The 57,671-nt window shown below is 70.4% G+C and carries 50 protein-coding genes (1 of these 50 running past the window's edge); 24 read left to right on the top strand and 26 right to left on the bottom strand.

Annotated elements, in window-relative coordinates; all coding sequences use genetic code 11:
• Window positions 1-409: 409 nt before the first annotated feature.
• From VGX25_RS13985 to VGX25_RS14040, 12 genes are all read left to right on the top strand, one after another.
• Complete coding sequence (locus VGX25_RS13985; protein ID WP_326918194.1) at window positions 410-1,891, top strand: FAD-dependent monooxygenase; 1,482 nt, start codon at window positions 410-412, stop codon at window positions 1,889-1,891.
• Window positions 1,892-1,941: 50 nt separating this feature from the next.
• Window positions 1,942-2,265 carry a TcmI family type II polyketide cyclase gene (locus VGX25_RS13990; protein ID WP_326918195.1) on the top strand — a complete coding sequence of 108 codons (324 nt, stop codon included), beginning with the start codon at window positions 1,942-1,944 and terminating at the stop codon, window positions 2,263-2,265.
• Window positions 2,266-2,294: 29 nt separating this feature from the next.
• Entirely contained in the window at window positions 2,295-3,563 is a 1,269-nt protein-coding gene (locus tag VGX25_RS13995; RefSeq protein ID WP_326918196.1) for a beta-ketoacyl-[acyl-carrier-protein] synthase family protein, read from the top strand.
• The gene (locus VGX25_RS14000) at window positions 3,560-4,780 is read left to right on the top strand and encodes a ketosynthase chain-length factor (RefSeq protein ID WP_326918197.1); all 1,221 of its coding nucleotides are present in this window, start codon (window positions 3,560-3,562) and stop codon (window positions 4,778-4,780) included. Before VGX25_RS13995 ends, VGX25_RS14000 begins: the two co-directional genes overlap by 4 nt.
• Before the next feature lie 12 nt (window positions 4,781-4,792).
• Entirely contained in the window at window positions 4,793-5,041 is a 249-nt protein-coding gene (locus tag VGX25_RS14005; RefSeq protein WP_326918198.1) for an acyl carrier protein, read from the top strand.
• A 33-nt stretch (window positions 5,042-5,074) separates the two neighbouring features.
• Window positions 5,075-6,745: an acetyl-CoA carboxylase carboxyltransferase subunit alpha gene (locus VGX25_RS14010; protein WP_326918199.1), complete on the top strand. Its 1,671-nt coding sequence runs from the start codon at window positions 5,075-5,077 to the stop codon at window positions 6,743-6,745.
• Between the two features lie 17 nt (window positions 6,746-6,762).
• Window positions 6,763-7,299 carry an acetyl-CoA carboxylase biotin carboxyl carrier protein gene (locus VGX25_RS14015; RefSeq protein WP_326918200.1) on the top strand — a complete coding sequence of 179 codons (537 nt, stop codon included), beginning with the start codon at window positions 6,763-6,765 and terminating at the stop codon, window positions 7,297-7,299.
• Entirely contained in the window at window positions 7,299-8,666 is a 1,368-nt protein-coding gene (locus tag VGX25_RS14020) for an acetyl-CoA carboxylase biotin carboxylase subunit (protein ID WP_326918201.1), read from the top strand. The genes VGX25_RS14015 and VGX25_RS14020 overlap by 1 nt, the downstream gene beginning before the upstream one ends.
• Window positions 8,667-8,679: 13 nt before the next feature.
• Entirely contained in the window at window positions 8,680-9,465 is a 786-nt protein-coding gene (gene fabG, locus VGX25_RS14025) for a 3-oxoacyl-ACP reductase FabG (RefSeq protein WP_326918202.1), read from the top strand.
• Between the two features lie 12 nt (window positions 9,466-9,477).
• A complete protein-coding gene (locus VGX25_RS14030) occupies window positions 9,478-10,446 on the top strand; it encodes an aromatase/cyclase (protein ID WP_326918203.1) in 969 nt (322 codons plus the stop codon).
• A gap of 10 nt (window positions 10,447-10,456) precedes the next feature.
• Window positions 10,457-11,878: an FAD-dependent monooxygenase gene (locus tag VGX25_RS14035; RefSeq protein WP_326918204.1), complete on the top strand. Its 1,422-nt coding sequence runs from the start codon at window positions 10,457-10,459 to the stop codon at window positions 11,876-11,878.
• A gap of 443 nt (window positions 11,879-12,321) precedes the next feature.
• A complete protein-coding gene (locus tag VGX25_RS14040) occupies window positions 12,322-13,485 on the top strand; it encodes an HNH endonuclease signature motif containing protein (protein WP_326918205.1) in 1,164 nt (387 codons plus the stop codon).
• Between the two features lie 369 nt (window positions 13,486-13,854).
• Here the strand turns inward: VGX25_RS14040 and VGX25_RS14045 are convergent, their stop codons facing one another.
• Genes VGX25_RS14045 through VGX25_RS14070 form a run of 6 tightly spaced genes read right to left on the bottom strand, consistent with a single transcriptional unit; the run spans window position 13,855 to window position 21,009 of the window.
• Window positions 13,855-14,733: a class I SAM-dependent methyltransferase gene (locus tag VGX25_RS14045; RefSeq protein ID WP_326918206.1), complete on the bottom strand. Its 879-nt coding sequence runs from the start codon at window positions 14,731-14,733 to the stop codon at window positions 13,855-13,857.
• Window positions 14,708-15,979 carry an MFS transporter gene (locus VGX25_RS14050; RefSeq protein ID WP_326918207.1) on the bottom strand — a complete coding sequence of 424 codons (1,272 nt, stop codon included), beginning with the start codon at window positions 15,977-15,979 and terminating at the stop codon, window positions 14,708-14,710. Before VGX25_RS14050 ends, VGX25_RS14045 begins: the two co-directional genes overlap by 26 nt.
• Window positions 15,976-17,619, bottom strand: a complete 1,644-nt coding sequence (locus VGX25_RS14055; RefSeq protein WP_326918208.1) for an ABC transporter substrate-binding protein — start codon at window positions 17,617-17,619, stop codon at window positions 15,976-15,978. Before VGX25_RS14055 ends, VGX25_RS14050 begins: the two co-directional genes overlap by 4 nt.
• A gap of 4 nt (window positions 17,620-17,623) precedes the next feature.
• Window positions 17,624-18,838 (bottom strand): formylglycine-generating enzyme family protein, encoded by a 1,215-nt coding sequence (locus VGX25_RS14060; protein WP_326918209.1) that lies wholly within the window; start codon window positions 18,836-18,838, stop codon window positions 17,624-17,626.
• Window positions 18,825-19,619, bottom strand: a complete 795-nt coding sequence (locus tag VGX25_RS14065; protein ID WP_326918210.1) for a phytanoyl-CoA dioxygenase family protein — start codon at window positions 19,617-19,619, stop codon at window positions 18,825-18,827. The genes VGX25_RS14060 and VGX25_RS14065 overlap by 14 nt, the downstream gene beginning before the upstream one ends.
• A 25-nt stretch (window positions 19,620-19,644) precedes the next feature.
• On the bottom strand, window positions 19,645-21,009 hold the full coding sequence (locus VGX25_RS14070) for an SUMF1/EgtB/PvdO family nonheme iron enzyme (protein WP_326918211.1): 1,365 nt from the start codon (window positions 21,007-21,009) through the stop codon (window positions 19,645-19,647).
• A gap of 367 nt (window positions 21,010-21,376) precedes the next feature.
• Here VGX25_RS14070 and argC point away from each other — a divergent pair, with 367 nt between their 5' ends.
• Genes argC through VGX25_RS14110 form a run of 8 tightly spaced genes read left to right on the top strand, consistent with a single transcriptional unit; the run spans window position 21,377 to window position 30,555 of the window.
• Window positions 21,377-22,414 carry an N-acetyl-gamma-glutamyl-phosphate reductase gene (argC, locus tag VGX25_RS14075; protein ID WP_326918212.1) on the top strand — a complete coding sequence of 346 codons (1,038 nt, stop codon included), beginning with the start codon at window positions 21,377-21,379 and terminating at the stop codon, window positions 22,412-22,414.
• A 56-nt stretch (window positions 22,415-22,470) separates the two neighbouring features.
• Complete coding sequence (locus VGX25_RS14080; RefSeq protein ID WP_326918213.1) at window positions 22,471-23,472, top strand: aspartyl/asparaginyl beta-hydroxylase domain-containing protein; 1,002 nt, start codon at window positions 22,471-22,473, stop codon at window positions 23,470-23,472.
• 21 nt (window positions 23,473-23,493) lie between these two features.
• Window positions 23,494-24,690, top strand: coding sequence for a GNAT family N-acetyltransferase (locus VGX25_RS14085; protein ID WP_326918214.1), 1,197 nt, complete (start codon window positions 23,494-23,496; stop codon window positions 24,688-24,690).
• Window positions 24,687-25,967, top strand: a complete 1,281-nt coding sequence (locus VGX25_RS14090) for an MFS transporter (protein ID WP_326918215.1) — start codon at window positions 24,687-24,689, stop codon at window positions 25,965-25,967. The genes VGX25_RS14085 and VGX25_RS14090 overlap by 4 nt, the downstream gene beginning before the upstream one ends.
• Window positions 25,964-27,145, top strand: a complete 1,182-nt coding sequence (argJ, locus tag VGX25_RS14095) for a bifunctional glutamate N-acetyltransferase/amino-acid acetyltransferase ArgJ (protein WP_326918216.1) — start codon at window positions 25,964-25,966, stop codon at window positions 27,143-27,145. Before VGX25_RS14090 ends, argJ begins: the two co-directional genes overlap by 4 nt.
• Window positions 27,142-28,035 (top strand): acetylglutamate kinase, encoded by an 894-nt coding sequence (gene argB, locus VGX25_RS14100; RefSeq protein WP_326918217.1) that lies wholly within the window; start codon window positions 27,142-27,144, stop codon window positions 28,033-28,035. Before argJ ends, argB begins: the two co-directional genes overlap by 4 nt.
• A gap of 8 nt (window positions 28,036-28,043) precedes the next feature.
• Window positions 28,044-29,240, top strand: a complete 1,197-nt coding sequence (locus tag VGX25_RS14105) for a GNAT family N-acetyltransferase (RefSeq protein WP_326918218.1) — start codon at window positions 28,044-28,046, stop codon at window positions 29,238-29,240.
• 28 nt (window positions 29,241-29,268) lie between these two features.
• Window positions 29,269-30,555, top strand: a complete 1,287-nt coding sequence (locus tag VGX25_RS14110) for an MFS transporter (RefSeq protein WP_326918219.1) — start codon at window positions 29,269-29,271, stop codon at window positions 30,553-30,555.
• Here VGX25_RS14110 and VGX25_RS14115 read toward each other — a convergent pair.
• The 7 genes from VGX25_RS14115 to VGX25_RS14145 are packed head-to-tail and all read right to left on the bottom strand — an operon-like array spanning window position 30,526 to window position 38,578.
• Complete coding sequence (locus VGX25_RS14115) at window positions 30,526-31,086, bottom strand: GNAT family N-acetyltransferase (protein ID WP_326918220.1); 561 nt, start codon at window positions 31,084-31,086, stop codon at window positions 30,526-30,528. The genes VGX25_RS14110 and VGX25_RS14115 overlap by 30 nt on opposite strands.
• Complete coding sequence (locus VGX25_RS14120) at window positions 31,076-32,239, bottom strand: MFS transporter (RefSeq protein ID WP_326918221.1); 1,164 nt, start codon at window positions 32,237-32,239, stop codon at window positions 31,076-31,078. The genes VGX25_RS14115 and VGX25_RS14120 overlap by 11 nt, the downstream gene beginning before the upstream one ends.
• 4 nt (window positions 32,240-32,243) lie before the next feature.
• Window positions 32,244-33,491: an ATP-grasp domain-containing protein gene (locus tag VGX25_RS14125; protein ID WP_326918222.1), complete on the bottom strand. Its 1,248-nt coding sequence runs from the start codon at window positions 33,489-33,491 to the stop codon at window positions 32,244-32,246.
• Window positions 33,488-34,726: an MFS transporter gene (locus VGX25_RS14130; protein WP_326918223.1), complete on the bottom strand. Its 1,239-nt coding sequence runs from the start codon at window positions 34,724-34,726 to the stop codon at window positions 33,488-33,490. The genes VGX25_RS14125 and VGX25_RS14130 overlap by 4 nt, the downstream gene beginning before the upstream one ends.
• Window positions 34,723-35,985 carry an ATP-grasp domain-containing protein gene (locus tag VGX25_RS14135; protein WP_326918224.1) on the bottom strand — a complete coding sequence of 421 codons (1,263 nt, stop codon included), beginning with the start codon at window positions 35,983-35,985 and terminating at the stop codon, window positions 34,723-34,725. Before VGX25_RS14135 ends, VGX25_RS14130 begins: the two co-directional genes overlap by 4 nt.
• A gap of 24 nt (window positions 35,986-36,009) precedes the next feature.
• Window positions 36,010-37,281 carry a lysine 2,3-aminomutase gene (locus VGX25_RS14140; protein WP_326918225.1) on the bottom strand — a complete coding sequence of 424 codons (1,272 nt, stop codon included), beginning with the start codon at window positions 37,279-37,281 and terminating at the stop codon, window positions 36,010-36,012.
• 43 nt (window positions 37,282-37,324) lie between these two features.
• Complete coding sequence (locus tag VGX25_RS14145) at window positions 37,325-38,578, bottom strand: aspartate aminotransferase family protein (protein WP_326918226.1); 1,254 nt, start codon at window positions 38,576-38,578, stop codon at window positions 37,325-37,327.
• Between the two features lie 290 nt (window positions 38,579-38,868).
• On the opposite strand from VGX25_RS14145, the gene VGX25_RS14150 reads away from it, so the two are divergent.
• On the top strand, window positions 38,869-39,825 hold the full coding sequence (locus VGX25_RS14150; RefSeq protein WP_326918227.1) for a TauD/TfdA family dioxygenase: 957 nt from the start codon (window positions 38,869-38,871) through the stop codon (window positions 39,823-39,825).
• Window positions 39,826-39,854: 29 nt separating this feature from the next.
• Window positions 39,855-40,946: an alpha-hydroxy-acid oxidizing protein gene (locus VGX25_RS14155; RefSeq protein WP_326918228.1), complete on the top strand. Its 1,092-nt coding sequence runs from the start codon at window positions 39,855-39,857 to the stop codon at window positions 40,944-40,946.
• On the opposite strand, the gene VGX25_RS14160 is transcribed toward VGX25_RS14155, so the two are convergent.
• The 10 genes from VGX25_RS14160 to VGX25_RS14205 all read right to left on the bottom strand — a co-directional run bounded on the left by VGX25_RS14160 (window position 40,928) and on the right by VGX25_RS14205 (window position 52,013).
• The gene (locus VGX25_RS14160; RefSeq protein WP_326918229.1) at window positions 40,928-42,190 is read right to left on the bottom strand and encodes an aspartate kinase; all 1,263 of its coding nucleotides are present in this window, start codon (window positions 42,188-42,190) and stop codon (window positions 40,928-40,930) included. The two genes, VGX25_RS14155 and VGX25_RS14160, sit on opposite strands and share 19 nt — an antisense overlap.
• On the bottom strand, window positions 42,157-43,137 hold the full coding sequence (locus VGX25_RS14165) for a DMT family transporter (RefSeq protein ID WP_326918230.1): 981 nt from the start codon (window positions 43,135-43,137) through the stop codon (window positions 42,157-42,159). Before VGX25_RS14165 ends, VGX25_RS14160 begins: the two co-directional genes overlap by 34 nt.
• The gene (locus VGX25_RS14170; protein ID WP_326918231.1) at window positions 43,134-44,126 is read right to left on the bottom strand and encodes a transketolase family protein; all 993 of its coding nucleotides are present in this window, start codon (window positions 44,124-44,126) and stop codon (window positions 43,134-43,136) included. The genes VGX25_RS14165 and VGX25_RS14170 overlap by 4 nt, the downstream gene beginning before the upstream one ends.
• Window positions 44,126-44,956 (bottom strand): transketolase, encoded by an 831-nt coding sequence (locus VGX25_RS14175; protein WP_326918232.1) that lies wholly within the window; start codon window positions 44,954-44,956, stop codon window positions 44,126-44,128. The genes VGX25_RS14170 and VGX25_RS14175 overlap by 1 nt, the downstream gene beginning before the upstream one ends.
• Before the next feature lie 267 nt (window positions 44,957-45,223).
• Window positions 45,224-45,625, bottom strand: coding sequence for a GNAT family N-acetyltransferase (locus tag VGX25_RS14180; protein ID WP_326918233.1), 402 nt, complete (start codon window positions 45,623-45,625; stop codon window positions 45,224-45,226).
• Entirely contained in the window at window positions 45,609-46,976 is a 1,368-nt protein-coding gene (gene purB / locus VGX25_RS14185; protein WP_326918234.1) for an adenylosuccinate lyase, read from the bottom strand. Before purB ends, VGX25_RS14180 begins: the two co-directional genes overlap by 17 nt.
• On the bottom strand, window positions 46,904-48,361 hold the full coding sequence (locus tag VGX25_RS14190; protein ID WP_326918235.1) for a glutamine synthetase family protein: 1,458 nt from the start codon (window positions 48,359-48,361) through the stop codon (window positions 46,904-46,906). Before VGX25_RS14190 ends, purB begins: the two co-directional genes overlap by 73 nt.
• A 63-nt stretch (window positions 48,362-48,424) precedes the next feature.
• On the bottom strand, window positions 48,425-49,795 hold the full coding sequence (locus VGX25_RS14195) for an amidase (RefSeq protein ID WP_326918236.1): 1,371 nt from the start codon (window positions 49,793-49,795) through the stop codon (window positions 48,425-48,427).
• Window positions 49,792-51,684 (bottom strand): hypothetical protein, encoded by a 1,893-nt coding sequence (locus tag VGX25_RS14200; protein WP_326918237.1) that lies wholly within the window; start codon window positions 51,682-51,684, stop codon window positions 49,792-49,794. The genes VGX25_RS14195 and VGX25_RS14200 overlap by 4 nt, the downstream gene beginning before the upstream one ends.
• The gene (locus VGX25_RS14205; RefSeq protein ID WP_326918238.1) at window positions 51,681-52,013 is read right to left on the bottom strand and encodes a 4Fe-4S dicluster domain-containing protein; all 333 of its coding nucleotides are present in this window, start codon (window positions 52,011-52,013) and stop codon (window positions 51,681-51,683) included. Before VGX25_RS14205 ends, VGX25_RS14200 begins: the two co-directional genes overlap by 4 nt.
• A 263-nt stretch (window positions 52,014-52,276) precedes the next feature.
• On the opposite strand from VGX25_RS14205, the gene VGX25_RS14210 reads away from it, so the two are divergent.
• A complete protein-coding gene (locus VGX25_RS14210) occupies window positions 52,277-53,011 on the top strand; it encodes a DUF3050 domain-containing protein (RefSeq protein WP_326918239.1) in 735 nt (244 codons plus the stop codon).
• Between the two features lie 53 nt (window positions 53,012-53,064).
• On the opposite strand, the gene VGX25_RS14215 is transcribed toward VGX25_RS14210, so the two are convergent.
• From VGX25_RS14215 to VGX25_RS14225, 3 genes are all read right to left on the bottom strand, one after another.
• On the bottom strand, window positions 53,065-54,204 hold the full coding sequence (locus tag VGX25_RS14215) for an inositol-3-phosphate synthase (RefSeq protein WP_326918240.1): 1,140 nt from the start codon (window positions 54,202-54,204) through the stop codon (window positions 53,065-53,067).
• A 70-nt stretch (window positions 54,205-54,274) separates the two neighbouring features.
• Window positions 54,275-55,408: a ScyD/ScyE family protein gene (locus VGX25_RS14220; protein WP_326918241.1), complete on the bottom strand. Its 1,134-nt coding sequence runs from the start codon at window positions 55,406-55,408 to the stop codon at window positions 54,275-54,277.
• Between the two features lie 176 nt (window positions 55,409-55,584).
• Window positions 55,585-56,040 (bottom strand): carboxymuconolactone decarboxylase family protein, encoded by a 456-nt coding sequence (locus VGX25_RS14225; RefSeq protein ID WP_326918242.1) that lies wholly within the window; start codon window positions 56,038-56,040, stop codon window positions 55,585-55,587.
• A gap of 914 nt (window positions 56,041-56,954) precedes the next feature.
• Between VGX25_RS14225 and VGX25_RS14230 the strand changes: the two genes are divergently transcribed.
• Window positions 56,955-57,671: the start of a hypothetical protein gene (locus VGX25_RS14230; RefSeq protein WP_326918243.1), read on the top strand. It continues 744 nt past the right edge of the window; 717 of the gene's 1,461 nt are visible here — the first part of the coding sequence; it begins with the start codon at window positions 56,955-56,957; its stop codon lies off the right edge, out of view.

The raw sequence follows: 57,671 nt of genomic DNA on the forward strand, positions 1-57,671 counted from the left end.
GATCGTACGAAAACGATCCGGCGCCGGCTTCGCCATTTGTGGGGTTTCGCTGCTGGCGAAATCACCGGTGTTCACGGGGGATATCGCCGCTGGCGAACGGGTGTGCCGGGGATGACGAGGTGGCGGAGAATACTGCCATGAATCCTTGGCGGGCGATTGCCGCAGGTCATGGGCACAGGTGGGCAACTGCGGTGTTTCCGCGGTTGCCGCGGCAGGGGCATTCTTTCAGCGGTTGCCCATTTTGGCTAGTCGGTCGGGCCGGTGGTATGCCGGTATTACACCGGCCATTGTTCGGTGTTCGGCCGTCGCTATAGAGTTGGTCGGGGTAGCCCGCGGCTGCCTAATAGCTGTTGCCCAGGCCTTTGCGTGGTCGAGCCGCGGCATCCTGCTTACCAAACGAGGTGAATGAATGGATACGTCGGTAATCGTTGTCGGCGCGGGACCGGTCGGCCTCATGCTTGCCGGCGAGCTGCGGCTCGGCGGTGTCGATGTGATTGTTCTCGAGCAGCGGGCGGTGCGTAGCGGGGAGTCGCGCGGCCTCGGTTTCACCGCGCGCACGGCCGAGGTGTTCGACCAGCGCGGGCTGCTCGCCCGGTTCGGCGATGTGCAGGCGACCCCGAGGGGCCATTTCGGCGGCATGCCGATGGACTTCAGCATCCTCGAGGGCGCGCATTTCGGGATTCGGGGAATCCCCCAGTACCGGACCGAGCAGATCCTCGAGGACTGGACGATCGAGCTCGGCGCGAAGGTGCTGCGCGAGTACCGGGTGACGGACGTCAGCCAGACCGACGACGAGGTCCTCGCGGTGGTCGAGGGCCCGGCCGGCCGGACCGAGTACCGGGCCGAGTACCTCGTGCTGTGCGACGGCGGCCGCAGCAACATGCGCCTGGTGGCCGGCTTCGACTTCCCCGGCACGCCCCCCAGCCGCGAGATGTACCTGGCCGACGTGGTCGGCCGCAAGATCCGCCCGCGGCCCATCGGCGAGAAGGTCGCCGGCGGCATGGTCATGGCGGCCCCGCTGGAGGACGGCGTGGACCGCATCGTGGTGTGCCCGCTCGGCACGACCCCCACCGAGCGCACCGAGCCACCGCCGTTCGAGGAGGTCGCCGACGCCTGGCAGCGCCTGACCGGCGAGTCGCTGCACGGCGCGGAGGTCCGCTGGGTCAGCTACTTCACCGACCACACGCGCCAGTGCTCGCACTACCGCAACGGCCGGTTCCTGATCGCCGGGGACGCCGCCCACATCCACCTGCCCGCCGGTGGCCAGGGGCTGAGCATGGGCGTGCAGGACGCGGTGAACCTCGGCTGGAAGCTGGCCGCGACGATCAAGGGCTGGGCCCCGGAAGGCCTGCTGGACACCTACCACTCCGAGCGGCACCCGGTTGGCGCGCGGGTCCTGCGCAACACGCAGGCGCAGGGCATGCTCTACCTGTCCGGCCAGGAGGTCGATCCGCTGCGCAGCGTCATGACCGAGCTGATCGCGATCCCGGAGGTGGCCCGCCACCTCGCCGGCATGGTCAGCGGGTTCGACATCCGTTACGACGTGGGCGTTTCCGGACACCCGCTGCTCGGGATGCGGTTGCCCAACTGCACGCTCGAGCACTGCGACGGCAGCCGGATCAACCTCTACGAGACGCTCCACACCGGACGCGGGGTGCTGCTGTCCACCGAGGGTCCCGGCGAGCTGACCGAGATCGCCAAGGGCTGGTCGGACCGCGTCGACGTGCGGCTGGTCCGCGGGGTCGCACCGGACGGTCCACAGCTCCCGTCCGCGCTGCTGATCCGCCCGGACGGCTACGTGGCGTGGACCTCGTCCGGCGGCGGCGACCTGACCGAGGCCCTCAACCGGTGGTTCGGTGCGGCCCGGGAAGCCGAGGAACCGTCCACCTGAGCGCGGTGTCCTCGTAATTTCAGCCGTCAATCAACCGAATGGGAGAAACTGTGCACAGCACACTGATCGTCGCCCGGATGGAAGCGCAGTCCCGCGACGCGGTTGCCGACCTGTTCGCCGAGTTCGATCGGACCGACATGCCCAACCTCATGGGAACCCGGCGCCGCCAGCTGTTCCATTACCGTGGCCTGTATTTCCACCTGCAGGACTTCGACGACGAGAACGGCGGCGAGAAGATCGAGGGCACCAAGTCCCACCCGTTGTTCGTGAAGATCAGTGACGATCTCAAGCAGTTCATCACGGCCTACGACCCGGCGTGGAAGTCGCCGAAGGATGCGATGGCGGACCGGTTCTACCACTGGCGCGCCGCCTAGTTCACCCACGAGCAAAGAGAGGGGAACACATGTCGCGACGGGTGGCGATCACCGGCGTGGGAGTTGTCGCTCCCGGCGGCATTGGGACCAAGGAGTTCTGGAGCCTGCTCTCCGAGGGACGGACGGCCACGCGGTTGATCACGTTCTTCGACACCACGGGGTTCCGGTCCAGGATGGCGGCCGAGATCGACTTCGATCCGGCGGCGAACGGCCTGTCGCCGCAGGAGATTCGCCGCATGGACCGGGCCTCGCAGATCGCCGTCGTCGCGGCGCGGGAGGCGATCGCGGACAGCGAGTTCGAGATCTCCGAGGAGGATCCGGGACGCGTCGGGGTCGCGCTCGGCTCCGCCGTCGGCGCCTCCATGGGACTCGAGGAGGAGTACCGGGTGGTCAGCGACGACGGTCGGCTGTGGAACGTCGACCACAACTACGCGGTGCCGCATCTGTACGACTACCTCGTGCCGAGCTCTTTCGCCAGGGAGCTCGCGTGGCTGTCCGGTGCGGAGGGACCGGTCACCGTGGTGTCCACCGGATGCACGTCGGGCCTGGACTCGGTGGGCTACGCGGCCGAGCTGATCCGCGAGGGGCAGGCCGACGTCATGATCACGGGGGCGACCGAAGCGCCGATCTCGCCGATCACGTTGGCCTGCTTCGACGCGATCAAGGCGACCAGCCCGAGCAACGACCGTCCGGAGTCCGCCTCCCGGCCGTTCGACAAGACCCGCAACGGTTTCGTGCTCGGCGAGGGGTCGGCGATCTTCGTCGTCGAGGAGCTCGAGCGGGCCCGCAGGCGCAACGCGCGCATCTACGCCGAAATCGCCGGCTTCGGCTCGCGCTGCAACGCCTACCACATGACCGGGCTGCGGCCGGACGGCGCCGAGATGGCCGAGGCGATCACCGTCGCGCTCGACCAGGCGCGGATGAACCCCGAGGAGATCGACTACATCAACGCGCACGGGTCCGGAACCAAGCAGAACGACCTGCACGAGACCGGCGCGTTCAAGCGCGCCCTCGGCGAGCACGGGCAGCGCACCCCGGTCAGCTCGATCAAGTCGATGGTCGGGCATTCCCTCGGCGCGATCGGATCCGTGGAGATCGCGGCGTCCGTGCTGGCGATCCAGCACAACCTGGTGCCGCCGACGGCGAACCTGACCCAGCCCGATCCCGCGTGCGACCTGGACCACGTGCCCTGCGTCGCCCGGGAGTGGCGGACGGACGCCGTGCTGAGCACGGGCAGCGGTTTCGGTGGCTTCCAGAGCGCGATCGTGCTGCGGCGAGTGGACGGAGGACGGGCATGAGTCGGCCACCGGTCGTCACGGGCATCGGGGTCGTCGCCCCGAATGGTCTTGGAACCGCGGAGTACTGGTCGGCGACGTGCGCCGGGGTCTCCGGAATCCGCGAGGCGCACAAGTTCGACGCCACGCAGTACCCGAGCCGGATGACCGGCGAGGTCGTCGACTTCGACGCCAAGGAGCACCTGCCGAGCCGGCTGCTGCCGCAGACCGACCACATGACCCGGCTGGCGCTGGTGGCCGCCGACGAGGCGCTGGCCGACGCCGGCGTCACCCAGGACACCTACCCCGTCCTCGACATGGGCGTGGTCACGGCGAGCACGGCCGGCGGCTACGAGTTCGGCCAGCGGGAGCTGGAGAAGATCTGGCGGTCGGGCCCCGACCACGTCAGCGCCTACCAGTCGTTCGCCTGGTTCTACGCGGTGAACACCGGGCAGATCTCGATCCGCCACGGGTTCCGCGGGCCGAGCGGCGTCGTGGTGTCCGATCAGGCTGGTGGGCTCGACGCGATCGGCCAGGCGCGCCGGCAGCTTCGCAGGGGCAGCAAGGTGATCGTCTCCGGCGGGGTGGACGGCTCGATCTGCCCGTGGGGTTGGGTCGCGCACATCGCCGGCGGCCGGATGAGCACGGCCGGCGACCCGTCGGCTGCCTACCTGCCCTTCGATGAGCGCGCCGCGGGGCACGTGCCAGCCGAGGGCGGGGCGATCCTGGTCCTTGAGGACGCCGAGGCCGCAACCGCGCGGGGCGCGAAGGTGTACGGCGAGATCGCCGGGTACGCCGCGACGTTCGACCCGCGTCCGGGCAGCGACCGCGGGCCCACGCTGCGGCGCGCGATCGTCAACGCGCTGCGGGACGCGGGCATGGACAGCGGCGAGATCGACGTCGTGTTCGCCGACGGGGCGGCGATCCCGGACCTGGACCGGGTGGAGGCGGACGCGATCGCGGCCGTGTTCGGTCCGAACGCGGTCCCGGTGACCGCGCCCAAGACCATGGTGGGGCGGATGTTCGCCGGCGCGGGGCCGGTCGACGTCGCGGCCGCGCTGCTGGCCATCCGGGACGGCGTGATTCCGCCGACCGTCAACGTGCGGCCCGCGCGCCGCTACCCGATCGAGATCGTGATCGGCGAGCCGCGCCGCGCGCCGGTGCGCGCCGCGGTGGTGATCGCCCGCGGGTACGGCGGCTTCAACTCCGTCATCGTCGTCCGCGCCGCTGGAAACACATAGGGAGAGGAAGCAATGTCGGCCAACATTATTGATCTTGGTGATCTGCGGCGGATCCTGCGCGCCTGCGCGGGCGCCGAGCAGGGTGTCGACCTCGATGGCGACATTCTGGACGTCACGTTCGACGACCTCGGCTACGACTCGCTCGCCGTCATGGAGACCGCGTCGATGATCACTCGGGAGTACGGCGTCGCGATCGACGAGGACGCCCTGCTCGAAGCCACGACCCCGCGCCTGCTCATCGATCTCGTCAACGCCGCCTGAGGGCGCCGCGTGGTGAGGCCACTGGAGGACACGATGACGACCGACGACACCTGGGTCATGTGCTCCGGCTGTCGCGCGATGCTGTACGGCAAGCGGTTCGCCCGAAACCTCAAGGTGTGCCCGGACTGCGGCCATCACCACCGGCTGACCGCCGCCGAACGCGTCGAGCAGCTCTTCGACCCCGGATCGATCGAGGTGCTCGAGTTCCCCGCCCGCTCCGAGGACGTGCTGGAGTTCTTTGACACCAAGCCGTATCCGCAGCGCCTCGAGCAGGCCCGGCGGGCGACCGGGCTCGGCGAGGGCGTGCTGGTCGCGGCCGGGACGATCGACGGGCTGCCGCTGATCGCCGCCGTGATGGACTTCGGTTTCCTCGGCGGGACGATCGGCGCCGCGGTCGGCGAGCTGATCACCAGCGCCGCGGAGGAGGCGCTCGGCCGGCGGGTCCCGCTGCTGATCTCGACGGCGTCGGGCGGCGCCCGGATGCAGGAGGGGCCGATCTCCCTGATGCAGATGGTCAAGACCAGCCAGGCCCTGACCAGGCTGGACGAGGCTGGCATCCTGACCATCGCCCTGATCACCGATCCGACGTTCGGCGGGGTGGCCGCCTCGTTCGCCACCCAGTGCGACGTGATCATCGCCGAGCCCGGCGCCCGCTTGGGTTTCGCCGGCCGCAGGGTGATCGAGCAGACGATCCGCAGCGAGCTGCCGGACGACTTCCAGACGGCGGAGTTCCTCAGGGAGCGCGGCCTGATCAACATGATCAAACCGCGCTCGGCGTTGCGCTCGGCGCTGCGCAAGCTGCTGGCGGTGACGGTGCCGCGCGCCGCCGGGAGGAGTCCGGCGCCCGGCCCAGACGTGCTGGTCCGGGATCCCGACCTGCTCTCCGAGATCGACCCGTGGCAGGCGGTCCAGCAGGCGCGCAACATCGACCGTCCGACCACTTTGGACTACATCGAGCGGGCGTTCAGCGACTTCGAGGAGCTGCACGGCGACCGGATCGGCGGCGAGTGCCAGGCGATCGTCGGTGGGGTCGCGCGGCTGGGGGACCGTCCGGTCGTGGTGATCGGGCACCAGCGCGGCCGGACCGCGGCCGAGCTCACCGCCCGCAACTTCGGCATGCCCACCCCGGCCGGCTACCGCAAGGCGGCCCGGCTGATGGTGCTGGCCGCCAAGCTGCGCCTGCCGCTGGTCACCTTCGTCGACACGCCGGGGGCGTACCCGGGCATGGAGGCCGAGGAACGCGGGCAGGCCATGGCCATCGCGCAGTGCATCAGGCTGATGACCGGCCTGCCCATTCCGATGGTGACCGTCATCATCGGCGAGGGCGGCAGCGGCGGGGCGCTGGCGCTGGCCGTCGCCAACGAGGTGCTGATCAGCGAGCACGGCGTGTACTCGGTGATCAGCCCGGAGGGCTGCGCGTCGATCCTGTGGAAGGACGCGTCGATGGCGCCTACGGCGGCCCGCGCGCTCAAAATGGACGCGCGCAACCTGTTGCGGCTCAAGGTGGTCGACGGCGTCATCCGCGAGCCGGCGGGCGGCAGCCAGGCGGATCACATCGAGGCCGCCGGCCGGGTCGCCGGCGTGCTCCACGCGACCCTGGCCCGGCTCGACAAGCTCGGAAAGAAAGAACTGATCGAAGCGCGGCGCGACCGGTTCCGGCCATTCGGATCGGCTCTGGACCAAGAATTGCGAGTCACACAATGACGCAGGACACACCCGCCATGAACGAACCCGAGATCTCACCGGCCGATCCCAATCGGACGGACGGTGTGGACGCGGCCATCATCGACCTCGCGCAGGTGCAGCGGCACGCCGTTGAGCTGCTCGCGCAGCTCGACCGGCCGCCGAGCAACCTGCGGATTCAGGCGAGGGAGATCTTGGTCGAGATCAACTGGGCCGAGCCGACGGTGATCGGCGAGGTCCGGTCGATCGAGGTGCACCGCGAGCAGCGTGAGCAGCAGCGTACCCAACCGGTCGCGGACACCGACGACGGCGGCGCCAAGGAGTTCCTCACCTCGCCGGGTGTCGGGGTCTTCTACCACGCGCGCGAACCAGGCGCCGAGCCGTTCGTGTCGGTGGGCGCCGTCGTCCGGCCGGGCCAGCAGATCGGGATCATCGAGGCGATGAAGCTGATGATTCCGGTCGAGGCGGACCGGGCCGGCCGGATCGCCGCGGTGGTCAAGGGCAACGGCGAGCCGGTGGAGTACGGCGAGCCGCTGTTCGAGCTGGCGGCCGCGGAAATCGCCGAGGCGGCCTGATGTTCGACAAGGTGCTGATCGCCAACCGCGGCGAGATCGCGATGCGGGTCGCCCGCGCCTGCCGTGAGTTGGGCATCGCCACCGTGGCGGTCTACTCGACCGAGGACCGCGACTCGACGGTGGTCTCCTACGCCGATGAGGCGGTGCACATCGGCCCCGGCCCGGCCAAGCGCAGCTACCTGCACATTCCGTCCATTGTGGAGGCCGCGAAGCTGACCGGCGCCCAGGCCGTGCATCCCGGCTACGGGTTCCTGTCCGAGGATCCCGACTTCGCCGAGGTGTGCGCGCAGAACGACCTCGTCTTCATCGGACCACCGGCCGACGTGATCGCCTCGCTCGGCGACAAGTGCGTGGCGACAAGGACCATGGCCGACGCCGGGCTACCGATCCTGCCCGGCAGCCACGGTCCGGTGGCCGGCCCGGACGACGCGCTCGCCATCGCCGAGCGCACCGGCTTCCCCGTCATCCTCAAGGCGGCGGCCGGTGGCGGGGGGCGCGGGATGCGCGTGCTGTACAAGGCCGACGAGGTCGTCGACGCGTACAAGACCGTGTCGAGCGAGGCGGGCGCCATCTTCGGCGACTCGCGGCTCTACCTCGAGCGGTACGTGGCCTCCGCCCGGCACGTCGAGGTGCAGATCCTCGCCGACTCCTACGGCAAGGCGATCCACCTCGGCGTGCGGGAGTGCTCGGTGCAGCGCCGGCACCAGAAGCTGCTCGAGGAGAGCCCGGCGCCGCACCTGCCGCAGGAGGTCATCGACGAGATGGGCGCGGTCTCGGTCGCCGGGGCCAAGGCGGTCGGCTACGTGGGCGCCGGCACCTTCGAGTTCCTCGTGGACGAACGGTCGGAGTTCTACTTCATGGAGGCCAACTGCCGCATCCAGGTCGAGCACCCGGTGACCGAGATGGTGACGGGGATCGACCTGGTGCAGGAGCAGTTGCGGATCGCCGCGGGCGGCCGGCTGGAGCTCGAGCAGAGCGACGTGGTCAACCGCGGGTGGGCGGTGGAGTGCCGGATCAACATGGAGGACCCGGACCGGTCGTTCGCCCCGGCCCCCGGCCGGATCGAGTCGCTCGTGCTGCCCGGCGGCCCGTTCGTGCGCGTCGACACGCACGGCTACCCGGGCTACCGCGTTCCGGCGATCTACGACCCGTTGCTCGCCAAGGTGATCACCTGGGCGCCGACCAGGGACGAGGCGATGGCGCGCATGGACCGCGCCCTCGACGAGTTCCGCGCCACCGGTCCCGGAATCCGCACCACCGCGGGATTCCTGCGCCGCGTCCTGGCCAACGGCGAGTTCCGGTCCGGAGTCTACGACACCGGCCTGGTGGCCCGGGTGCTCGGCGCGGGACCAACCGACGACAACTGACACAGGAGAAGTCATGGCGTTTCAGGAGAAGCGGGTCGCCCTGGTCACCGGCGCGACGCAGGGTATCGGGCTCGCGGTCGCGGAGGGCCTCGCCAGCCAGGGGCACAAGGTGTTCATCTGCGCGCGGGACGCCGAGGCGGTCAAGGACACCGTCACCGCGCTGACCGCGAAGGAGCTCGAGGTCGACGGGACCACGTGCGACGTCACGTCCAAAGCGGACATCAAGGCCGTCGTCCGGGCCGCGGTCGACCGGTTCGGCCCGATCGACGTGCTGGTCAACAACGCCGGGCGGGCCGGGGGCGGGGTCACCGCGGAGATCCCCGACGAGCTCTGGGAAGACGTGATCAACACCAACCTCAACAGCGTCTTCCTGATGACCCGCGAGGTGCTCACCGCGGGCGGCATGCGGGCCAAGAACCGCGGCCGCATCATCAACATCGCCTCGACCGCGGGCAAGCAGGGCGTGGTGCTCGGCGCGCCGTACTCGGCCTCCAAGCACGGCGTGGTGGGCTTCACCAAGGCGCTGGGCAACGAGCTCGGACCCACCGGCATCACCGTGAACGCGGTGTGCCCGGGTTACGTGGAAACCCCGATGGCGCAAGGGATCCGGCAGCGGTACGCGCAGGCGTTCCAGACCACCGAGGAGGCCATCCTGGAAAAGTTCCAGGCGAAGATCCCCCTCGGCCGCTATTCCACGCCGGAGGAGGTCGCCGGGCTGGTCTGCTACCTGGCCACCGACACGGCCGCGTCCATCACCGCGCAGGCGCTCAACGTCTGCGGCGGTCTCGGCAACTTCTAGGAGAGCAGCGTCATGACCGACCGTGGGCACCGCGAGGTGGAGCACCAGATCAGGATCAACGCGCCGGCGGCGGAGGTGTACCGGTTGATCGCCGAGGTGCGGAACTGGCCGCGCCTGTTCCCGCCGACCGTGTACGTCGATCACGTCGAGCGGTCCGGGGACTCCGAGCGCATCCGGATCTGGGCGACGGCCAACAACACCGTCAAGAACTGGACCTCGCGCCGGGTGCTCGACCCGGCCCGGCTGCGGATCGAGTTCCGCCAGGAGGTCTCGGCCCCGCCGGTGGCGTCGATGGGCGGCGCCTGGCTGATCGAGTCGATCTCCGAGACCGAGTCGCTCGTGCGGCTGCTGCACGACTACCGGGCGATCGACGACGACCCGCACGACCTGATCTGGATCGACGAGGCGGTCGACCGCAACAGCCAGTCCGAGCTGGCCGCGCTCAAAGCCAACGTGGAGCTGGCCACCGGCGCCGAGGAGCTCACGTTCTCCTTCTCCGACACGGTGAGCATCAACGGCGCGGCCAAGGACGTCTACGACTTCCTCAACGAGGCGCAGCTGTGGACGGAGCGCCTGCCGCACGTGGCGCGGGTCGAGCTTACCGAGGAGTCCCCCGGCCTGCAGATCCTCGAGATGGACACGCGTACCAAGGACGGTTCCACGCACACCACCAAGTCGATCCGGGTCTGCTTCCCGGACAGCAGGATCGTCTACAAGCAGATCACGCTGCCCGCGCTGATGAACCTGCACACCGGCTACTGGCAGATCGAGGACGACCCGGCCAACGAGGGCGGCCTGCTGGTCACCTCGCAGCACACGGTCGTGCTCAACGAGGCGAACATCGGCAAGATCCTCGGCCCGGACGCCGACGTCGCGCAGGCCCGCGAGTTCGTGCACAAGGCCCTGAGCGGCAACAGCTGCGCGACCCTTGGCTACGCCAAGGAGTTCGCCGAGGGCCGGCGGGCCGGGACGGCGGAGTAGCGTGCCTTCCGTGGACACGCAGGTCATCGTCGTCGGGGCCGGCCCGGTCGGGCTGATGCTCGCCGGCGAGCTGCGCCTCGGCGGGGCGCGGGTGCTCGTGGTGGACCGGCTCGCCGAGCCCACCACCGAGTCCCGCGCCTCGACGCTGCACGCCCGCACGATGGAGATCTTCGATCAGCGGGGTCTGCTGTCCTATGTGGGCACACCACCCAACGACCGCATGGGCCACTTCGGCGGTATCCCGCTCGACCTCGGTCACCTGCCGACCCGGTATCCGGGCCAGTGGAAGGTCGGCCAGACCAGGGTCGAGGAGTTCCTCGCGGAGTGGGCCACCGGCCTCGGCGCCGAGATCCGGCGGGCCCACGAGCTCGTCGACCTGACCGCCTTCGACGACCACGTCCGGGTCCGCCTCGCCACCGACGCCGGTCCGGTCGAGCTCACCTGCGCCTACCTGGTGGGCTGCGACGGCGAGGACAGCACCGTCCGGCGGCTGGCCGGCATCGACTTCCCCGGCCGCGACGCCACCCGCGAGCTGCTGCGCGCCGACGTCGCCGGCATCGACATCCCCAACCGCCGCTTCCAGCGGCTGCCCAACGGCCTTGCCATCTCCGCGACCAGGGACGGCGTCACCCGGGTCATGGTCACCGAGTTCGACCGCGAGGCGCCCCGGCGCCGAACCGAACCGTCCTTCGAGGACGTCTGCGTCACCTGGAAGCGGGTCACCGGCGAGGACATCAGCGGCGGCACCCCCTTGTGGCTCAACGCCTTCGGCAACGCCAGCCGCCAGGCCGCACGCTACCGGGCCGGCCGCGTCCTGCTCGCCGGCGACGCCGCCCACCTCCAGCTGCCCGCCGGCGGCCAGGCCATCAACCTTGGCATCCAGGACGCGGTCAACCTGGGCTGGAAGCTCGCCGCCGAGGTGTCCGGCCACGCCCCACCCGGCCTGCTCGACACGTACCACACCGAGCGCCACGCCGTCGGCCGCCGCGTCCTGGCCAACATCGAAACCCAGGCATACCTTCTGCTCGGCGACTCCACGGTGGAGCCCGTCCGCACCCTGCTCGCCGAGCTCATCACCCGCCCATCCGTCCGCGACCACCTCGCCGCCACGATCGCCGGCCTCGACGTCCGGTACGGCGACGACCCCCACCCCCTCGTCGGCGCCCGCGTGCCCTACGCCGACCTGTGCCGCAAAATCAGCACCATCAACCTGCTCCACTCCGGCCGCGGGATCCTGCTCGACTTCTCCGCCAGCCTCGCCCGCCACGCCTGGCTCCGCGCCACCGTGAGCGACCGAGTGACGGTGGCCCCCTCCCTCTCCAGATTCGAAGGCCTCGACACGATCCTGGTCCGGCCGGATGGCTACGTCGCGTGGGTAAGCTCCACAATGGACGATCCCCGTCCGGCGCTGCACCGGTGGTTCGGTCGTTAGCGGAGCTGCGTCGTCCGGGGTTCGCCGGCGGTTGGCGGGGTGGTCGGCTGCGGCTTCCGGCCGTTCCCGGCTGGGTCGGAACGCCGGGTGGGTCGCCTTGTGCTTGCTGGGCACGGCGTTCCGCCGCACGGCTGTGGACAGGCGCCCCGTGTACTGATTGCGGGGTAGCCCTGTCCACAGCCGTGCACCGGAGTCGGTTTCCCTCGGCTAGTTGAGCCGGTCACTAGGCAATGACCTGGCAGGGTTCGTTGCTTTGGCGCGGCTGGTGACGAGGGTCGGTTGCCCGCCTGTGGACAGGAGGCGCGTACACATCCGCAGTGCGTGCCCTGCCCACAGGCGTGCTCAATTCTTAAAAGATCTTTCATCAAATTTATTGAAAAGATCATGAGTACAACGCGGCGTGGCGGACGGGATTGTCGGTGGCGACTGGTAGATTCGCTCACGTGATCGGATTCGAGGAGACGTACGCGGATCCCACCGACCGGGTGGGCAACGCCGCGTTCGCCACTGTCCTCATCGGTCACTACCAAGCCGTGCAGTTGGAGCAGTTGGCCGCCTACGCCCGGGACACCGAGGGTGATGAGTTCGCCTACCTCGAAGTGGCCACCCAGCTCCACATCTCCGACCACGCCGCCCAACGCCGCCTGAAGTTCGCGAGGACTCTGGTCGAGCGCCTGCCGCAAACTCTGGTGGCGTTGGATCAGGGGTGGATCGAGGAGTACAAGGCCCAGCTGATCGCCGACGCCGTGGCCGAGCTGTCCGACGAGCACGCCCTGGCCGTCGAGGCGCAGGTGCTGGACAAGGCCGGCCAGCAGACCCCCACCCAGCTACGCAACACCCTGGCCAAGGCGGTGTTGGCGGTCGACCCGGAGGGTGCCGAAGAGCGGCGCAAGGAGCGGGTGCGGGGGCGGCGGGTGGACTCCTACCCCACCGAGCCGGGCATGGCGGCGCTGACCATCCACCACAGCGCCGAAAAGATCGCCACCGCCCACGCGGTCATCGCCGACCGAGCCCGAGCATTGAAGGCGCTGGGCAACGAACCCCGCACACTCCAGCAAATCGAGGCAGACGTCGCCCTGGATTTGGTGTTCGGCACCGACACCGGCAGCAATCGGGTGGTGGAGGTGCACCTGACGATGCCTGGTCCGGGTGCCGCACCGCACCCGGCGGAGGTCGACGGGCTTTCCGTGACCGCGCAAGCGGCCCGGGAGTTGGCGGCCGAGGCCACGTCGTGGCGGTGGCTGCGCACCGACCCGCACACCGGCGCCGTGGTCGATCTCACCTCGCCGAGCTATGTGCCGCCGCAGTGGTTGAAGACGTTCGTGCAGGTGCGCGACCGCACCTGCCGCTATCCGGGGTGCACGCGTCGGGCCCGGCAGTGCGATGTGGACCACCGAGTCCCGTGGCCCCAGGGCGCCACCTGTGACGAGAACTGCCATTGTCTATGTAGGCGGCACCACCGCGCCAAACACGAAGGCGGCTGGCAGGTCCGCACACTCGGCCGGGACCGGTTGGAGTGGACGAGCCCACTGGGGTTCGCGCACATTGTGGAGCCGGAGCCTGTCACCGTACCGAGCGAGTCGGATCCGGATCCTCCGCCGTTCTAATTTCTTTCTTCATAAGATTTTGAAAAGTCTTTTAAAAGACTGAGCGCGCCTGTGGGCAGGGCAAGCCCCGCGAGTGTGGACGGGGCGCCTGTCCACAGGCGCGCGACCCACGATCGCCACCAGCCAACCAAGGCAACGGAACCCGCCAGGCCATGGCCAAGTGACCGGCTCCGCCAAGCCGAGGGAAACCGACTCCGGTGCACGGCTGTGGACAGGGCTGCCCCGCGACTCTGTACAGGCCCCCTGTCCACAGTCGTGCGGCGGAACGCCGTGCCCAGCAAGCACAAGGCGACCCACCCGGCGTTCCGATGAAGCCGGGAACGGCCGGAAGCCGTAGCCGACCACCCCGCCAACCGCGACCAACCCCGGCTATCCCACCTTCGACCAGACCGACAAGGTAAGCGCCCCACGGGAATGCGGCCGCAACCGAAGCACCGCGCGGTCAACCAGATTCGCCGCAGCGTAGTACGAGCGGTGGCCAGGCATGCGGTCCGGAAGGGCCAGCGAGCCGAGGAACATCGCGGACCCCTCGAACACCCGGCGCAGGCCGGCGACACGGGCCACCGTGGCGAGGGTGGCCGGGTCGATCGGGTATTCGGTGGGGGACAACGACTCCTCGGTCGGGCCGGGGCGATCTGCCGGGCGGAAGGCGCGTTCCAGCAGGTTTTCCAGCGGCGCGAACCAGTGCTCGGGATAGCGGGCGTTGGGTTCGCGGACCACGAGCCGGCCGCCGGGGCGCAGGGTCCTGGCGAGCTCGAGCACCGCGTCCGGCCAGTGTGGCAGGTGATGCAGGACGCCGGAGCACACGGCCGCGTCGACGCTTCCGGACGCGATCGGCAGCGTTCGGGCGTCGGAGCGGAGCGCGACGCTGCGCCGCGGATCGAGCCGGGCGCGCGCCCTGGCCAGCATCTCCACCGAGCGGTCGACGGCGATCAGCCGGCGGTCCGGCCGCTGAAGTGCCGCGGCCACCCGGCCGGTGCCGGTGCCCACGTCGAGCACGATCCCGGCGGGCACCGCCGTGTCGAGCCAGGGCACGATCCAGCTTTCCGCCTCGCGGTACCGCGGGATCTCGCAGTAGGAGTCGTAGATCTCGGCCTCGCCGTCGTGGTACTTCTCGTCGATCAGCGACGCCTCGTCGTCCGGCAGGTCCAGGGCCGTGAAACACGGCACCCCGGCCGGGTCGCCCGCGAGCCCGTCCAGCCGGTCGGCCGGCAACACGTCGTCATACCAGGTGCCGTGCTGGTTCATTCGACTCCTCCGCATCCCGCCGTTCCGCGCTCCGCAGCAGCATGACCGACGCCAGCCCGACCACTACCAGCAGCGCGCCGGACCAGCGCAGCCCGGCCTCCGCGCCGATGGCCGCGACCAGCAGCCCACCGGCGAGGGTGCCGGCGGGGCCCAGTCCGCTCGTCACCGAGTTGAGGTAGGCGCTGGCCTCCTTGAGCCGCCGCTCCGGCAGCTTGTGCTGCATGATCGTCGACACGATCGCCCCGTACGGCGCGTAAACCAGGCCGCCGAGGAACATCGCGGCGACGGGTAGGGCGAAGCCGCCGGGAATCGAGACGAGCACGGTGGCGATCCCCCAACCGGACACGATGAGCGCGACGGCCTCCACCCGCGCCAGGCTCGCCCGGTACCCGGCGGCCACCCCACCGATGATCGCTCCCACGCCGAAGGCCGACCACATGATGCCCAGCGCCGTCGGCAGCGGCAGACCCTGGTCGGCGACGGAGCCCAGCAGGGCCAAGCCGACCAGGAACGGGCCGTAGAGGGCGTGGAAGATGCCGGTGAGCACGATGATCCCGGTGACCGCGCGGTGGTCGCGCAGCCGGATTCCCCGCCGGGCCGCCCCGCGCATCCGGGCCGGCGCAATGCCCACCTGCTCCGGATCGGTTGGTATACCGGGCAAATTCAGCAGGCACACCACGAACAGCAGGAAGCTGGCCGCATCCAGGCCGAGCACGTATCCCGCACCGGCGACGGCGATCAGCACGCCGCCGGCGGCCGGGCCGATCATGGCCGCGGCCTGCACCGCCACGCCGACGAGCGAGTTCGCCGCGAACAACCGGTCCCGGGGAACGACGGCGAGCACGATCGCCCGCGACCCGGCCGCGCCGAGGGGCCGGCTCAGCGACGCGAGCCCAAGCAGGATCACGTAACCGGCGAGGCCGAGCTCGTGCGTCACGGCCAGCACGGCGGCGGCGCCAAGCAGGACACCCCGCCACAGGTTGTCGGCAAGCAGCAGGGTCCGGGCGTCCAATCGGGACAGCAGCCGCCCGGCGACAACGCCGGTGAGAATTCCCGGAACCAGGTACGCGGTGCTCGCCAGCGCGATGGCGACCGGACGGGTGTCCTCAGTGGCCAGCATGATCGCGAGCACCACGATCGTGACCTCGCTCATCGCGTCACCGACGCTGGAGATGCTCTCGCCGAGGAAGTACCGCGCGAACCGGGGCTCGCGCAGCACGGTGGCGTAGCCGCGAAGTCCCGTCACGGCGGGGAGCTCTCCGAGCCGGGCCGAAGCCGGAAGCTGGCGAAGTCGAGCACGTTGGGCACCTGGTTCTTCAGCCGCACACCGGTCCACCGCCTGCGGTAGGTCATGTAGCTGACTTTGCCGGGTGGGCACAGGTACAGCGCCTCGGTGCGGACCAGCTCGGCGATCTCCCGGTAGTTGCTTGCCGGGTCGCCGATCCCGTCCCGCACCGCCTCGGACAGCGTCGCCAGCCGCGGATCGTCGATGCCGAGCGCGATGGGCAGCGGGCCGCGCGGGTCGACGAGCGCGGACACGAACGCGTACGGGTGCAGGAAGTCACCGGCCCAGCCGGACCAGGCCACCGGCGCCTGCCGAGCGTTGACCAACCCGACGAGCGTGGCGAGATCCACCTCGGCGATCTCCACGCGGATCTTCGGGCTGAGCGCGACGAGCCCGTCGCGCAGCAGCTCGGCCGCCCTGGTGCGGGAGATGTTGGCCTTGTGCGTGTAGATCACGATCCGGCAGCCCCGCTCGGCCACGGCGCCGCCCCAGGCCAACCCGAGCTCGCGGGTGGCGGCGGCCGGGTCGTACACCGGCCGGCTCGCCCGGTCGGCGGGCAGCACGCCGGCCGGAAACGGCACCCGGTGGTCGAGTGACGCGCCGTCGAGCACCTCCCGCGTGTACCGGTCGTGGTCGAAGCACAGGGTGAGTGCCCGGCGCAGGTGCACGTCGGTGAAGGCGTCCGGCCGGATGCCGTCCTGGCCGAAGTCTCCGGTGCCCACCGCCGGGCAGCCAGGGTCGAGCCGCTGGGTGAGGTAGCCGAGCGGCGTGATGCACCACTCGTCCGGCAGCGTCTCGAGGACGATGTCGCGCAGCTCGCCGAGCCGGTCCCGGGATTCCGGCTGGCACACCGAGAAATCCGAGTCCCCGCACAGCAGCTGGTCCTCGCGCCGGATCCGGTCGTCCTCGGACCGCAGCGTCACGGTGGCGGCCTGTGGCGGGTCGGCCCAGTAGCCAGGGTGCCGCCGGAAGGTCAGCCGGCGCTCGGCAGGATCCCACGAGTCCAATGTGTACGGACCGGTGCCGTTCACCTCCGCGTCCAGCGCCGTGCGGACGGGATGCAGGTACCGCGCCGCCGAGGCCGGGTCGCCGTCCCATTCACCGCGCCGCGCACACCACTGCCGGCTGACCACGAGGGACCATTGCACGAGCAGCGCGGGAAGCGGCGCGAACGGCCGGGCCAGCCGCAGCAGCACGCCCTCGCCGGTCGGCTGCACCCTGGCCAGCATCTCGGCGGCGTCGGCCGGCCCGATCTCACCGAGCTGCCGGCCGAGCAACGCGTCGCTCCACAGCACCCCGTGGCTGGTGGCGGTGATGATCCCGCGGCGCAGCGAGTACACCACGTCGTCCGGGGTGAGCCGGGAGCCGTCGTGGAAACGCACGCCGTCCCGGACCGGGATGGTGACCCAGCGCTCGGCGCCGCGCTCGACGATCGTCGGCAGCTCGGCGCCGACGGCCGGTCGCACGGTGCCGTCGGTGTCCAACGCCAGCAGGCTGTCGTACATGTTGAGCACCGGATGCCGATCGGTGCTCTCGTAGGCGCGGTGCGGATCGAGGGTGGTCGGATCGTCGAACGTGCTGATCAGCAGGTGTGGCGCCATCGGGTTACTCGGCGATCGTCTCGGTGACGCAACGGAAACCCACCTCGGCGCCGCGCTGGTTGACGTGCTTGGCCGCCCGCACGCCGACGGCGAGCTCGTCCGGTCCGCTGGCCCAGCTGCCGCCCTTGATGCACGCCCACAGCGTCCAGTTGCCCACGGTGTCGCCGTGCGCCTGACCGCCGATGAACGGCCTGAGCTCCGCGCCGTCCAGGTAGCGGCTGCGGGTCCACTCCCAGACGTTGCCGGCCAGGTCGGACAGACCCGTTGCGGACGCGGGAAACGAGCCGACCTCGACGGTCCGCGGCTCGCCGCCGGCGCGGTCTTCGCGGCCGTAGTGGGCAACCCGGGGACTCGGTTCGCCGTCCCCCCACGGGAAGCGGGCCGTTCCCGCGGCGCGCTCCCACTGCGCCGCGGTGGGCAGGGCCTTGCCGGCCCAGGACGCATAGGCCCAGGCGTCGAACCAGCTGACCCCGGTGACCGGATGGCGCGCGTACCGCTCACGTTGCTCGGCGGACAGCCCACGCAGCACGTCGTGGTCGTGCTCGGCCGGCTGGCCCGGATGGCTCCACACCGGACCGTGCTTGTCGACCGCCGCGACGAAGCCGGCGTAGTCGGCCACAGTGACGGGGAACCGGTCGATGTGGAAGGGCGGCGCGCCGCGGCCGTCACCGGGAATCTCCACCATGCCGGTCAGGTCGTGGTGCTGCGTGGCAAGCTCCTGCCGCGCGTCGTAGCCGACCCAGCGCAGCTCCTCGATCGCCGCCGCGCGGTCCGGGTGCCGCGCGAGCAGCCGGTCGAGCGCCCGGCACGCGCTCTTCTGCCGGCGGTCGCCGGCCGGCGGGACCGACCCGTGCAGTGCCGACAGCGACCGGCGCGCGGCGGTGAAGACGTCGGGGAGCGCCTCCACCACGCCGGCCCGCGCGGCGGCGTCCAGCGCCTGCACGGCGACCTCGTCGTCGACGTCGTTGACCTGCCAGCTCAACAGGGCCCGCGCGCCGGGGGCGGTCGGGCGCTCGGCCGCCACGCGGCCGAACGCCAGCCGCACCTCGGGACGCGCGTGCATGGCGCCCATCGCCCAGGCCACGTCGTCGAGCCCGGCGTCGGCGCCGAGCGCGTCGATCACCGTGCCGCACAGCCGAACCAGCTCGTCGGTGGGCAGCAACGCCGCGTCCGCCGACTGCAGGACGTTCAGCGCGGTGTCCGGCTCAGCGGGGCGCATCCTGGGCCTCCTTCGCGTCGTCGCTGCCGACGAAGATCGATCTGACCGCGCCCATCCGCTCCGGGTCGGCGAACTGCTTGCCCCGACCCGGATGTCGGCCCGCGCAGTAGTAGAAGTACAGCGTGGCCCTGCGGTCGGTCGGTCGCGGCATCGCCTCCGAGCCGTGGTAGATGCGCTCGTGGTGGCAGACCAGGTCGCCCGCGCGCACCTCGACGTACAGCGGCTCCGGTGGCACCGGGCCGACCGGGAACCGGTGCGACTGCGGGATGACCGCGAGGCAACCGTTGTTCCTGGTGGAGTCGTCGAGGTACAGACCGGCGGTGAAGGCGGGGGAGAGCGGGTGTCCGAACGGGAAGTCGAGATGCCACCGGATGCGCGAGTATCCGCTCTTGCGCTCGCCGGACTTCAGCTGCCAGACCGATCCGTTCATGGTGTCGTCGAGCAGCCAGTGGTCCGCGCCGCCGAGGCCGGTCCTGATCGCGTCCATCCGCGGATCGGCGGCCAGTGCCGCCGCGGTCGGCGAGTACTCGGTGAAGTAGTTGAGCCGGTGGTGGTAGCTCGGCGTGCCGTTCGGACCGAGGGTGACCGGCGCGACGGTGTCGACGTGCTCCGGCGGCACCTCGCCCGCCCTGATGCGCTCCTGGTAGCGGTCGGCGTCCTCGCGGATCCGGCGCACCTCGTCGGCATCGGCGAATCCGGTGTAGACGAGGAAACCGTAGGTGTCGTAGAAGTCCTTCTCGACCGGCGTGACGTGTTGGGAGAACACGAAGGTCGGATACATCGGCGCCATCCTCGGGGTCGCTGGTCTAGTGTGGACAGCTACACGCGCAGCGGAAACCGATCTCGAAGTGCCGGTCGAGCGCGAGGTCGCGGCCGCGGAAGGCGACCGAGAGCTGCTCCGGCAGGCAGGACCAGGCGCCTCCCTTGATCACCGCGTAGGACCGCGCGTCGTAGATCACGTCGATGGCGTCGGCGTCGGCGTCCGCCGGACTGAACGGCGCGCCACCGAACGACGACGCGGTCCACTCCCAGACGTTGCCGGACAGGTCCCGGACGCCGTACGGGCTGACGTTTCCCGGCATCCCGTTGGCCCTCGTGGTGTGCCGCGGGGCGGTGTCGGCCAGCGCGAGCAGGTCCGCACGCCAGTCCAGAATCCCTTGCCAGCCACCATTGTCCGACGGATCGTGGCAGCTGGTTCTGGCCCGGTCGAACGCGTCGCCCCACGGATAGGCCCGCTCGTCGTCGCCCTGCGCGGCGCGCTGCCACTCCGCCTCGGTCGGCAGGCGCTTGCCGAGCGAGCGGGCATAGGCGTAGGCGTCGAACCAGTCCACACCGACCACCGGATGATCGGGCCGGCTGCGCTCGTCGAGCAGCGTGTTGCGCAGGTGCAGCTTGCCGGCCGGCTCGGCGGGATGGCAGTACGTGTGCTCGGTGGCGGCCGTGCCGCCGGCGAACCGGTCGTACTCGGCGTTGGTGACCGGAAGCACGTCGAGGTGGAAGTCCTTGCAGGAGCCGATCATCACCGGGTCGGCCCAGTCGAACAGCAGCTCGCGCCCGCTGAACGCGGGCGGCGCCCCGCCTTTCACCGTCCCGCCCGGCACCGGTGCCATGCCGACGTGCGTGTGCGTGCCGCTGCGCTCGGCATCGACCGGGGGCAGCGGCGGCTCCTCGCCATCCTCGTCCCCGCCGGGAAACAGCCGTTCCTCCAGCGCGGCGAGGCCGGCACGGCTGCTCGTGCCGGCAAGCTCGGTGATGGCTCTGAGCACGACGGCATGGCCGATCCCGACCGGCTTGCCGGCATGCCCGTGCAGCCTTCGGCTCGCCCGGCCGACGATCACGATCAACTCCCGGAGCACGTCCTCCAGCCGCAACGCCCCGGCAAGGGCGATGGCCTTGAACGCCACGAAGTCCTCGTAGTCGTGGGTGAGCCACTGCACGAGCTCGCGCGTGTCGGCCCGCTCGGGGTGGCGGCCCGCGAGCACCATGAGCAGGGTGTGCCGCACCCACGGCTGCGGGTGCATGGCGGCGACCGAGGCCAACTCCTCCACCTCGTGCGCGGGAGCACGCCCGGCGGCGGCCGACAGGCGCGCGAGCGTCTCCCTCATCCGGTGCGGCTGGCCGGCCCGTAGCTGACGGTCCAGCTCGTCCAGCGGTGCACGCCAGTCACCCATGGGCCGATCCTTTCCACCCGAGGCCGGTGTGGGGCCCGGACCGGTGGTCCGAGCCCCGTCCGGTCACCACTTGGCGTTGCTGCGGAGCACCGGCCGAATTTTGCGGGACTCGCGCGCAAACTTCCACTTCTGAACGTACGACATGGGACACCTCCCTCTCTTTTCTGATTGTGCTCGACGGCTGGTCTCTCCAGCCAGGGACTGACACGGTCTTGCAGACCGGCTCCAATTTCGCTGACAATTCACTGTAACCTCGACCGTGCCGTCAGGTCCACCCTGGACACAGCGGATCGCATGTGACATATGCGGTAGTGTCGCTTGACTTGTAATTTACTGGAAATTCATTGTCGGTCTTAATACTCGGCGCGTGAGCCTGCGAATTGCGCTTGTCGGGGCCAGTGGGTATGTCGGCGGTGAATTGTTGCGGCTCCTGTTGGCACATCCCGACGTCGAGATCACAACGTTGACCGCCGGCGAGAGCGCCGGCACGACGGTCGCCGAGCACCATCCGCATCTGCTGCCGCTGGCCGACCGTGTCATCGAGGAGACCGAGGTCGCACGTCTGATCGGGCATGACGTGGTCTTCCTTGCGTTGCCGCACGGGCAGTCCGCACCGATTGCGAAGGCGTTGCAGGAGCAGGACCCGCGTGCGGTTCTCATCGACTGCGGCGCCGACTTCCGGCTTGCTGACGCCGAGGCGTGGCGGCACTGGTACAAAAGCGAGCACCCGGGGGTGTGGCCGTACGGCCTGCCCGAGCTTCCCGGCCAGCGCGACCGGTTGCGCCGGTCCCGCACGTTCGCCATTCCGGGGTGCTATCCGACCGCCGTGGCCCTGGCCCTCGTGCCTGCATTCGGCGCCGGGCTGGTGACGGACGAGGCGGTGATCGTCGCGTTCTCCGGAACCTCGGGCGCCGGGAAGTCGCCGCTGCCGCACCTGCTGGGGTCCGAGGTGATGGGCGCGGCGAGCCCGTACGCGGTGGGCGTGCACCGGCACACCCCGGAGATCGCGCAGAGCCTGGAGACGGCGTGCGGCGGCCCGGTGCGGGTGTCGATCACGCCGGTGCTCGCGCCGATGCCGAGGGGCATCCTGGCCGTCTGCACCGCACCGTTCGCCGGGCCGGCGCTGGAGGACGCCGAGCTGCGCAAGGTGTACGCCGCCGCCTACGACACCGAGCCGTTCGTGCACCTGCTGCCGGCCGGGATCTGGCCGACGACGTCATCCACCCTCGGCGCCAACACCGCCCATCTCCAGGTCGTCGCCGACGGCCATTCCGGGCGGCTGGTCGCCATCGCCGCGATCGACAACCTGACCAAGGGCACCGCCGGCAGCGCGATCCAGTGCATGAACCTCGCGCTCGGCATTCCGGAAGGAACCGGACTGCCACTGACCGGTGTCGCTCCATGATCGCGATCGGCGGTACTGCCGCCGATCAGCCACGAGAAACGATGGAAGGAACAGTTGTGTCTGCTGAAACCATTGCGGATGTACAGGCCGGGATCCCCGATGTGGTCCGGCTGACCCCGAGGTTCGACGTGAGCTCCCTGGTGCGCGACGTCGAGTCGCTGCGCGCGGAGCAGGCCTCCGAGTGGAAACGGCAGAAGACCTTCATCAGCGATGACAACCTGGTCGAGACCGAGCTGGACTGGCACACGCTGCCGCTGCGCAGCACGGGTGGCGACAAGTCGCGCACCGATCCCGGTGGCCCCGGCCTGGAACCGTTCGCCGACACCGCCTACGCCGAGCACGCACCGTACCTGCGCACCGTGATGAGCACGATCCCGTCGCCGCTGCGCTCGGTCCGCCTCATGGCGCTGGGCCCGGACACCTACGGACCCGACCATTTCGACAACAAGTACGCGCTCACCTGGGGCATCGCCCGGTTGCACGTGCCGGTGATCACGCTGCCGGAGGCCAAGCTGTTCTTCGGGGAGACCCCGTACGTGTGGGAGGCGGGCGCGCTCTGGTTCGGCAACTTCGCCCGAACGCACCGGATCGAGAACAGCGGCCGCACCCACCGCGTGCACCTGCTGCTGGACGTGCACGTGACCGACGAGTTCTTCGACCTGTTCCCGGCGGACGCCCGCGCCGAGCTGAACTTCGACAACATCATGATCAACCGCCACGAGCAGCCGGTGCGGCCGGACCCGGTGCACCAGATCGCCTTCGAGGTGCCGAAGTCCTTCACCGACTGGGAGGAGGAGGACGGGCAGTTCCTCCTCGACCAGCCGACGGTCGCGGCCGAGATCAAGGCGCAGGACGACGAGCTCGTGCTGCACTACGACGGAGTGCCCTACGCGGGGCTGGTCCACATCGGAGACAACGAGTTCCGCTTCCAGGGCTGGACCGACGAGCGCACCGTGCAGGTCGTCGACGAGGCCGGGCAACGACGGGTCGTGCTGCGCACCAGGATCGGCACGCAGGTCCGGACGAAGGTCATCTCGGCGAGCCCCCTCGGTGACTGACGACGCGTACTGGAGGGCGAGATGAGCACGACCGTGACGAGGTCGCAGGTCGCGGGCTTCGGTTCCCCGACCGAGGGGTTGGGCACCGAGGAATGGGACCGGTTGGCGGGCAACCACTTCTACGCCAGCAGTGGCTGGCTGGATTTCTGCGTCAACGATCCTGGCGCGCGCACGCTCACCGGGAACGTGCACACCCGGCTGCCCGGCGGCGGCACCGCGGCCGTCCCGGTCACGGCCATCTGGCAGGAGAACAACTCGTTCTACCAATGGAACCGGCTGCTGGATCTGGCCGGCCTGCCCGCGGTGGCCGCGCATGGTCTGCTCGTCGGCCCGCACCGGGGTTACCAGACGAACCTGCTGATCAGCGAGGGAGCGGACCGGGTAGAAGCGGCCGGCGCTCTGCTCGGCGAGCTCGCCGAGCTGCGAAAGCGGGCCGCGGTGGAACAACTGTTCGGGGCCGCTGCAGAGCACGAGATCCCGTGCTACGGCATGTTCCTGAACAGCTCCGACGTCCGGGCGCTGCGCGCGGCCGGGGTGCGCGCGGCGCCGCTGCTGTGCGCCGCCGACGCGTGGATCCCGACCAAGGCCGACGACTGGGACGGGTGGATGCGTACCCTGCCGTCCAAGCGGCGCGGTGAGTTGATCCGCCGGGACCAGCGGCGGTTCGAGGACGCGGGCTACAGCTTCACCGAGGTGGCGCTTTCGGAGTGCTACGAAGAAGCGGCGCACATGTCGCGGGGCACGCAGGCCCGCTACGGGCAGCCGGCGGACGTCGGCGTGCTCGCCGAGTCGTTGCGGGTTCAGGCCGAGGCGATGGGCGACGCCGCGCGGGTGCTGATGTGTGCCCGGGACGGCCAGCCTCCGGTCGGCTTCATCCTGTTCTATCGCTGGGGCGACGCGATCTACCTGAAGGGATCCGGATTCCATTACGACCGGCTGGTCGACGCCGCGGAATACTTCAACCTGGTGTACTACGAGCCGATCCGTGACGCACTGCGCGCGGGCCGGCGCTGGGTGCACGCCGGGATCGCGTCGACCGACACCAAAGCGATGCGCGGCGCCCTGGTCAGTCCATTGTGGATGATCGATGTGTACGGCGGGGAAGCCGGGAACGACACGATCCGCGCGTACAACTCGGCAAAGCTGCGCGAGCTCGTCGAGTCCTCTCCTGCGGTGGCCAAGGCAGTGGTCGAGGACGACTGGTTGGAGTTTTGTTGAGCTCCCGCCTGCTGATCGAACGGGACTACGCGCGCTTCTGGCTGAGCCAGGTGCTGACCAGCGTCGCGTCGAAGAGCATGACGATGGTCTTCCCGTTGCTGGCCACCATCTCGGTCGCGGCCACGCCATTCGAGGTCGGCGTGGTGGCCGCCGCCCAGTACGTGCCGGTGCTGGTGGTGACCCTGTTCATCGGGATGTGGCTGGACCGGCGACCGAGACGGCCGACGCTGCTGTTCACCGACGTCGCGGGCGGGGTGGCGCTGCTGGTCGTGCCGGTTGCCAGCGGTCTCGACGAGCTGCACATCGGCGTGCTGTACGCGGTCGCGTTCGGCTTCGGCTCGCTGGTCGCCATCGCCGAGGTCGGCGCGCAGGCGTACCTGCCGAGCCTGGTCGGCGCGTCCGATCTGGTCGCCGGGATCGGGCGGCTCGAAGCGGCGTCCACGCTGACCGTGGTCGCCGCACCCGGTCTCGGCGGCCTGCTCATGACCTGGCTCGGCGGCTCCGGCGCGGTGCTGATGGGCGCGGTGCTCTACCTCGTCGCCGCGCTGATCCTGGCGACCGTGTCCAAGCGCGAGCCGCCGGTCGTCGCGCCGCCGGCCCGTGCCGGCGTGGCGCACGAGATCGTGGCCGGAGCGCGGTTTCTGCTCTCCGTCCCACTGCTACGCACGCTGATCGGGCAGGCGGCGCTGTTCAACTTCCTCGAGCAGGCAATGCTGACCCTCTACACCGTGTACGGGATCTCCGTCATCGGGATCACGCCCGCGGCGCTCGGTCTGACCATGATGTTCGGCGCCGTCGGTTCGATGCTCGGTGCGGTCGCCGCCGAGCAGGCCGAACGGAGGTGGGACCTGCGGCGGGTCGTCGTCGCGAGCATGGCACTCGCCTCGGTCTCGCCGGTCCTGATCCCCCTCTTCGCCGACCCGACCCCGTTCACCACGGTGATGTGGTCGGTTTCCTTCGTGATGTACGGGTTCGGCCTGACCGTCTACAACGTCTTCAGCACGTCCACCCGCCAGCGCCTGACCCCGGACCGGCTGCGCGGCCGGGTCGCGGCGACCACCCGGCTCGTCGCCTACGCGCCGCTCGCCGCCGGCGCGCTGCTCGGCGGCGCTCTCGGCTCACGGTTCGGCGCGCGCACCGGACTCTGGATCGCGGTGGCCCTTCTGCTGGTCGCCGCCCTGCACTTCGTCGTGGCGGTAAGGCGCACCCGAGTTCCGGACGAACAGAGCGAACCAGAGCTAGGAACCGGACTACCACTGACAGGAGTCGCTCAATGACCGCGATCGACGGCAATGCCGGCGTCACCGCACCCCTCGGCTTTCGCGCCGCGGGCATCGCGTGCGGGCTCAAGCAGTCGGGCAGGCTCGACCTGGCCATGGTCGTCAACGACGGCCCGAGCCACGTCGCGGCCGGGGTGTTCACCCGCAACCAGGTGCCGGCGGCGCCGGTGCGGTGGTCGTCGCAGGTGCTGCGGGACGGCAAGCTCCGCGCCGTGGTGCTCAACTCCGGCAACGCCAACTCCTGCACCGGCGCGGCCGGCTACCAGGACACCCTCGACACCGCCGCGAAGGTCGCCGACCGGCTCGGCGTGGCCATGGAGGACGTCGGGGTCTGCTCGACCGGTGTGATCGGCGAGCGGCTCCGGCTGCCGACCCTGCTGTCCGGTGTGGACAGTGTGGTCGATGAGCTGGGCGCCGGCCCAGGCCATGATCTGGCCGCGGCGACCGCGGTGATGACCACCGACACCGTGCCCAAGCAGACGGTGTTGCACACCGGCGAGGGCTGGTCGGTCGGCGGATTCTCCAAGGGATCCGGCGGGATCGCGCCGAGCATGGCCACCACGTTGTCGGTGCTGACGACCGACGCGGTGGTCGAGCCGGCGGTGCTCGACGCGGCGCTGCGGCGAGCCGTGGACCTGACCTTCAACCGGTTGGACATCGACGGCTCGACGTCCACGAACGACTGTGTGATCGCGCTGTCCTCCGGCGCGTCGGGCGTCGAGGTCGGCGCGGAGCAGCTGGCCGAGGCGCTGCTGCGGGTGTGCGACTCGCTGGTCCGGCAGCTGCATGCCGACGCCGAGGGCGTCACCAAGCAGATCACGATCACGGTCCGCGGCGCGCTCACCGAGGACGACGCGGTGACCGTGGGCCGCGCGATCTCCAGGGACAACCTGCTCAAGGCCGGGTTCTTCGGCTCGGACGCAAACTGGGGCCGGGTCATCGTGCCGATCGGACGCTCGGGCGTCGACATCGACCCGGACCGGCTGGACGTCACGCTCAACGGCGTGCAGGTGTGCAAGGGCAGCGCGCCGCACGCGGACAAGTCGCTCGTCGACCTGTCCGGCCGGGAGATCGAGGTCCTCGTCGACCTGAACCTCGGCGGGGCGGAGGCCACCGTGCTCACCACCGACCTGTCCCACCAGTACGTCCACATGAACTCCGCGTACACGACATGACCGCGACCACCGAACTCGACCCGGGGCTGGCGGCGAAGACCGAAGCCGTTGTCGAGCTGCTGCCCTGGCTGCGGCGGATGAACGGCGCGGTCGTCGTGCTCAAGTACGGCGGGCACGCGATGCTCGACGCGACGCTGAAGCACGACTTCGCGGCGGACGTGGCGTTCCTGCGGTTCGCCGGGCTGCGGCCCGTCGTCGTGCACGGCGGCGGGCCGCAGATCAACGCGATGCTGGATCGGCTCGGCGTGCCGCCGTCGGAGTTCCGCGGCGGGATGCGGGTCACGACCCCGGACATCGTCGACGTGGTGCGCATGGTGCACGTCGGGTCGATCGGGCGCGAGCTGGTCGGCCTGATCAACGCGCACGCCCCCTTCGCCGTCGGAATGTCCGGAGAGGACGGTGGGCTGCTCACCGCCCGCCGGCGACCCGCGCTCGTCGACGGCGCGGAGGTGGACGTCGGGCTGGTCGGAGACATCGACTCGATCAACCCGGGGCCGGTGCTGGACGCGCTTGCGGCCGGCCGGATCCCGGTGATCTCTCCGGTCGCGCCGGACGCGGAAGGTGTGGTGCACAACCTCAACGCGGACACGGCGGCCGCGGCGCTGGCCGGTGCGCTCGGCGCGGGTGAGCTGCTCGTGCTGACCGACGTGCCGGGGCTGTACACCGACTGGCCGCGGCTCGACTCGTTGCGGCACAAGATATCCGCCGCGGAGCTCGCCGCGCTGCTCCCGCGGTTGAGCACCGGCATGGCTCCGAAGATGGAGGCCTGCCTGCGCGCGGTCGAGGCCGGGGTGCCGCGGGCCGTCGTGATCGACGGCCGGGTGCCGCACGCGGTGCTGCACACGTTCTTCCCCGGTCACCACTTCGGCACGGTCGTCGAGAAGGAGTAGGAGCTGGCATGCGCTCGGTCACCGACTTCCGGATCAACCCAGTGCGGCCCGACCGCGGGTCCCATCTCCTGGAGACCGTGCCGACGTTGGATGCCATCGGCGACCACGAGCTGGACCCGCTCACGGCGGGCCGCACGTTCTACGTGAGCCGGCCGTGGCTGAAAGCCGTCGAGCGACGGCACGGCGATCGAATCGCCTACCTGACCTGTAGGGACGGCAAGGGAACCTTGCGCGGCGTGTGCCCCGTGTACTGGGACGCCGGCTCCTGTGGCTACTACGACCCGTTCGACCATTTCCTCCACCGGTCCGGGGCCGAGTTCAACCGGGACGACTGGTCGCCGGCCTACCTCGTCGGCTCCCGTGCGGCATACAGCTGCGAGTTCCTGGTCGACCCGACCATGGCGCCGGATCAGCGGCGCGACGTTCTCGCGCTGCTGCTGGATTCCGCCGCGGCTCATGCGGGGGAGACCGGCGCGGCATCGTTGTCGGCCCTGTACCTCAACCCGCGAGGTGCGGCTCAGCTCGGTGAGGTGCTCGACGATGACCGGGCGTGCTACATCGCCGGCGCCAGCTCCGTACTCGACGTGCCGTGGTCGTCGATGGAGGAGTACGTGACGGCGATGGGCCGCGGCCGGGGAACGAACATCCGCCGGGAGATGCGGGTGTTCGCCGGCGCGGGCTACACGGTTGCCGGAGGCCGCCTCAGCGACTGGATCGATGTCGCCGCCGACCTGTTCTCCCAGCTCGAGCGCCGCTACGGCCACGAGGCGTCGGCCGCGGACGAAGCGGCGGAACTGCGGACCCTCGCCGCATGTGCCGACGAGCACAGCCACGTCCTCGTGATCAAGGACGGCGCCGACGTGGTCGGGGCCATGCTGCTGTTCGTGTGGGAGGGCGTCGTCTACATCCGGAGCGCGGGGTTCAACTACGCGGCGACGAAACGAGCGTTCGAGTACTTCAACCTCGTCTACGAGACGATCCGGTTCGCCATCCGGCACGGTTACCACCGGATCGACATGGGCATGGCAACCTACCGCGCGAAGCTGGCCCGCGGCGCGCGGTTGGAGCCCCGGTGGGGAGTGACCCTGTCGAGGACGGCGGATTCGCCGCTGTCCAACGACGAGTTCAACTCCTGGGACCGGCTCCGGCGGGCCGCCGTGCGCGCCGCGGATCCGTCGATGCTGGAACAGGCGCAGCTGCCGTGAAGTCATTCCTCGTCAGGACCACCGACGTATGACGATCGACGAAGCAGCGATCGAGCCGGCGAAGCGGGACACTTCCACCGCCGCGCCCGCGCCCCCGTGTCGAACCGCCGGCGCCGTGGCCCTGCTGCGCATTCCGGCGCTCCGGCGGCTCTTCCTCGCCAGGACCATCTCCCTTTTCGGCGACATGATCGTGCCCGTCGCGCTCGCGTTCGCCGTCCTCGACTTCGGCGGGGGCGCCACCGGCCTGGGAATCGTCCTGGCGGCCAGGGTCGCACCCGAGGTCCTGCTGCTCCTGCTCGGTGGCGCCGTCGGAGACCGGTATCCGAGGCGCGCGGTGCTCATCGTCAGCAACGGCGTGGCGTGCCTCGCGCAGCTCCTCACCGGTCTGCTCTTCGTCAGCGGCTCGGCCGCGATCTGGAGCATCGCCGCGCTCGCGGCGGTGACGGGGGCGACGAGTGCGTTCTTCACCCCGGCGTCGACGGCCGCGATCGCGCACGTCGCCCCGGACGACGAACGGCAGGCCGCGTACGCCCTTTTCGTGATGACCGCGAACGCCGCGGAAGTGGCCGGCCCCAGTCTCGCCGGAGTGCTGCTCCTGGTGGCCAACCCCGGTTGGATCATTGTTCTCGACGCCGCAAGCTTTCTGGTCAGCGCGATACTGGTCGGCCGGGCCGGGACGTTGGGCAAGCAGGCGGTGGCCACCGCCGGCAGGTCGCTCGCGGCCGAGATCATGTCCGGGCTGCGTTACGTCCGGCAGACCCGGTGGCTCAGCGCGCTCATCGCCAGCGCGGGCGCCTTCCAGTTGTTCCTCCTGGCAACCCTCAGCGTCCTCGGCCCCCTCGTCGCTCACCACGACCTCGGCGGGCCGTCCGCGTGGGCGGCGATCGCGGCCGCGCTCGGCGCGGGGGGCATCGTCGGCAGCGCCCTCGCGATGCGCGTGCGCCCGAAGCGGCCCCTCCTGGTCGGTTATTCCCTGCTGCTGCTCGGATCCGGGCCGACCCTGATCCTGCTCGCCGTCCCGGCGCCAACCATGATCCTCGTGGCAACGGAGTTCGTCGCGGGCATCGTCATCGCGTACTTCGAATCGATGGAGGCGGCGACCATCGCGAATCGGGTGCCCGGCACCATGCTCTCCCGGGTCGACTCCGTCAACCGGTTCGGTTCCATGGTTCTGCGGCCGATCGGCATGGCCTGCATCGGTCCGGTCGCCGTCGCGGTCGGGCTCCGGCCGGCACTCGTCACCGCCGGGGTGCTGACGCTGATGTGTGTCGCGGCGCCGTTGCTGCTACGCGACGTTCGCGTCCTTCGGGACTGACGCCGTGCCCCGCAGCGCGGCGATCAGCAGGTGGTCGGGTCGCGTCGGCCGGCACAGCAGCTGCGACCCCCGGCCCCGGTCGATCAGATCGCGGCGTTCGGCCGGCAGGATCGACTCGTCCGCCGGCTTGAACCCGAGCCAGGTGAACCAGGTCACCGTGGTTCGGGAGAACAGCACCACCTCGGGCACCCCGTCCAAATGCAGCAGCAGCACCGCGGATGCGGTCAGCAGCCCGCCGAGACCGCGGCCGCGCCATCGCGCGCCGACGCACACGTTGTACAGCTCGGCGAGCCCGCCGAGCCGTTGCACACCAAGGCATCCGGCGATCCTGCCGGCCACGTCGCAGACCAGGAACTCGCCGGCATGCCGGCGGTAGAACTCCGGCCGGCGCTCGATCAGGGCATCCGGCATGGACGGTGCGGACAGCCGGTACAGCTCGGGCGCGTCCCCGGCGCGGGCCGGGCGTAATCGCACCGCGCCGCCGCGGGCCGGCGCCCGTGCGGTCAGCGCCGACCCGTCGCTATCCGGCACTGGGCACCTCCACCCGCCCGAACCGGGCCACCCGGTGCCGCAGGGCGATCACGAGGCCGGCGACCAGCAACCCGGAGCCCGCGCCGATCAGGAACGAGACGTGCCCGAGACCGGCGCCGACGAGCGTCAGCCCGACGAGGATCGCCAGCGACTCGGACACGCCCCAGACGAAGGTCACCGCGCCCATCGCGAGCGTCGCCCGGTCCCGGAACACCCGCACCGCCAGCGTCTGGTATAGCGGTCCGTAGATCATCTCGCCGATTGTGATGCCCAGCACCGCCAGCACGGCCAGGGGCAACCCCCCGGCCGTGAAGATCAGCAGCAGGCTCCCGACCGCCATCGCGGTGTTGGCCAGCGCGATCAACCGCACGTCATCGGCCCGCGCGGACAGCCGGGTGATGAACGCCTGCAGCGCCACGATCGCCACGCTGCCGGCGGCGAACACCAGGCCGATCTCCTGCTCTGACATGGCCGCGACCGCGTAGACCGGGTAAACGCCATAGAATTGCGCGTATACCAGCAGCGTGAGGAAATTGAATCCCAGTAGGACGGTCGCGTCCGGCCAGCGCGGTTCCCCGGCGCCGGCCTCCTCGGGATCCGCGGCGCCGGACCGGGCGTCGCGCGGCAGCCGGATCGCGAGCACGATGCCCATCGTCGCGAACAACACGGGGACCAGCGCGTACAGCCCGGTCACGCTGACCACGACGAACGCCGACAGCAGCGGCAGCACGCCGCCGGCGATGTTGAGCGCGATGTTCTCGTACGAGAACGCCCGCTTGCGCTCCTGCGGCGGGAACTGCCGGGCGATGAACGCGAGCTGGGCGAGGGTGGCGACCGAGCTGGCCAGACCGAACACCGCGCCGGCCGCCACCCAGGCGCCGAGCGAGTGGGTCGGGCCGAGGCTCAGCGCGTGCATGCCGACCGCGGCGCCGCTCGCGACGAGCTGTGAAATGATGATCATCAGTCGCTTGTCGTACCGCTCGACCACCCGAACGAACGCCAGCGCGCCGACCCGGTTTGCGATCACGGACACGCCGATGACCAGTCCGACGGCGCCCTCGTCGAAGATCCGTAAGCCGAGCAGCCACACCGCGAGGAACGGGTAGACCACTCCCCACACGCCGTAGCTGAAGAACCGGATGACGTAGATCATGCCGTCAACCGGCCACGACGTACGCCGCCCGCCGCGGGCCGTCGAGTGTCTCGATCCTGATCCGGTCCATGTCGCGGACCGCCTCGTCGAGGAAACCGGTCAACATGCCCACCCAGGCGTCGTCGTTCACGCCGACCGGCAGCACCTCGGCCCCGTCCGGGGTCACCTGCGTGTGCATGCAGGTGGTGTCCGGCGGAAGGGCGATCGACTTGACCAGGCCGCCGCCCTCGAGACCGTAGAAGAAGCTCATGGTCGGCCGGGCCAGCTCGGGTGCGAGGTAGGCCGGTTCGGCGGCGGCGAGCTCGGCGCCGAGGCCGAGCGTGATGACGTGACCGAAGATCTCGTACGGTGTCAGCCCGTGGGACAGGGCGATCTGCTCGACCACCGAGCCGCCGACGATCCGGCCGACGTTGGCGTCGATGAGGTACGCGCTGTCCTCGGTCGCGATGAACTCGCAGTGGAAGTAGCCGTTGCGCATGCCGGCCCGCTCGACCAGCGCGGTCACCGCGTCGGTGCAGCGCACCCTGATTCGCTCGCCCAGCCGGGCCTCGCCGGGGAAGAGGTTGCTCACCTCGGTCGACCGGATCCGGCCGCGGATCGAGAAGCCGATGAAGCGGACCTTGCCGTGCAGGACGTAGCCCTCGAGGCTGATCAGCCGGCCGTCGATCTTGGCTTGGAGCAGCCAGGTCTGCTGCTGCGCGTCCCACAGCCGGCTGGCGGCAATGGCATCCCGCACGGCCTGCGGCGTGTCCCGGGAGGTCAGGTTGGTCAGCCCGACGGCGCCGGCCTGCACCGATGGCTTGAGCACCACGCCACCGGACTCGGCCCCCACGGCCGCCGGGTCGGCGGTGGCCCAGTCCGCGGCCGCGAACACGTGCGTCGGCGGGCAGAACTCCGGGATCAGCCGGGCCACCTCGGCCTTCGCGGCCAGCCGGGCGAACGCCGGCTCCGGGTGGTGCAGACCATAGGTCCGGGCGATGCGCTCGGTGAGCGGGAACTTCTCGTCGTACAGGCTGGAGATCGCGTCGACGCCGCGGGTGATCTCCGGGCGCTCGGCGAACATCTCCAGCACCTCGGGCCAGTTCTCGATGTCGGCGGGATAGCAGGTGCAGCTGCGTAGCGCGTCCCTTGCGTCGCCGGCGAAGTCCTCCGGATCGAGGATGAAGATCGGCTCGTAGCCGACGTTGCGCAGCGCCTGGGGCAGGTACTTCGCGCCCGCCGGGTTGATCCCGATGATGATGATCTTTTTCATGATCCCTTGCTCGCTCCGATCAGCTTGCTGGCCTTGTCGACGCCCCAGATCCTTGGCGAGTTGCTGATCGCGGCGGTGCCCAGCAGGCCGACGAGCAGCACCGCGCCGACCAGCGACCACGACGCCACCGCGCCGAGCGCCTCGATCAGTGGCAGGAAGATCAGCGGCGCGAACACCTTGCCGAGGTTGTCGTGCGCCGTGTAGAAGCCCATGTTGCGGGTCTTGAGCCGGTTCGGGCTGATCGCGCTGATGTGGTCGGGCATCACCGGATAGATGATCATCTCGCCCAGCGTCCACACCACGGTCGCGGCGAGCAGCAGCCACGTCGCGGCCGGCGCGAAGCCCATGAGGACGAACCCCGCGGTTGCGCAGGCGTAGCCGATGAGCATGGTCGCCCGGCGGCTGAGGCCCAGCATCGCGTGGTTGAGGGCGATCTCACAGGTGAGGATCATGGCGGCGTTGACGGCAAAGATCGCGCTCACCCAGCCGGCCGGCTCGTCGAGCGTGTGGATCACGTACACGCTGCCCATCGTGATCGGCAGTGCGTAAGCGAAATGGATCGGCGTCGTGGCGGCGGCAAAGCTCCAGAAGCGCACCCCGGGCCGGCCCGTCCCGCCGTCGTCACCGGCGGCGGTCCGGGTGCCGTCGTCGGCGTCCGGGAGCGCCACGATCCGGGCGCGCGCCAGGATGAATGCCGAAGCCAGGTAGCCTATCGCGGTACCAAAGGGCAGCAGGCCGGGGCCGAACTTGAACAAGATCCCGGCGAGCACCGGCCCGGTGCCCATGCCCAGGTTGATGGCCAGCCGTACCGCGGAGAACGCGAACCGGCGCTGCTCCGCCGGCACCGCTCTGGCCACCATCGTGTACGCGATCGGGTTGACCAACTCGTAGCAGAAACCCCAGAGCGCGGTGAGCCCCACGAGCGTCCACAGCTCGGTGGAGATCGAGATGGCCAGCACCGTGCCGGCCACGCCGACGAATCCCACGGTCGCGACGCGCTTTTCCGCCACCCGGGCCGCGAGCGGGCCGCTGGCGACGTCGCCGACCAGCGAGCCGATACCGAACATGCCGACGATCAGGCCGATCGTGCCGACGGTCAGCTCGTGCCGGTCGGTGGCGAGGTACACCCCGTAGAACGGGAACAGCATGACCGAGCTGCGCGAGACGGCCACCGCCGCCAGCAGCCCGCCGATCGGGCGCAACCCCGCGATGTTCGCGCGCAGCCCGGGTTTCACGGTGTGACCTCGTAGACCGATTCGCGAACCGAGTCGATGAACTCGTAGTCGGCATCCAAAGTAGACTGATCGGGCGCGGTCATGAACACCCGCAGCGGGCTGGTGAGCAGGTCATGGGTCGGCACGATGACGTCACCGGGCTTGCGCTTGACCGTGAGATCCACCACCGACGGCCGGTTGCGGATCGCCTCGACCAGCGGCTCGTTGACCGAGACCACCGTGCCGGACAGCATCGTCGGTGTGTTGTAGACGACCGCGGGCTGGCGCTTACGGTAGATGGTGTCGCCGTACTCGGCGAGGAACCGCTCGGGCCGCGCGTAGGCCAGCGCCGTCAGGTCGGCCGCGTTCGCGCCGAGGCACGCGTCGTGGAAGGCGGGATGCATGTTGCCGTTGAGCCTGGCTCCGATCTCCACGAGGACCGGCCCGTCCGCGGTGATGATCACCTCGGAGTGCGCCGGTCCATTGTGGATGCGCAGGACCTCGAGGATGGCGCGGGTGTAGTCCATCAGCGCCACCGCCGCCGGATCGGTCGGCGACACCAGAATATCCCGGTTGTAGATGGGCTTCCCGTTGGGCAGCAACACCTTTTCGTACTGCCAGACGCCGCACACGCATACGTGGCCGTCGACGCTGACGGTGTCCACGATGTACTCGGGGCCCTCGAGGAAGCTCTGGACGAGAACCTCCGTGTTCGCGCCGTTGAACACGGTGCTGCTGGCGAGAATGGCCGGGAACGCGGCGCGCAGCGACTCGGCGTCGGAACAGATGAAGACCCCGTCGGTGGACGCGGACGACAGCGGCTTGGCGACACACGGCCAGTACCCGCTGCCCGCGGCCCACGCAACGGCCTCCTCGGCGTCGTCGGTGATCAGCTGCGCCGCGGTGCGCAGCCCGGCGGCCGCGACGGCGTTGATCATCTTGAACTTGTTGCGGCGCGCCTCGGAGAACGTCGTTCCGTTGGTGCGCAGGCCGAGGGCCTCGCTCAGCCGGTCGGCGAGCAGCACCCCCGGTTCCTGGCCGGGAATGACGAACAGCGCCTCGAGCTCCTTGAGCGCCACCTCGGTGCTTCCGTCCGGGTTGTACACCAGCGCGTCGACGTAGCTCGCCCGGTCCCACGGCTGCATGCGCGTGATCGGCTCCGGTGAGCTCTGCACGTGAACCACGTCGATCCCGAGCCGGTCGAACGCCGGCGGCAGGTAGTTGCCGGTCCCGTACGCGTCGACCAGGACGCCGACGCCGCGGTTCCGCAGCTCAGTCATCTGGGCCTCACCATCCAAAACCTGTCATTGTTGCCAGAACCAGGGTTCGTCGAAGGCGGGCTTGAGGTCGTCCAGCCACACCGCGTGCCCGTCGAGCTTCGCGAAGAACGGCCGTCCCACCCAGTCCGGGTTGCGGGCCTGAAGAAACCGGCAGCAGAACACGTCGCCGTCGGCGAGCTGCGCGATCCCGTCGATCATCACCTTGCCCGGCGAGGCCGACATGACCGGACCCCGCGCGGTGCGCTCGAGGCCGGAGACCGCCGCGATCGCGTCGCGATAGATGCTGACCGCGCGCAGCAGCGGCAGCTCGAAGTACTGGCTGGCGCCGGTGTCGCGTTCGACGAACATGTAGTAGGGCACGACGCCGAGGTTCGTCATACGCCGCCACATGTCCGACCACACGGCCGGATCGTCGTTGATGTGCCGCACGATGGGCGCCTGGGCCCGAATGATCGCACCGGTGTCGCGGATGCGGCGGATGGCATGCCGGACCGCCTTGGTCTCCAACTCCCGGCCGTGCGAGAAGTGCGCCATCACCGCGACGTGCTTGCCCGCCCTGCAGGCCGTCTCCAGCAGCCGCAGCAGGTCATCGGCATCGTCGTCGGTGGTGAACCGGTAGGGCCAGTAGGACAGCGCCTTGGTGCCGAAACGGATGTTGCGGATGTGCTCGAAGCCCGGTCCAAGAAGCGGTTCCACGTAGGCGCGGATCCGGTCGGTGGACATGATCATCGGATCGCCGCCGGTGAACAGCACATCCGACACCTCACCGTGCTCGGCGAGATACCGCAGGGCGGTCTCCGGCCCGGGCACGGCCTGCTTCAGCTCGGCGACGCCGATGAACTGCGCCCAGCGGAAGCAGTATCCGCAGTAGGAGTGGCAGGTCTGTCCCTGGCTCGGGAACACGAGCACGGTCTCGCGGTACTTGTGCTGCAGGCCGTTGGCCGGTTCGTCGTCGACCATCGGCACGTTGGCCTCGAGCTGATCCCCGGGGTGCGGGTTGAGGCGCAGGCGCGCCTGCGCCACGGCCGAGCGCAGCTCGGCCTTGTCGGCGTTCCTGCCGATGAGGCCGGCGATCTCCTGGAAGATCGCGTCGGGGAGCATGCCGCGGTGCGGGAAGGTGAGCCGGTAGATCGGATCGTCGGGCACCGCGGCCCAGTCGATCAGCTCGTCGAGCACGTAATTGTTGACCTTGAATGGCAGGACCGCGCTGACGACCTCGATGTCGCGGCGCAGCTCCGGGTCCAGCCGCTCCAGCTGGGGCAGCCTGGCCAGCCGCGAGCCGGGAACTGCCCGCATCCTCGGCTTGTCTGGTATGCGAGTCTGCATGAGCCGGTCACTCCTACGCTTGCGCCGTCTTGACGGCGTGGGACACGATGCGCAGCGCGTCGTCGACGTCCTCTTCGGACACGGTCAGCGCGGGAAGCATCCGCAGGACGTTGCGCCACGGGCCGCCGATCTGCAGCAGCAGCCCCGCCTCGATGGCTTCCTGCTGCACGCGAAGCGCGGTGGCGGGGTCGGGCTCTCCGTCCCGGGTGGAGAACTCGCAGCCGAGCATCAGGCCGAGCCCGCGGACATCGCCGATGACGTCGTTGTCCGCGGCGATGCCCGCAAGGCCGTCGGCGAGCCTGCGCCCCTTGGCGGCGGCGTTGGCGACCAGGCCTTCGTCGGCGATCACGTCGAGCGTGGCGATCGCCGCGGCGCACGCGACCGCGTTGCCGCCGTAGGTGCCGCCCTGCGAGCCGGGCGGGGCCTTGCTCATCAGGGCTTCGGACGCGGCGATGAACGACAGGGGCAGCCCGCTGGTCAATCCCTTGGCCGCGACCAGGACATCGGGCCGGACGCCGAAGTGCTCGTGCCCCCAGAACCGTCCGGTGCGACCCATTCCGGTCTGCACCTCGTCCAGCACGAGCAGAAAGCCGTACCGGTCGGCGCGTTCGCGCAGGCCGTCGAGGAAGGCGGTGTTCGCCGGGACGAAGCCGCCCTCGCCGAGCACGGGTTCCACGACGAGCGCGGCCGTGTCGTCCGGCGAGGTGACCGTGGCCAGGAGGTAGTCGAGCTCGCGCAACGCGAACCGGGTCGTCGTCGCCTCGTCCCAGCCGTACCGGTAGGCATATGGGAACGGCGCGATGTGCACCCCGCCCATCAGCGGCGCGTAACCGGTGCGGAAGCGCGGGCTCGACGTGGTCATCGAGGCCGCCCCCACGGTGCGGCCGTGAAAGCCGCCGTGGAACACGATGACGTTCGGGCGCCCGGTCGCCTGGCGCACGAGGCGCAACGCCGCCTCCATCGCCTCGCTGCCGGAGTTGGCGAAGAACAGCGACCGTAGCTCGCCGGGCAGGACCTGGCCCAGCCGCTCGCACAAGGTCAGCAGCGGGCGGTGCTTCACCGTGACGTACTGGCCGTGGATCAACTTGCCGGCCTGCTCGGCGATGGCGCGCACCACGCGCGGATGGCAGTGGCCCGTGCTGGTCACCCCGATGCCCGCGGTGAAGTCGAGATACCGCCGACCGTCCTCCCCGAACACGAAAAGCCCCTCGGCATGGCTGACCGTTACCGGCGTGGCCTGTTTGAGAATGGGTGACAACCGCGCCATAACGTCCGCTCCGTTGCCTACGAGTAGCGCGGCTCCCCCCGACCCGGGAGCCGACGTAGCTGAGATCGTGCTTCAAATACAATCGGGTGGCTGGTTGAGTTTAGCTCCCGTCCCGGCGGATTCGAACCCTGTTCGACTTCGCGAGTGCGGCTCTTGACAAAACGGCTCGGGTCGGTTTCATATGGCCGTGGCGGCTCAATCAAAATTAGAGCCGATGCGGGCCGCAGCCGCTCGGCCGAAAGCCGCCTGCCGCTGATCATTTACCGATCGAGTGAGGATTGTGAGGGGCGATGAGCCCGATAGTTGAGCTGTCCGAAGACGAGCGAGCCGAGCTGTGGAACCGCGCGCAGGATGTGGTACACAAGGGACCGGCGGCCGCCGTCCCCGACGAGCTGCCGGCACGGATTCGGGACACCGTGCGCGGGTTCGCGCGGGATTCGGGCCGGGCGGGGTTCATCTTGCTGCGCGGCCTCGAGGTCGGCACGCTACCTCCGACGCACACCGACGGGGAGCCGGCCACGTTGCCGGCGCACGGCACCGCCGGTTCGATGATGCTGCTCGCCGAGCTGCTCGGCACGATGATCGGATACGCCGACGAGAAGGGCGGCGACCTGGTTCACGACGTGCAGCCCCTGCCCGGCGAGGAAACCAGGGTCGAGGGCTCCGGCGCGGTCCCGTTCGACTTCCACATCGAGAACGTGCACCACCCGCTGCGGCCGGACTTCATCGGCCTGCTGTGCCTGCGCCAGGACCACGACGGGGTGGCGGCGACCCGGATCGCGTCGATCCGCGAGGCGTTCGAGCTGGTCAAGCCGGACGTGCTGGAGACGCTGCGGCAATGCCAGTTCTACAGCTACTATCCCGGTTCGTTCACCCGGGTGCTCACCGCCGAGCCGATGCCCGCCGGCCCGCACCCGGTCATCTACGGCCCGGCCGACCGGCCGCTTCTGCGGTTCAACTCGCACAACACCATCGCGATGAGCAAGGCCGGTCGCGCCGCGCTGCAGGCCCTGACCGAGGCGCTGGAGCTGGTCTGCCACGAGGTGGTGCTGCGGCCCGGCGACTGCGCCATCCTCGACAACCATGTCGCCACGCACGGCCGGTCGGCGTTCGTGCCGCGCTACGACGGCCACGACCGGTGGCTGCGCCGGTTCTACTCCATCGGGTCCATCCCGAGCTCGGTGCTGCAGATGATGGACGGCTCGCGCGTGGTCCCGCCCATTCCGGCCATCAACGGCATCTGGTAGCCCGTCGCCCGACCCTGTTGGAGAAGACGATGACCGACCTCGACACGCTGCTGTCGGTGACCGATTTCGAGCAGCGGTGGATGGCCAAGGCCGATCGAGCAATCGGACAGTACGTGGCGGGTGGCGCGGGCACCGACAGGGTGGTCGCCGCGAACACGGCCGCCTTCGACGACGTGTGGCTGCAACCCCGGGGATTGCACGACCACCCGGTGAACCTCGACACCACCGTCACGCTGTTCGGCCAGCGGCAGGCGTTTCCCGTCATGCTCGCGCCGACGAGCCCGCAGCGGCTGGTGCACCCCGATGCCGAGCTGGCCACCGCGCGGGCCGCGGCCTCGCGCGGCGTGGTGTCGATCGTGAGCACCGATTCGCACTACCCCTACCCCGACATCGTCGCGGCCGCCCCCGGCCGCACCTGGTTCCAGCTGTTCGCCTACCGGTCCCGGCGGGACGTCGAAGCCACGCTGGAGTTCGCCGAGAGCTGCGGGGCGGCGGCGATCGTGGTCACCGTCGACGCGTCGTTCGCGGCCCGGCGGCTGTCCACCCAGCGCGCGGGGTACCGGCTGCCCGCCGGGGTCGACTACGGCACGCTGCGCGCGCTGGGGATCCTCCGGGGTGACCCGCCGTCGAGCGGGCGGCACGACAAGCTGCCGGTCACCTGGGACGACCTGCGCTGGATCCGGGGCCGCACGGAGCTGCCGCTGCTGGTCAAGGGCGTGTTGCGGCCGGTGGACGCGCGGCGGTGCGTCGACCTCGGCGCCGACGGGACCATCGTGTCCAACCACGGTGGGCGCCAGCTCGACGGCGTGGTGCCCACCGTGTTCGCCCTCGAGGCGGTGGTGGACTCGGTCCCGGCCGAGCATCCGGTCCTGCTCGACGGTGGCGTCCGGTGCGGGATCAGCGCCGCCAAGGCGGTCGCGCTCGGCGCGCGGGCGGTCTGCATCGGCCGCCCCTACCTGTGGGGGCTCGGCCTCGCCGGCCAGCATGGCGTCGAGCGGGTGCTCGACCTGCTTCGGGACGAGTTCGCCGACGCCATGCTGCAGCTCGGCATCTCGACGGTCGGCGAGCTGGACCGCAGCTTCGTCGCCGAGCCGCCGCGCCGCTACGCGGCGATCAGGTGATCGACCGTTTCCGCGGGCTGGCCAAGGCGGAACTCGTGGTGCAGCAAGCCAACGGCGCGCACGCACTGGGCCTTGGCCAGCGTGACCGACGCGCGGACCTGTGAGGTCGACACCGAGTAGGTCTCTATCCCCGCCGCCGCAAGGGCTGCCAGCATCCGACCCGTCGTCCCCGGGTGGCTGAGCAGCCCGGCGCCGACGAGGGAGACCTTGGCCACCCGGTCGTGAATGTCGGCGTCGCAGCCGAACCGGGCGAGCACCGTGCGCAGCGCCGCCAGGTGCGGCCGGGCGATCGTGAAGTCCCACCCGTAGCCGGTGTCCCGGTCGCCGGTGCGGGCCACCAGATCCAACGCGACCGAGGCCTCCGCGAGGGCGGCGAAGAACAGCTCCGAGCCGCGGCCGGTCAGGCTCCCCGGCCGGATCACCACCCGGGCGACGTCCGTATCGTGGGCGATCCCGGTCATGGGCTGGGAATTCTCGAGCATCTCTCCTCCCGTCTCATCGCAGACAACGGTGGTGCCTGGCCGATCGGTGAATGCCGACCGAACGTGGATGCTGACGCCGGTCCGGCCGGCGAGCTCGACCGACCGCGGGTGCAGGACGCGGGCCCCGGCGTAGGCCATCTCGGACATGACGCCGCTGCCGATCCTCGGCAGCAGCCGGGCGTCCGGGGCGATCCGCGGATCGGCACTGTAAACACCGTCCACATCGGTGTAGATCTCGCACGTCGTCGCGCCGAGCGCGGCGGCGAGCGCCACGGCCGTCGTGTCGGATCCGCCCCGCCCGAGGGTGACGACGTCGCCCGTGGCGCCGATGCCCTGGAAGCCGGCGACGACGGCGACCGTCCCGCGACCGAGCACCTCCCGCAGCCGCGCGCCGTCGACATCGGCGATACGGCCGTCGGTGTGCCGGCCGTAGGCGGTGATGCCGGCCTGCGCGCCGGTCAGCGAGACCGCCGGCGTCCCCGCCTCGGTCAGCGTGATCGCCAGCAGCGCCGCCGCGGCGATCTCGCCGGTGGCGAGGAGCTGGTCCATCTCCCGGGCCGCGGGCGTCTCCGACATCGAGCGCGCGTCGGCCACGAGCTCGTCGGTGGTGGCGCCGCGCGCGGACACCACCACGACGACCGGGTGTCCCGTCTGGTGAGCGTCGGCCACCCGCCTGGCCACCTCGCGCAACCGCTCGGGGGTGGTCCCGACCGAGGTGCCGCCGAACTTCAGGACGCGGGCGGGCTTGACGAGGCTAAGCATCGGGCTTCTCCTTTGTCCGCGGATTGGGGGGCCGCGCGGTGTGATCCGCGGCCCGCGGTGGCGACGAGCACCCCGGCCAGCAGGATCGCGACGCCGAGGAGTTGCCCGCCGGACGGGTCCTCGCCGAAGACGACGGCGCCGAGCACGACCGCGCCAGCGGGCTGAATGAGCAGCAGGGTGCTGGTCAGCGTCGCGGGCAACGCGGGCAGTGATCGGGAGATCAGCAGCCAGCCGACCACCTGCGAGGACACGGCCAGCAGGACCAGCCAGCCAAGCGTCGGCCACGGCGACTCGAGCCGGACGTCGCCGAGGAGCACGGCGAGCACCGCGGCCCCGGCGGCGGCGCCGAGCGTCGCCTCGTAGAGCGGGGCGATGGTGCCGACGTCGGCGCTGCGGCCGGTGGTCAGCCCGGCGGCGCGCAGCACCAGGATGAAGCCGGCGTAGAAGATCGAGGTGCCGACGCCGAAGAGCACCCCGAGCCCCGGGCTGCTGCCGTAGCTGTCGGACCCGAGCACCCCGCCGATGAGCACCACGCCCACCAGCATCACGGGCAGGGCGACGAACAGCGGCCGGGCCGGCCGCTCGTGCAGCGCGGTCCAGGCGATCAGCGCGACGAACAGCACCTGCAGGTTGCCGAGGACGGTGGCCAGTCCGGCGCCGACGGCGTTGATGGCATGGCTCCACAGCACCAGGTCGATCGCGAACGAGAGGCCCGCGAGCCGGGCCAGCCAGCGCGCCTGCCGGGGGAGCGGGCGCCGGTGCGCATGCCTCCGGTCGGCGATCATCAGGCCCCACAGCACCGGCACCGCGAGGGCACAGCGGAAGAACGCCGCCATGCCCGCGGTCGTGTCGGCGAGCCGGACGATGGTCGCCGACGCGGCGATGCAGCCGGCGCCGGCCACGACCGCGAGCGCGGGACGCCCGGCGACGTGCGGTTCGGAGCTCATCGCGCCACGACGTCCAGCGCCTTGGCGATCGCGTTCGGCACGTTGATCCCGGCGTTGTCCAGCAGGTACCGCTCCCCGCCGACCAGGTCGTAGTGGACGTCGGGAATGCCGATCCGGCGCACCGGCGGCCCGCCGACCTCGGCCACCACCTCGCAGACCGCCCCGCCGAGGCCGCCGACGGCGCGGTGGTCCTCGATGGTCACCACCACCTCGGCGTGGGCGATCGCGTCGAGAATCGCCTCCCGGTCGAGCGGCTTGACCGTGTGCATGTTCAGGTGTCCCGCGGTGATCCCGGTCGCCGCGAGCTCCGCCGCCGCCTCCGCCGCGACCAGGTTCGGGTAGGGACCGGTGGCGATGAACAGCACCCGGCCCGGCTCGCGCAGCACGCGTGCCTTGCCGAGGACGAACTCGGTGCGCTCGTCGTACAGCGTCGGTGTGGCCGACCGCCCCAGCCGCAGGAAGGTCGGACCGGGATCGTCGGCGACGGCCACCGTGGCCTGGACGGCCTCCCAGGCGTCACCCGGCACCACCACGGTCATGTTCGGCAGCAGCCGGGTCGCGCCGATGTCCTCGAGCGAGTGGTGGGTCGGGCCGTAGTGCCCCGAGGCAAGGCCCCCGTGCGTTCCCACGATCTTGACCGGCAGGTTCGCGCCGGCCACGTCGACCTTGATCTGCTCGTAGGCGCGGGCGATGGCGAACGGGCTCATGCCGTTGGCGAACACCGGCCGCGCCGCCACCGTCATCCCGGCCGCGACGGTGATCATGTTCTGCTCGGCGATGCCGAGATCCACGAACTGGCGCGGCAGCTCCCGCGCGAAGTGGTCCTGGAAGTTCATGTCCGTGGTCAGGCACGCCAGCAGCGGGTTCTCCCTGGCAAGGGCGAGCAGCATCATGGCGTAGGCGTCGCGGCTCTGGATGGTCGACCGGTTCTCCCAGACGTGGTCGTAGACCTCCGCGACGGAGCGGCGGGTCGCGATGTCGGTGCTCATCACAGCTCACTTTCCAAGGCCGCGAGCGCCAGCCGCTGCGCGTCCCGGTCGAGGGTCGCCGAATGGCTCTTCTTGGTGTCCTGCAGGCCGGGGACCCCGCGTGCCTTGATCGTGCGGGCGATGACGGCCGTCGGCCGGCCCGGCTCGACGGGGCCGCCGAGCGCCTGCCTGATCTGGTCGTGGTCGTGCCCGTCGATCGCGAGCACCCGCCAGCCGAAGCTGGCCCACTTGCCGGTCAGCGGCTCCAGCGCCATGCAGTCCTCGGTGCGGCCGCTGATCTGCAGGCCGTTGCGGTCCACGATCGCGGTCAGGTTGTCGACCCCGAGGTGGGCCGCCGCCATCGCCGCTTCCCAGTTCGAGCCCTCCTGCAGCTCCCCGTCGCCCAGGATCACGAACGCCCGGTTGTCGTGCCCGTAACGCCGCCCGGCAAGGGCGACCCCCAGACCCAGCGAGAGCCCGTGCCCGAGCGAACCGGTCGAGAAGTCCACGCCGGGCAGGGTCTTCATCGGATGACCGGCCAGCCGGCTGCCCTGCTCGGCGTAGGTCTCGATCTCCGATTTCGGCAGCACCCCGGTCGCCGCGAGCGCCGCGTACAGGGCCGCACACGCCTGACCCTTGCTCAGGATCAGGTAGTCCCGATCGAGCGGCGAGCCCGCACCGGACGGCTGCCGGAGCACCTCGCCGTACAGCACGGCGAGCAGGTCGGCGATCGACATGCTGCCGCCGATGTGCACCCCGTTGGGCGAACCGCTCATCTCGATGACCAATCGCCGAATTTCCACGGCGAGTCGTCCGGCCACATTCTGCTGCGGCGGCGCCTGTGTGAGCATGCTTGGTCCTTCCGAACGCTCGCAACAGGCCCGAACAACTCGGGCCTACGGATTACCAGTGGAGATTGACGCCTTGCACGACGCCGTCGCGGCCAAGCATCGAAAACGGCGAGGAAGTCGGCCTCTCGTAACCGGCTCCAGCCTTGCTCGAACTTCGCTGACAATTAACTCTAACCCGCGACCGCGCCGGCAGAAAAGCGTCGAGGGGGGCTTTCATCACGCGGGTGGTGATGAAAGCCCCCCTCAACGTGTGGGGGAGAACCCGGGTCAGGGGGAGCGGAACCAGGCGGAGTTGTGTCGGGTGAAGCCGATGTGCGGGTAGTACTCGACGGCCGCCGGGGCGGACAGGAGCACGACCTTGGCGGCGGGGGCCTGGTTCTGGGTGGCGTCGATGAGCGCGCGGCCGATTCCGCGGCGCTGGTAGTCGCGGGCGACGGCGATGTCGGACAGGTAGGTGGTGTAGGAGAAGTCGGACATGCTGCGGGCGATGCCGACGAGGTCGCCGTCGACCCGGCAGACGATCACGAGGTTCGCGTTGTGCAGCATGGCGCGGAAGCGGTCGCGGTCGGCGATCGGGCGGCGCTCGCCGAGGCCGGAGTCGCGGTAGACGGCGATCACCTCGTCGAGGTCGAGGTCGGCACCGTCCACCCGGTCAGTCGTCCAGCTCACGCAGTGACTCCAATCGGATGCGGATCACGTCATGGTTGCGCAGGAAGCGTTCCGGACGCAGCGGGCCGATGTCGATGCCCTCCCGGCGCAGCGCGGCGGCAAAGTCCTCAGTGGACGTGACGGTGCGGTTGGCGGCGGCCTGGACGATGCGGTAGGCCTTCTCCCGCTCCATCCCGTCCTCGAGCAGGTCGGTGAGCACGGCCGAGCTGAACACCAGGCCCTTCGTGCGGTGGATGCCCGCGCGCATGCGATCCGGGAAGACGCGTAGCGTCTCGATCAGACGGGCGGCCATCGTGGCCTGGTAGTGCCCGACCATCAGGCTGTCCGGTAAGGCCACCCGCTCGACCGACGAGTGGGCCAGGTCCCGCTCGTGCCACAGGCTCACGTTCTCCAGCATGGACGCGGCGTAGCCACGCAGCAGCCGGCTCAGGCCGCAGAGCCGCTCGCTGGTGGTGGGGTTGCGCTTGTGCGGCATGGCGCTCGACCCCTGGTAGGCGATCGTGCGGTGCTCTTCCACCTCGCTGACCTCGGTGCGCTGCAACAGGCGCAGCTCGAGGGCGATCTGCTCGATGCAGGCGCCCATGTTGGCCACCGCGGCCACCAGCTCGGCGTGCCGGTCGCGGGCGATGACCTGGCTGGGCGCCGGTTCGATGCCGAGGCCGAGCTCGTCGCAGACGTGCCGCTCGACCGCCGGGTCGATCAGCGCGTAGGTGCCGACCGCTCCGGAGATCGTGCCGACGGCGACGGCCGCCCGCGCGGCGCGCAGCCGCCGCAGCGAGCGGTCGACGGCGAAGGCGAACCGGGCCAGCGTGTGGCCGAACGTCGTCGGCTCGGCGTGCACCCCGTGGGTGCGGCCGATGCACACGGTGTCCCAGTGCTCGATCGACTTGTCCACCAGGACCCGGCGCAACCGCCGGGCCGCCGCCATCAGCAGGTCGGTCGCCCGCCCGAGGGTGTAGCCGAGCGCGGTGTCCACGAGGTCGTAGCTCGTCATTCCCAAGTGGACCCAGCGGGCGGACTCGTCGGGGATGTCCTCGCACCACGCCGCGAGGAACGAGAGCACCTCGTGATCACGCTCCCGCTCGATCGCCGACACCCGCGCCGCCGACGGAACCCGGGCCCGCCGCATGTCCGCCACCGCGTCCTCGGGCACCCGGCCCAGCCGGGCCTGGGCCTGCGCGGCGAGGAGCTCCACGCGCACCCAGGTCGCGTAGCGGGCCTGGTCCGACCACAGGTCCGCCATCGCGGGCAGCGCATAACGGGGAATCACCACAGGCCTCAGAAGTTCTCGAAGTACTCGCGCTGCTCCCACTCGGTGACCTGGCCTGCCCGTGGCCGCTTCGTGGCGCACCAGTCCTCGAACCGGGACAGCTCGCTCTCCTTGAGCTTGGTCAGGCAGGTGGCGAGCGGCGCGCCGAGCAACCGTTCGGCGGGACCGGTGCGGAACGCTTCCAGGGACTCGCCGAGCGACTGGGGCACCGTCTGCGGACCCGCCTCCCGTTCCGCGCCGAGCCGGTTCGGGTCACCGGTCAGCCCGTCCAGCCCGGCGAACAGCTGCCCGGCGATGGCCAGGTACGGGTTCGCGCACGGTTCGCCCACCCGGTTCTCGGCGTGTGTCGAGCTGCCGCCGCCGAGTACCCGGATCATCGCCGTGCGGTCCTCGAAGCTCCAGCCGATCCTGGTCGGCGACAGGGCGAAGTCGGGGCTCAGCCTTCGATAACCGTTGACGGTCGGCACGGACAGCAGGCACAGGTCCCTCGCCCTGGCAAGCAGGCCCTCGATGTACGCCTTCCCGTCCGCCGACAGCTCGTCCGAGCCGTCCACCGCGAACAGGTTGCGGCCGGTCTTACCGTCCATCACGGACTGGTGCAGGTGCCACCCGTTCGGGTCGAACCCGTCGATGCGGGGCAGGGACATGAACGACGCGTGGTACCCGCGCCGCGCGCAGGCCTGCTTGACCATGGTCCGGAACAGCAGCATCGCGTCCGCGGTGTCCATTGCGGACATGGGGTCGAAGGTCGTCTCCAGCTGGCCGGGGCCGGACTCGTGCTCGATGGACCGCAGCGGCAGCCCGAGCGCCAGCAGCATGACGGCCAGCGGGTTGGCGACCGCGGCGACCGAGTCGTAGTAGGAGTCCAGGTTGAACTGGTAGCCGGCGTTCATCGGCTCCACCTCGGGCGCCGCGCCCTGGGTGCCGAAGCCGTTGCCGACGTGCCCCGGCGGGCCGCCGAGGCGGCGGGTCAGGTACCACTCGACCTCGAGCCCGACGACCGGGGTCAGGTCGCGCGCCGCGTACTCCGCGCAGACCCGGCGCAGCACGTGCCGCGTGGACAGCGGATGCGGCGCGCCGTCGCGGGTGAACTCGTCGCCGAGGACCCAGGCCGTCCGCGGCTCGGACCCGGGGATCAGTTGGAACGTCACGGGATCCGGGACCACGGCGAAGTCGCCGGCGCCGATGATCTCGTCGACGCCGATGCCGGGGCTGTCGATGAAGTCCACGGCGATCGCGTGGCCGGTGTCGAAGATGAACGGCCCCGGGCTGAAGTCCATGCCGTTGCGCAGCACCGACCGGAACGCGCTCGCGGTCAGCGTCTTCGACCTGGCCAACCCGTGCGGGTCGCAGAACGCGAGGCGGACGAGGTCGACCTCGCCGAGGCTCGCCTCGACCTCCTCGGCGGCCGCGAGCTGCCGGTCATCCCAGAGGCCGAGCTCGGCGACGAACGATGGCCGTCCCACGCTGCTCTCCGCGTGTAGGCGGGACCATGGGCGCGAATACATGACGTGGCAACATCCCTTCGGTTACTCGACCTCCGGCGGCGCCGGCAGTTGGTCGAGTTCCCCCTCGATACGGCGGGCGGTCCAGAGAACCCCATCATCCGCCCCGATCGGACCCACCAGCTGTAGTCCCACCGGCAGCCCGGCTCGAGTTCGGCCCACCGGCACGGAGATCGCCGGATGGCCGGTCAGGTTGAACGGGTAGGTGGCCGGCGTCCACGCGAGCCACTGCAGGTCCTTCGGGTCGGCGGCCCAGGCCGGCCCGATCGCGTCGGCCTCGAACGGCTCGATGGGCACCGTGGCCATCGCGAGCACGTCGTACCGGTCCATCACCGACTGCAGCGTGGTGCGCAGCGCCAGCCGCGCCTCCTCGGCCCGCCGCAGCGTCGCGGCGCTCATCGAGCGTCCATAGTGGACGATCACAAGCCGCCCCTGGTCACACCACTCGTCGTCCTCGGGCGCGGTGCCGGCCGCCTCGCCGGCGGCGATGATGTCGACCAGGAAGGGGTACGGGTCGCGGAACGGGACGTCGCGGCGCTCGACCCGGTGCCCGAGGCCGGTGAGCAAAGGAATGGCCCGCTCGGTCACCCGGCGGATCTCCTCGGTGGTGCCGGGAAACTCGAGCCAGCCGATCCGCAGCGACCGGCAGTCCCGCGGCTGGTTCACCGCGTCGAGCAACGTGTCCGGGTCGAGCTCGTGCGGTCCGCCGAGGATGTTGGTGAGCTCCAAGGCGTCGGTGACGGTGTGCGTCATCGGGCCGAGGTGGCTGAGCCGGTCGGAGGAGACGGGGACGTACGGTATCCGGCCGAACGTCGGCTTGTACCCGACGACGCCGCAGAACGCGGCGGGGATCCGGATCGAGCCGCCCCCGTCGGTGCCCAGCGCCGCCGCGCACAGGCCGGCCGCTACCGCGGCGGCGGACCCGCCGCTCGAGCCCCCGGTGGAAAGCCTGGTGTCCCACGGGTTTCGGGTCGGCGGGGTCACCCGGCACACGGTGCTGCCGCTCCACCCGTATTCGGACGTGGTCGTCTTGCCGATGACGATCGCGCCGGCCGCGCGCATCCGCGCCACGGCGGGCGGATCGACCCTGGCGCGCGGGTTGTCCAAAAGGGACCCCCGGCTGGTCGGCAGGTCCCTGGTCTGGATGAGGTCCTTCACCGCGATCGGGACGCCCAGCAGGGGCTGGTCCCGCCAGGCCGTTCGGCCGCGCGCGCGGATCCGGGCGTCGGCCGCCTCGGCCGCGATCATGGCCTGCTCGTCGGCGACCGAGACGTATGCGCCCAGCTCGCCGTCGACCTTGCGGATCCGCGCGAGCAGTGCCTGGATGTGGTCGGCGACGGAGATCTCTCCGCGCGCGAACAGCGCCCTCGTCTCGCGGATGCCGAGCCGGGTCACCGGCTCTCCCCGGGTACCGTCGGGACCGGGCCGTTGGTGATGGTCGTCCAGTGCCAGGCCGAGTCGAACGACGTGACCTCGAGGTCCGCGCCGCCGGCGGCCAGTTCCGCGGCCGCCTCGGTCGCCCTGGCGAGAAAGGCCGAGCTGCGGTGGGCGGCGAGCAGATCCTGCTCGTCGAACGGGCGGCCGGCGCAGCGCAGCAGCCGGAGGTCGACGAACCCGTCGAACGGCCGGCCGAGCACCTCGACCCGTTGCGGGCTGCGGATGCTGAACCGCACCCCGGCCGCGACGTGGCCGTGGTGGTGCAGGTCGGAGTGGTACGCGACGTCCGGAATCGTCGGCGGCACGAAGAAGTCACGGGCCAGCACCACCGGAACCCTCGGGAGGTTGCCGGCGATGAAGTGCCAGGAGTTGTACTGCATCCGCGAGGACATGGCCCACGCCATGTCGGCCATGTGCGCGGTCGAGCCGCCGAAGTGCCAGCGCGCCTCGGGCGCCGGCACCACGCAGCAGAAGTACTCGGGCAGCTCCCAGCGGGTGATCTCGGCCCAGTCCGCCTCGCGCAGCGCCTTGATCAGCCGGGGCAGCGAGCGGATCCCCCGGCTCATGGCGAAGTCGGCGTCGAAGGCCGCGGTCGCGGCGCGGACCGTCTCGTACACGAGGGATTCCAGCCCGGTCGGGAAGTCGCCGTGCGGCTCGGCCAGCCAGCCCGGCGACGCCGATAAGTTCGCGCCGAGCTCGGCGAGGGTGGCGCCGGCGACCGGCAGCCGCCGGCTCAGCCGGGCGCAGAGCCGTTCCTCGCGCCGCCGCACCCCGTCGCCGGGCGGGCCGGCGACCCGCTCGATCTTGTGCAGCAGCGCGCCGTGGATCTCGCGGTAGAGCTGGGCTCGTGGCCCGATCTCCTTGCGGCGCAGGCGAAGCGCCTCGGCGAGCCGGTCGAGCTCGGCGATCTCGGTCGACGCCGCGGGCGGGACCCGGCGCCCGCCGGGGACGGCGTTGTAGTTGCACCGGACCCGGTCGAGCAGCCGCGCGACGTGCTCGACGGTCAGCTGCGTCCCGTTGGCCTCCTCGATGCGCGCGTATCCCGCGGACCGGATCAGCAACGTGAGGCACACGACCAGCACGACGTCGTTGTCCGACCACAGTTCCAGCGGCACGCCCTGCAGGCCGCTCAGCGCGCAGTCCGGATGGCCCGGCCACAAGGTCTTGCCGGTCAGGGTGTTCCGGTCGCGGAAGTTGGTGTACTGCCTGCCCTCCTGGTACAGCACGAACGGCGCGGTGCGCAGCGCGGCCTCCTTGAGCCGCTCCACCAGCTCGTGCCGCCCGTCCCCGCCCGCGGAGGTCAGCCACCGGCGGCAGTCGGCGACCGACCGGGCCCGTGACTCGGCGGCCCTGCGCACCGCGTCGCGGTACTCCGCCACGGCTCGGGCGGACCACGGCACCCGGAGCACGCCGCCGACCAGATCCGCCTCGCCGGCCAGCGGGCCCTGCGCCGGCACCCGCAGCAGCACCCGGCCGCCGGTGGTCAACCCCAGCTCACCGAGAAAGGCCGGCGGTTCGCCGGGCAACTCGGGATGTCGCTCGGGTCGGGGCCGGTCGGTGGACACTCCGAACAGGACCTCGAGCGCGACCGCCTGCTCGGTGCGCAGCGCCCGGAGCTGGACCTCGGCGGGGACGTGACCGCCGAGGGTGAGCAGGGTGTCCAGCGCCGCCGGCAGGCCGGTCGCGGTGGTGGCCCGGCGCCACACCCGGTCGAGCAGCCCGGGAAACCCGGCGTCCGGCTCGACCGGATAGTCCGGCTTGGTCGCCGCCCCCGCCGGCGTGCCGAGCCGGCTGGGCCGGCGGCTCTGCCGCGCCTTGGCCATCGCGGCCCGACGGGACCCGGTCATCGCCGTCCTTCTGCGGTCAGCTCGATGTGGTTCCACACGTCGTCGCCGGTCGGGGCCCATTCCTCGTCGACGTAGATGCAGTCGACCGGGCAGACCAGCACGCATTTCGGGCAGCCGGAGCATAATTCGGGCACGATGACGACATCGAGCCCGCGGTCGAATATGGCGCCGAACTCCGGCGGGCAGTTGCGCAGGCACGTGTCGCACGTGATGCATTCCGCCGACTCGATCCGCCGCGGCGGTTTCTTCCAGACCGGGTCGCGTGACCGCGTCGCAATCCGCTCGGACCGCCCGCTTCTGACGTCGGCAGCGTCATTTCCCCGGCGCATGTGCAAAGAATTGCACAGACGGTCCGGTCCGCCCAGCCCGGCGGGCAACCGCGGAAACTCCGCAGTCGAACACCTTGACGGGCTTGACAGGCGGCGGCTCAGTCAACCCTCATGGTATGTCCGCTGCGCGCCGTCCGTACTATTGGGACAATCGGCGGTGGTGGGCACGGTCCCGGAAACCAGCAATCGTTCGGATACGGAGGCGACGGCACGTGTCGCGTTATGACTGGGGTAAGAAGAATCAAGCAATAGATGAGCTGCGGATGGTAATAGAATCCGCGCGGGCGGAGGTCGTCAAACATCCGATATACAGCCGCTTGAAGACTCTGCAGGACGTCAACACCTTTACCGAGAATCATGTGTTCGCGGTCTGGGACTTCATGTCGTTGCTCAAGAACCTGCAGCGGCACCTGACCTGTGTCGACGTGCCCTGGGTGCCCCGCGGCTCGTGCGAGAGCCGGCGCCTGATCAACGACATCGTGCTGGTCGAGGAGAGCGACGAGCTCGGCAACGGGTTCATCAGCCACTTCGAGCTCTACGTCGCCGGCATGGAGCTCGCCGGCGCGGACACCAAGCCCATCAACGACTTCATCGACCGGCTCCGCGCGGGCGAGAGCGTGCACGACGCCCTGGCCGCCAGCCCCGTGCCCCCAGCCGCCCGCGAGTTCGTCGCCACCACCTGGACCTTCATCGACCTCGCGCCGCTGCACTGCCAGGCCGCGGCGTTCGCCTTCGGCCGCGAGGACCTGATCCCGGAGATGTTCGACCAGGTCGTCAAGATCGACGACCAGGGCGGCAAGCTCGCCACCTTCCGCGACTACCTCGAGCGGCACATCGAGGTGGACGGCGAGCAGCACACCCCCATGGCCATGGCCATGCTCGCCGACCTCTGCGGCGACGACGTCAACAAGTGGGACGAGTGCGCCCTGACCGTGATTCGTGCCCTGAATGCCCGCGTGGCGCTCTGGGACGGCATCCTCGCCCAGCTCGACTCCTGACCCATCTCCCAAGCGGGAGCCGCACCCCGACGCGGCTCCCGCTTTCCCTTGGCTCAGGGGAGTTCGTTCGCCCACCGGCGGAGTTGCTCATACTGGACCGTCAGCCGGTGCTCGTCTGTCCCAATAGGATCCTTGAAGAAGAACGCCAGCGCCGGCAGCGGGCCGGACTCGCCGGCCCGGTGCGCGCGGGCGGTCAGCCGGGCCAGGTCCAGCACGAGCGGGGCGGCCAGCGCGGAGTCGCAGCCCTGCCAGGTGAACTGCATGGTCATCCGCACGCCGAGGAAGCCGTCGAACAGCACGTGGTCCCAGGCGGTCTTCCATTCCCCCATCGGGGGCACGTAGTCGATGTGCGTCTGGCCGTCCACCCCATCGCCGAGCAACGCGGACACCGCCCGGTCCTTGGAGACCTTCTTGCTGCGCCCGGCATCCGGGTCGGCCAGCGTGGCGCCGTCACCGCCGCCGAGCAGGTTGGTGCCCGACCACGAGCGCACCGCCAGCGCGCGGGCGGCGAACATGGGGGCCAGCGCGGTCTTCACCAGGGTCTCGCCGGTCTTGGCGTCGCTGCCGGCGTAGGGCACTCCCCGCGCGCGGGCCAGCTCGTCGAGAGCCGGCAGCCGCGCCCCGGTCGACGGCGTGAAGTCGACGTACCCGCAACCCGCTTGCAGCGCCGCGTAGGCGTACAGCGAGCTGGGCGGCAGCACCTGGCCGGGCGCGGCCATGGCCCGCTCGAGCGAGGCGAGGTCGGCGTGGCAGGCGCGGGCCGGGAACGGCGGCTCGGTGGACGACACGTTGACCACCACCACCCCGGCCAGCCCCAGCCGGACGCGGAACGAGGTGAGGTCCGCGATCAGGCGGGCGGCGTCCGTACACTGTGGACCGAAGCCGGCGACGAGCCCGGGGCGGATCTCCTCGTCGGCCGCCTCCAGCTCGTCCCGGACGGCCTCGAGCAGGCGCGCCGGAATGACCCCGGCGTGGCTGAGCTCGGCGGCCCGCTTGGTCAGCGGGGTGGACGCCACGTCGTGGCCGCCGAACACGAGCTCGTCCAGCCCGGGCAGCCCCGCGGCGGCGAAGTCCGGCATCTCGGTGACACATCCCAGCGGTGGCACCAATCCCGCGCGCACCGCGGCCGCCCCGGTGACGACCGTCGTGGCAACCGATCCGCGGGCTCCGACCAGCCACACTCCGACGCTCATTCCGACCTCTCCTATCAAAGGCGGCCCCGCCGGTCCTGGTCCGGCGGGGCCACGTTGGGGCGAAATATCGTCAGAACCGCACCTTCAGGACCTCACCCGTGTGCGCGGCAACTCCGGCCTGCGCGTTCGGCACGCCGCGGTGCGCGATGTACGCCGCGCCGTCGCGGCCGAACGCCAGCCCGGTCGGCGAGACCAGGCCGGTGTCGAGCACCGTGGTGAGCGTGCCGTCCCGGCCGACGCGGACCAGCGACCCGGTCAGGTCGGGCGAGAAGAACCCACCCTTCTTGTACTGCAACGCGTACAGCCGGCCGCGGCGGTCGAACGCGATGTCGATGACCGTGGTCAGGCCGGTCGCCACCACGGACATCTGCCCGTCGCGGGTGATCCGCCAGATCCGCGCGGTGCCGAGGGTGAACGGGAAGCCGGTCATCTCGCCGACGTAGAACGCGCCGTCCGGACCGATCGCGACGCCGGTCGGCACCGACTGCTGGCGGATCTGCCCGGCCGGGCACGCCGGGTGGCCCGGCGGCCCGTTGGGAATGGCCGCAACGCACTGGGACGGGAACAGCGCCAGCGTGCTCAGCTCACCGTTGGGCGAGATCTTGATCAGGTCGTTGGCCGCCGCGTCGCTGACCACCGTGGTGCCGTACCACGTCGTCGCCACCGAGAACGGGTTGCTCTCGATGCCCGAGGTGCTCGGGTCGACCGAGTCCGGATCGTTGGCGGTCTCCCACGCGCGCAGGTCGCCGATCTGCCGCGCCGCCGGCCACACCCGCTCGACCGTGCCGAACCGGTACCCGTACGGGACGGTTCCGGTGGCCGCGGCCGCGCCGCCGAGGTCGAACGGCACGAGCACCTGGCCCCACGGACCGATCGCCACATCGTTGGCGCCGCCCGTGGTTCCGTCGACGGCGCCCTTGGACGGCAGCCCGTTGATGATCCGCTCCTGGCTGCCGTTCCTGATCCGTGTGACATATCCGGTGGTGCCGAAGCAGAGCGTCCCCGCGCACGTGGCGCCCGCGTTTCCGCTCTCGGCGACGTAGACGGCGCCGTTGTGCACGGTGAGCCCGCGCGGGTTGTCCAGGCCCGTCGCGATCACCTCGATCGTCGGCTCCGACCGGTGGGCCGTGTTGCCGGACGCCGAGCCGGGCAGCAATGCCACGGCCAGCACGACCCCGGTCAAAGCCGTGATGATTCTCGACATATCTCTCCCTCGTCGCGGCACTTCCCCGGGCGGAGAAGCTGCCTCGCGGTTTCAATATCGTGGATACGAAGAAATCACACAACGGCGGCACTCAATGAATGATGAATCCGAAGGGCGGTCATCGCGTTGGCTCGATGACCGCCCTTCGGGTGCCGTACTTCGTTAAGTTGCCGCGCTCACCACTTCGCGCCGGCCTGCTGCTTGGTGGCGACGTTGAGCCGGTTCCACACATTGATCGTGGAGATCGCCAGCAGCAGCGCCGCGAGGCCCTGCTCGTCGTAGTACTTGGCGGCGTCCTCCCAGATGGCGTCGGGAACGGGGTCGGGCACGTCGGCCAGCCGGGTGACGTATTCGGCGAGGGCCAGCGCGGCGCGCTCCTCCTCGGTGAAGTAGGGGGTGTCCCGCCAGGCGGCCACGGCGTTGATCCGGTCGTCGGACTCGCCGGCCTGCTTGAGATAGCGAGGGTGCTGGTCGCAGCAGACGCTGCAGCCGTTGATCTGGCTGGCGCGCAGCTGGACGAGGCCGATCGTCGACTGCGGCACACCGGCGTTCTCGGTGGCCTTGTTGAGGGCGTGCAGGGCCTTCATGGCGTCGGGCAGGACCATCGCCGGGTTGCCGATGCGTGGTTCCACGGTTGATCTCCTCCGGGAGTCGTGGGTTTCTGTGCTGAATTCCGCGATATGGGGTTCGATCGGTGCGGTGCCGGCCACGCGCGGTGGCCGCCGCCCCGCCGGCCACGCTATCGGCTGACGGCGGTTTTGGCTTCTCCATTCCTGACCGGTCTAGTGAAGATTTTGGCGATGTATGCCGGAATGTTGTGGGTCCAGTCGTGACGGCGGGCGCGGTACGCGCTCGGGCTCTCGCCGACCAGCTCGGTGAACCGGCTGCTGAACGATCCCAGCGAGGTGCACCCGACGGCGAGCGGCTGCGCGTAATCGCGGTCGATTTGTCCCGGGCCCGGCGCAGGCGAACCAACTCCGCTGGTGTCACGCGGTCAGAATGCCATGGCGCCGCAATTCGTCCAGCGATGGCCTTCGATTGAGCCGTGCAACTGCGGACCGTCCGCGGTTGCACCGTGAACTCAAATATGAATGAAGCGGCGGTGCGCTATTTCTCGAGTTTCGTATCAGGCGGGTAACGGCATCACCGCGCGCTTCTACTCGATTACGTGGCGTAAACGCTTGACAGCGCGTCATTCTACCTGGTAGGACTGGCAATGGTCGGGGAAATCAAGCAAGCCTCAAGCCGATTCCCATGGGATCCGGGGGGAACACGTTGCATTTGACTGCGCGGTCGGTTGAAGATCCCGATTTACGGCGTCCCCGGCTCCGCGTGGACGAGGTTGTTGCTTCAATATATTCGTTGATCTTCGAACATCCGCCGAGACGTGGAATCGGTGGACCGGACTTCGTTAAGTCGCACTGGGCCAGCGTGCCCCTCGACCTTCCGCCTCCCTCGTGATCCACGGTGGCCGGCGTGTCGTCTCCGCCGCCGCCCCATTCTGACGTGCTCCGTTCGCCGGGCCGGCATTCCGCCGGTCGGGTCAATGGCGCATGCCAGCAACACCATCAATGAAAGGAAGGAATACCTGGTGGATCCCATCCTGTACTGGAACGACGTCCTGCTGGAGGCGGACCGTACGACACATACCACCGGCGCGCCGAACGAGGCCGGATCACGCGGCCCGGCCGGAGCCTCCCGGTCCTTCGCGATCGTGAGCCTGGCCATGCACGACGCCTATTACGGCATCAACCCGGGTCACCCGTGCTACCTCGGCAACCGGCTGCCGATGCCACCCGATGGCGCCGACACGGCCGCGGCCATCGCCGCGGCCGCGCATTCCACGCTCAGCGCGCTCTACCCGGCGCAGAAGACGTTCTTCGACTCGAAGCATCTCGCGGCCGGCCTGGTCTCCGGCAAGTCGAGCACCGACGGCCACGACTTCGGTCAGCGGGTCGCCGCGGAGATGCTGGCGCTGCGCAAGAACGATCCCAGCGTCAGCGACGACGGGTATTCGATCTCGGCGGCGCCGGGGCGGTGGCGGCAGGATCCGAACAACTCGCCGCAGGGCACCCACGCGCCGTTCTACGGCGCCCGGTCGCACCTGTTCGCCGCGACCCGACGGCACCACCTCGATCCGCCGCCCCAGTTGGGTTCCGCGGAATACGACGCGGCGGTGCGGGAGGTTCGGGCCAAGGGCATCGCCCCGGAGCTCATGGCGACGCTGCCGGACGACCTGGCGAAGAACCGCCGCACCCCCGCC

The sequence above is a fragment of the Actinophytocola sp. genome (assembly GCF_035942955.1).
In the GTDB taxonomy this organism is placed as follows: Bacteria; Actinomycetota; Actinomycetes; order Mycobacteriales; family Pseudonocardiaceae; genus DASYTH01.

Excerpts from the sequence above, each read along its gene's own strand:
- VGX25_RS13985 (WP_326918194.1), top strand. The coding sequence starts at position 410 with ATGGATACGTCGGTAATCGTTGTCGGCGCGGGACCGGTCGGCCTCATG.
- VGX25_RS13995 (WP_326918196.1), top strand. The coding sequence starts at position 2,295 with ATGTCGCGACGGGTGGCGATCACCGGCGTGGGAGTTGTCGCTCCCGGC.
- VGX25_RS14000 (WP_326918197.1), top strand. The coding sequence starts at position 3,560 with ATGAGTCGGCCACCGGTCGTCACGGGCATCGGGGTCGTCGCCCCGAAT.
- VGX25_RS14005 (WP_326918198.1), top strand. The coding sequence starts at position 4,793 with ATGTCGGCCAACATTATTGATCTTGGTGATCTGCGGCGGATCCTGCGC.
- VGX25_RS14010 (WP_326918199.1), top strand. The coding sequence starts at position 5,075 with ATGACGACCGACGACACCTGGGTCATGTGCTCCGGCTGTCGCGCGATG.
- VGX25_RS14015 (WP_326918200.1), top strand. The coding sequence starts at position 6,763 with ATGAACGAACCCGAGATCTCACCGGCCGATCCCAATCGGACGGACGGT.
- VGX25_RS14020 (WP_326918201.1), top strand. The coding sequence starts at position 7,299 with ATGTTCGACAAGGTGCTGATCGCCAACCGCGGCGAGATCGCGATGCGG.
- fabG (WP_326918202.1), top strand. The coding sequence starts at position 8,680 with ATGGCGTTTCAGGAGAAGCGGGTCGCCCTGGTCACCGGCGCGACGCAG.
- VGX25_RS14030 (WP_326918203.1), top strand. The coding sequence starts at position 9,478 with ATGACCGACCGTGGGCACCGCGAGGTGGAGCACCAGATCAGGATCAAC.
- VGX25_RS14045 (WP_326918206.1), bottom strand. The coding sequence starts at position 14,733 with ATGAACCAGCACGGCACCTGGTATGACGACGTGTTGCCGGCCGACCGG.
- VGX25_RS14055 (WP_326918208.1), bottom strand. The coding sequence starts at position 17,619 with ATGGCGCCACACCTGCTGATCAGCACGTTCGACGATCCGACCACCCTC.
- VGX25_RS14060 (WP_326918209.1), bottom strand. The coding sequence starts at position 18,838 with ATGCGCCCCGCTGAGCCGGACACCGCGCTGAACGTCCTGCAGTCGGCG.
- VGX25_RS14065 (WP_326918210.1), bottom strand. The coding sequence starts at position 19,619 with ATGTATCCGACCTTCGTGTTCTCCCAACACGTCACGCCGGTCGAGAAG.
- VGX25_RS14070 (WP_326918211.1), bottom strand. The coding sequence starts at position 21,009 with ATGGGTGACTGGCGTGCACCGCTGGACGAGCTGGACCGTCAGCTACGG.
- VGX25_RS14085 (WP_326918214.1), top strand. The coding sequence starts at position 23,494 with ATGAGCACGACCGTGACGAGGTCGCAGGTCGCGGGCTTCGGTTCCCCG.
- argJ (WP_326918216.1), top strand. The coding sequence starts at position 25,964 with ATGACCGCGATCGACGGCAATGCCGGCGTCACCGCACCCCTCGGCTTT.
- argB (WP_326918217.1), top strand. The coding sequence starts at position 27,142 with ATGACCGCGACCACCGAACTCGACCCGGGGCTGGCGGCGAAGACCGAA.
- VGX25_RS14105 (WP_326918218.1), top strand. The coding sequence starts at position 28,044 with ATGCGCTCGGTCACCGACTTCCGGATCAACCCAGTGCGGCCCGACCGC.
- VGX25_RS14110 (WP_326918219.1), top strand. The coding sequence starts at position 29,269 with ATGACGATCGACGAAGCAGCGATCGAGCCGGCGAAGCGGGACACTTCC.
- VGX25_RS14120 (WP_326918221.1), bottom strand. The coding sequence starts at position 32,239 with ATGATCTACGTCATCCGGTTCTTCAGCTACGGCGTGTGGGGAGTGGTC.
- VGX25_RS14125 (WP_326918222.1), bottom strand. The coding sequence starts at position 33,491 with ATGAAAAAGATCATCATCATCGGGATCAACCCGGCGGGCGCGAAGTAC.
- VGX25_RS14135 (WP_326918224.1), bottom strand. The coding sequence starts at position 35,985 with ATGACTGAGCTGCGGAACCGCGGCGTCGGCGTCCTGGTCGACGCGTAC.
- VGX25_RS14140 (WP_326918225.1), bottom strand. The coding sequence starts at position 37,281 with ATGCGGGCAGTTCCCGGCTCGCGGCTGGCCAGGCTGCCCCAGCTGGAG.
- VGX25_RS14145 (WP_326918226.1), bottom strand. The coding sequence starts at position 38,578 with ATGGCGCGGTTGTCACCCATTCTCAAACAGGCCACGCCGGTAACGGTC.
- VGX25_RS14150 (WP_326918227.1), top strand. The coding sequence starts at position 38,869 with ATGAGCCCGATAGTTGAGCTGTCCGAAGACGAGCGAGCCGAGCTGTGG.
- VGX25_RS14155 (WP_326918228.1), top strand. The coding sequence starts at position 39,855 with ATGACCGACCTCGACACGCTGCTGTCGGTGACCGATTTCGAGCAGCGG.
- VGX25_RS14160 (WP_326918229.1), bottom strand. The coding sequence starts at position 42,190 with ATGCTTAGCCTCGTCAAGCCCGCCCGCGTCCTGAAGTTCGGCGGCACC.
- VGX25_RS14165 (WP_326918230.1), bottom strand. The coding sequence starts at position 43,137 with ATGAGCTCCGAACCGCACGTCGCCGGGCGTCCCGCGCTCGCGGTCGTG.
- VGX25_RS14170 (WP_326918231.1), bottom strand. The coding sequence starts at position 44,126 with ATGAGCACCGACATCGCGACCCGCCGCTCCGTCGCGGAGGTCTACGAC.
- VGX25_RS14175 (WP_326918232.1), bottom strand. The coding sequence starts at position 44,956 with ATGCTCACACAGGCGCCGCCGCAGCAGAATGTGGCCGGACGACTCGCC.
- VGX25_RS14200 (WP_326918237.1), bottom strand. The coding sequence starts at position 51,684 with ATGACCGGGTCCCGTCGGGCCGCGATGGCCAAGGCGCGGCAGAGCCGC.
- VGX25_RS14205 (WP_326918238.1), bottom strand. The coding sequence starts at position 52,013 with ATGCGCCGGGGAAATGACGCTGCCGACGTCAGAAGCGGGCGGTCCGAG.
- VGX25_RS14210 (WP_326918239.1), top strand. The coding sequence starts at position 52,277 with ATGGTAATAGAATCCGCGCGGGCGGAGGTCGTCAAACATCCGATATAC.
- VGX25_RS14215 (WP_326918240.1), bottom strand. The coding sequence starts at position 54,204 with ATGAGCGTCGGAGTGTGGCTGGTCGGAGCCCGCGGATCGGTTGCCACG.
- VGX25_RS14220 (WP_326918241.1), bottom strand. The coding sequence starts at position 55,408 with ATGTCGAGAATCATCACGGCTTTGACCGGGGTCGTGCTGGCCGTGGCA.